Raw genomic sequence first — 57671 nt, forward strand, 5'->3', positions numbered from 1 at the left:
AGGCTCGGATGGTACACATGGGATGGAAAACAGTACAACTTGGATGACCCGTCGTTCCTTGAAGCTGTAAACATTGCAAAGCAACTCTGGCAAGGTAAGTACGTTTACGACGCTCTGCCGGAAGAGCAGAAGAAACAGTACAACGCAGGTTGGTACGGCGATGTTTGGAATCAGGGAAAGATAGCCATCAGATGGTCTGGAACATGGGATACAACATTCTTTGCAACACTGCCTTTCAAGAGCAGATTCATAGGTGTTCCCGGCGGTAGAACGCCGGTTGTCGGCGACTTCTTCGTTATATCAAAGACAACTAAGAACCCAAAAGAAGCGTTCTTGTTCGCAAAATTCGTAACGTTCGGAAGAGATGGTATCCTCAAGAGACTTGAAATAGACAAGAAAAATCAGTGGTCTTCGTTGCCCCTCACAACGGAAAAGGCCGTACTCGATAAGTACTTCGCAGTGAAGAAGCTCTTCCCGGGTCTTGACGAAGCGTATGCAAAGATTGGAACTGGAATCATCGAGGGCGTCAAAATCGTTCCGGGTTACATCCAATCAAGATGGACTGCACCAACGGGTATCAAAGTGGGAGACAATCCAAATGCAAACATCGGAGATGTGATTTGGAACGCAATGAGAGGTAGCGTCAACATCGCAGATTACGTGAAACAACTCAACAAAATAGCCAACGAACAGTATCAAAATGCAGTTAAGAAAATTGCTGTGATGACGAAGTAAGCTCAGGCGATTCATACAGCTATTTGTCAGACTTTAGTTTTTAGGAGGGAACTGAAATAATTAGAAAAGTATTAATCGCAATAGTGATAGTGTTTTCCATAATCTTTTTCACAACGACATATGCACAAGATTATGAAAAAGCAAGTGACATAGATAACTATATGACATATCACAAAGCACTCTCAAGATTCTTCACGACCCCTCTCGTAACTGGGGAAACCCTTTGGGGTTCTCCCCAGTTATCTGTTGATATGCAAGCCGGTGGTTCAATTGAGTTTGAAATACCTTGTCAAAATTCCGGAGTTTGGAACATCCGACTGGATTATGTTGTAACATCAAAGCAGATATTACCTCCAGAAATCTCTGTAACTTTAAACGACAGCGTACCTTTTATAGAAGCGCAAGGCATTCCGCTGATCCAATTTTGGAAATACGAAGAAGGTAAATTCCCAAAGAACAGGTACAACGATGAAGTTTTACCGAACCAATATATCGTTCGTGAAGTATTTTCTTATTACTTGAAAAGCCCTACGGGAATTGAGAAAGAACCACTTTTCTTCAAAGTAGATCCGCCGATTACGAGGCTTAAGATAACTCTCAAAAGCGGGAGTATAAATCTAAAACGAGTGGTCTTGGAAAGGCCAGTGAAGCCACAGGCTTATACATTACCGAAAGGTGCAAGAGAGAACACGGGAGATAGTAAGGTAATAATCGAGGCAGAGCGCCCACAGATGAAGAGTGATCCTTCGACGAATGCGATATCGATAAGAACGCCGGAGGTAGTTCCGTACACCACATACAACTTGCTTCTCAACGCATTCGGTGGAGATAACTGGAAACAGCCGGGGCAAATTGTCACGTATTCTTTTGAAGTGCCACAGGATGGATATTATAAATTAGCTGTGAAGTATCTACAGAATTCGAAACCAGACTTCACAAGCTTTAGAACCGTTTATATCGATGGAAAAGTTCTTTATGAAGATATGATTTACTTACCGTTTAAGTATACGACAAATTGGAAAATAGAAACTTTGAACGCAAGAAATGGAGAACCATTGTATTTCTATTTAAAGAAGGGGATCCATACAGTTTCTTTCGAAGTTAACGCTTCTGTCTATTCGAACGTTCTAAACGATTTGAAATCAATGATTGATTATATAAATGATCTCGCCTTAAAAGTGAAATACATATCCGGGGGGCAGACAGATAGGAATATTGAGTGGGAGATAAGAGATTATTTCCCAGATATAGATGAAAAACTCGCATATTTGATTTCAAAGACAAGAGAGCTAAAGAAAGAGATTGCTCAAATAAATAAAAATACATCGAATACCGAATACGTGTCTTTGAATATAGTTGAAATGTTCTTGGAACGTTTGAGAAAGGACCCAAACAAGATTCCAAACAGGATAGAGATGCTTGTTGGAAGTACCGGGTCGGTATTGTCAGAGCTTTCAAATGCGTACAACGGACTCCAGCAGATGCCACTTACGATCGATCAGATTTATATCTACCAAGGGAAAGATATTGACCGGACTGTGAAGGTTTCGTTTTTTAAGATCTTTTTGGAAGGTTTGAAGCGGTTCGTACATTCGTTTATCAGGCAAAAATCGTACACTGAAACTGCTGAATCAAAAGTGGTGTTGGAAGTCTGGGTGAACAGGCCAAGACAGTACGTGGATATTCTCCAACAACTTGTGGACAAGGAGTTCACTCCTAAAACGGGAATATACGTTGACCTGTCGATAATGCGGGACGAAGGGAAGTTGATCCTGGCGAATGCTGCGAAGAAATCACCGGACATCGCACTTGGAATAAGCAACTGGATTCCTTTTGAGATGGGAATAAGGGGAGCTGCACTTGATTTGAGAAGGTTCTCGGATTTTGTGGAATACTCAAAGAATTTCTATCCGGGATCACTTCTTCCGTACTTGTACGAGGAACATTGCTATGGGTTGCCCGAAACACTCGATTTCTATGTGTTATTCTACAGGACAGATATTATTAATTACTTGAAGATACCGATACCAAACACGTGGGAAGATGTAAAGACTATACTTCCAGAGCTTCAGAGGAACGGGATGAATTTTTATTTACCATTGGGTGGCTCGACTTCGTTCAAAGCTTGGATGACAACCGCACCGTTCATCTATCAGTACCACGGTAAACTCTTTACAGATGATGGTTTGAAAACAGCGATAGGCGATAGTAAAACTTTAAGGGCGTTAAAAGAGATGACAGAACTCTTCACCATGTACGGTATTCCAACTCAAGTAGCCAATTTCTTCGAAAGCTTTAGAAAAGGTGAAATTCCGATCGGTGTTGGCAACCTCGGAACGTATGTCCAGTTAACCATCGCAGCTCCTGAATTGAAAGGCATGTGGTCGATAGTGCCGTCGCCGGGTGTTGAGTGGAACGGTGTGATCGAAAGATGGCAGACTGGTTCTGCTCAAGCGGTTGCGATATTTAATGACACGAAATATCCTATGGAATCGTGGGAATTTGTAAAATGGTGGCTTTCAGAAGAAACCCAAAGGCAATTTATAAATCAAGTAGTGAGCACTTACGGTATAGAGTTTTTAATGATTCCTGCAAATAGGAATGCTGTAAGTTGGTTGCCAATAAGACAGTCAGATTTGTCAGTTATAAAGTCACAGTTTGAGTGGTTGCAGGAAGTTCCAAAGATGCCGGCAAGCTATATCTTGGAGAGGGAAATCAGTAATATCTGGAACAAGGTTGTTCTCGAAGGTAAACCGTTGAGGGTTGCTGTAGACGACGGCATCAATGTTGTTAACAAAGAGTTCGCAAGGAAGCTTGAAGAATTCGGATATTACGAAAACGGTAAACCGGTTAGACCGTTCAAGATTTACGAACTGGAAGATATTCTCACTTGGTATAAATAGAGAAGGTGGTTGAATGAAAAAATACGATCGCAAATGGATAATTACATTCCTTTCTCCTTATATCTTGCTCTTCAGCATATTTATAATTCTTCCAACGATACTCGCTGTTTTGCTGTCGTTCACAAATTTCAACACTATACAATTTCCAAGATTCATTGGCGTGAAGAACTATATTTCTCTTTTTACGACCGACAGTGTCTTTATGCAGTACGTTCTTCCGAATACGATAAAATTCGCTATCATCGTAGGTCCGTTGGGTTATTTCTTGGCATTCTTCCTTGCATGGATGTTAGCCCAGATTCCAAGGGTGCCGAGAACTATCCTTTCTCTAATAATATACTCACCATCAATGACCGTTGGCGTTGCGATGCAGGTTATATGGTTGACGATTTTTAGCGGTGATAAGTCTGGATATCTGAATAGCTTTTTGTTAAGGCTTGGACTGATTGATCAGCCCGTCCAATGGCTGCAGTCGCCAAAGTACCTTTTTACCACTATGGTTATAGTAACTTTGTGGAGCAGTATGGGGGTTGGTTTCTTAGCGATGCTCGCAGGCGTGTTGAACACAGACCCGCAGATATACGAAGCTGGCTATGTCGATGGGATATCGAAAAGGTGGCAAGAAATCTTCTATCTCACGATACCAATGATGAAACCGCAAATGCTATTCGGTGCAGTTATGTCAGTTGTTTCGACGTTTCAGGCTGGTTATATTGGAGTCATGCTCTCAGGATCGAATCCGACGCCTCAGTACTCCGGTCAGCTCATAGTGAACCACATCGAAGATTTCGGATTTATGAGGTACGAAATGGGGTACGCTGCTGCGATTTCCGTCGTCCTCTTAATCATGATTTGGGTAAGTTCAAAATTCGTCTGGGCACTGTTTTTAGAGAAGGATTGACAAGGTTCGCTTTTCTTGTTCAAGGGGTGATGTAGATGGCATTTAAAGGTACTAAGATAAATCCAGAGAGGTTCGATAAGAGTCAAATAAAATTTTACGTATTCTTGATACCACTCGCCATTTTTATGGCGATTCCCCTTGTTTTCATCTTTTCAAACGCATTCAAACCGTACAGTGAACTCTTCGCATTTCCACCACGGATATTTGTGAGGAACCCGACTCTGCAGAACTTCAGGCTTTTGTTCAGCTCGATGACACAGTCCGGCATACCTGTCAGCCGGTATCTTTTCAACAGCTTTTTAATATCGATTGCCGTAGTGTTTTTATCGATTCTCATCAGCACGATGGCTGGATATATACTCTCTAAGAAGAATTTTAGACTAAAGAAATTATTATTTGAAATCAATACGTTAGCACTTATGTTTGTCCCAATCGCAGTCTCTATTCCAAGGTACGTTATTATTGCGAGGCTCGGACTCATCGATAACTTCCTTGCTCACATCCTGCCAAACCTCGCAATGCCCGTTGGATTGTTTTTAGTAAAGCAATTCATTGATCAAATTCCAGATTCGTTGATCGAAGCTGCGAAGATCGACGGTGCGAGCGATTGGTATATATATTTGAAGGTTATTCTTCCACTTACAAGACCCGCAGTCGCCACTGTAGCGATTCTGTCGTTCCAGACTGCGTGGAATTCAACAGAAGCATCACTTATATACATAAACAACGAGAGTTTAAAGAATTTTGCGTATTACATGTCGACGCTAAGTGGAAGTGCCGGTACGGTTGCCGGTGCAGGTATTGCAGCTGCAGCCGCTTCTATAATGTTCTTGCCCAATTTGATAATATTCATATTCACGCAGAGCAAAGTAATGAACACTATGGCGCACTCAGGTATTAAATAATAATCACCCATCACGAAGGAGACAAGAATATGAAGTTGTCAGCTATGAGATTTGTCTTGATCTTTTGTTTTCTCTTTTCATTACTCTTTACATTAACACTCTTTGCTAATACGCCGTATTATACCTACACACTCGGTGTGGGTAACAATATAGTTCGCATACAGGACGCATTTGAACCTTTCGAAAAGCTGATTTTCGATACAAGTTCAGTTTCTGATATATTCTGGAAATTTGGCAAACTTTACCTTGCGGATACTCAGAATGCTGTAGTTGTAGTGTTCGATATGGGGAGCAGAACTTATTCGTACATCGGGGAAGGACAGTTGTTGAACCCTGAGGGGATATACGTAGACGATAACGGCAACGTCTACGTTGCAGATTCCTGGGGACAGAGTGTCTACAAGTTTTCAAATGATGGGGAATTGTTGCTCACGATTACAAAACCCGAGTCTCCAATATACGGAAAGTCGAACGATTTCATACCTCTAAAAGTTGCAGCTGACAAGAGGGGGAACATATACGTCGTATGTCAGGGCGTGACGAACGGGCTTGCAGTTTTCAATAGCGAAGGTAGATTCCTAAGCTTTTTTGGTGCAAACACGCCAAAGGTTACGCTCAGGATGGTACTCCAAAGGCTCGTCTTTACAGAATCTCAAAAAGCCCAGCTGCTGAGGATAAGACCTCCTTCGCCAACGAGTTTGGCAATAGATTCGGTCAATTCGGTTTGGACAGTGACACAGGGGTTATTTGAAGATGCAATTAAGAGATTCAACGTGGCCGGTGTGAATGTCTATCCATCTTTGACTGTATCAGACGTAAACTTCATTGATATCGCACTTGACAACCTTGGAAATGTTTATGCGCTCTCGACAAATGGGATGATCTACACTTACGACTTGCTTGGAAATTTAATTTTTGCCTTCGGTGGGCAGAGTTTCTACGAGAACCGGTTGGGGTTATTCAGAACACCAGCCGCCATTACCGTTTCCGAAGATGGAAAGATATTCGTTCTGGATAAGGAGGATGGAAGCGTTGTCGTACTCAGACCGACGAAATTTGGCAGTCTTGTGTTAAAAGGCGTGCATTACTACAACCAGGGAATGTATATGGAAAGCGAACAGATATGGCGAGAAATAAAACAGATGAACTCAGCATTCGCACTTACATACAGGGTGCTTGGAAATGTAGAGTTCAAGAAAGAGAATTATTCAACAGCGTTCGAATATTTCAGATTGGCACAAGATTCAAAGGGCTATTCCGACGCATTTTGGTACATACGCAATCAGTGGATTCAAAGAATAGTTGGACCAATTTTCGTGTTAGTAGTGGCAATCGCATTGTTTGATTTGATAAGAACGGTTTTGATTAGACAGGGGATAATACAAAAAGGCGAACGCAGAAAGAAATTGAAAGACAACTGGATACTGAGGCAAATTAAATACACTATTTTATTCTTGAAAAATCCATTCGATGGCGTTTACGAATTGAAAAAACATAACAGCATTTCCTTTGTAACCGGGATTATCCTGTATCTAATACTTTACTTGGAAAATATACTTATCAGACTCATAGGTTCGCCTTTGTTCTTTGGATTTGGAGCTAAGAGGATAGATTTCTTGAATCTCTTTGTTGATACTTACAGGCTCTTCTTCCTTTTCGTTCTTGGAAACTTCCTCGTGAGTGAAATATCAGAAGGTGAGGGGCGATTCAAGGATATCTTCATCGGTACTATAGTATCGTTCTTACCGTATATCCTATTCTCAGTTCCTATAGCTTTAATCACAAACATACTTACACTGAATGAGTCTTTCATCTACACATTCTCTATGCAAGTAATCTGGGGTTGGTCGCTCATATTACTCTTCATCGTAATAGCGCAGATACACAACTTCTCATTTGGTGAGACAGTTAAGAACATTTTGCTTACGATCTTCGCGATGATACTGATAACTATCTTGATAGCCATAGTTTCGATATTAGTGAGAGAAGAGATTTCTTTCTTCACCTCTGTCTTCGAGGAGTTGATCTTCCGTGCTAAAGTCAGATAAGTATTCTGCGATAAGAAGAATTGCCTTTAAAAGCGTTTTGGTGTTCTTAACAATAGTGCTCATAGCACTCTTGGTTAAGAGTGGACCAGAGGTTGTTACTCAGGTCACTCAAAAGACCTTTGAGGAGGCACCTTACAGATTTCATGTTCCGGATTATTTGCTGAAACTCGAAAATAACATTCTAAGTGTTGGTATCGATCCAAGATCACTCGCGTTCATAGTCGAGGACAAACGAAATGGTGCTATCTGGAAGTCCGTTATGCCGAATGAAGATAGCGAACTGAACCAAACTTGGAATCTGTTCTTCAATTCAAGTATCAGCGTAGAATTTTACGACTCTTCTAAAAATGTTAGGAGAGCGTATTTGACAAGAGATGGCGAGGTTTCTAAATATTCTTATGCTGATTCATCGCTGACAGCTCATGTAAGATTCGGAAATGTCGGGATCTCATTCGATGTTATTTACGAACTCGTAGATGATTCTCTAAGGATTTCCGTGAATAATATCAAAGAAAGCGAATACAAGATTTTGGGAATTTACGTATATCCATACATTGGAGCGTCAAAAGGAACAGTAGCTGGAAGTTTCTTAGTAGCGGACGGTGTCGGGGCAAAGATTGACCTTTCAAAAACAACTACCGCTACCGCTCCATTGAAGATGAGGATGTATGGTGAAGATATCGGGTTCCAAGAAGTTATCCCTTACAAGTACTTCAAGAACGTAAAATCACCCGAGAACTACGCTCTGCCAATTTATGGGATTATATACAACGAGGGCCAGAATTCGAAAGGGCTTTTGGGTGTTATCGAAAAAGGCGACTTTTATGCAGAGATAAATGCGTATAGATCAGGTATTGTTACACCTTTTAACTGGATATCCCCGCGAATAGTCTTGAGAGATATGCACAAGAAGTTGCTCAACAAAGCTGGGGAAGGTATAACTATACCTCAAGAGGAAATCAATACGACAAGTTTTTCAGTCCGATATTTCTTCATAAGTCAGCCGTCTGAATACTCTCTTGAGTATTCTTTACTTAGACGATTTGTTGAAGAGTACGTAGAGGAAAAAACTGCTGTAGAATCAAGAGCACCAATGTTTAAGTTCGACATCCTAATGTCTGAGGCTAAAAAATCCACTTTTGGATACTCTTTGGTCGAAATGACGACGGAAGAAGATTTAACGAAGATGAAAGAGATGTTGAACAGAATATCGAAAGAAAACATTTTTGTTTTGCGCGGTTATTCGAAGGGCGGTTTGTCGATTAATTCTCCTATCCATATTCCGTTCGAGAAAAAAGTTATGAATAACGCAAATAACCTTTCAAAAGATTATTTCTACGTTGAATATATCAGTGTTTCGAAAGAGTCTAAAAGCGTTCGAAAGAACTACATAGCACAGAATAGATTAGAACAGCTTATGGAGTATGAAAATACTTACATAATCTCACCGTACGCAGTGAAAAGAATTTTAGATGAGGAATTGGCGGAGTTTTCAGAGTACGGTATAAGCAATTTTGCGATTGGAACCTTTGGTAAGCTTATGTACTCCACTTACACCGATAACCGGCAAGATGTCTTCGAGGTATTGAGCGAGGCTTTTTCGAAGATGTCAAAGGCTATCGTATATGGGACAAACTGGTATGTAACAAAAGTTGCAGGTATGATATCCGATGCTCCCCTTTCCAATTCCATGTACGAAATTGAGGATGAAGAATTTCCGATTGTTCCGTATATTCTCAGGCATTTCGGTCCTGTGTTTTCAAAACCGCTTAATTTGTCCTCAGATTACAATTACGAGCTTTTGAAATGTATAGAATACGGCGTTCTTCCGTCGTTCTACCTGACTTGGGAGAATTCTGAAAAGCTTGTTGAAACGCAATCAAGAGATTTAATATCGACTAAGTTTACTGACTGGTACGAGAAGATCAAAGAAGCTCGAGAGTTGTACAGCAAAGCGCTTGGATTTTTCTTATCTGTTCCAAGGCACAGGCAGGAGATTTCGAAAGGCGTATATAAGGTCACCTATGAAAATGAAACTGTTGTAGTCTTCAATTACACGGACAAGGTTATAAATGTAGATGGAATTACCGTAGAACCTATGTCCTTTGCGGTAATTAATAAGCAGTGAGGAAGAGGTGGTTCTGTGAAATTGAAACTCAGCACGCGCGAAGCTATAAAGGGATTAATTTTTGTTTCGCCTTGGATCGTAGGTTTCTTGATTTTTACTTTAATACCGCTGATACGAACTTTCTATTACAGCCTCAACGAGGTGAAAGTGACAGCCGAGGGTGTGAGGACGTTTTTCGTCGGATTAAAAAACTTTAAAGATGCGTTTTTGACGGACGTAAATTATCCACAGCTTCTTATAGATTACTTCATGCAGATGCTTGTTTTTGTACCGATTATCGTATCTTTTGCGCTTGTCACATCCTTGCTTTTGAACATGAACATAAAGGGCAGGGGATTTTTCAGAACGATTTATTTCCTACCAGTTGTAATATCGAGCGGTCCTGTTTTTAGTAAACTTATAGATAAAGGTGCGATGACATTCTCCGGATTGGCTAATTTCCAATTCATACAAGATTTGCAGGCAAGCCTGCCACCTGCGTTTGCAAGGGTGGTAGGGATGTTCATTTCAGGATTTATAATGATACTGTGGTACTCTGGCGTTCAGATTCTCATCTACCTTGCAGGTTTGCAAAAAATTGACAAGAGCATGTACGAAGCGGCAAAAATTGACGGAGCGTCAAGTTGGCAGATGCTTTGGAAGATAACTATGCCAGTTCTCGCACCTTTTACGCTTGTTAACATAATCTACACTATCGTCACTGTATCCACATTCGCAACAAGCCCTATAATACAAAAAATACTTGTAGATATGTACAGACCGGAAAGAGGGTTGGGCTATGCCTCTGCACTTTCTTGGATCTACTTCTTCGCAATTTTGATAGTTATCGGTATCTTTGTGTTGATAGCGTCTATATACAGAAAGAGGGTTAGGGTGTCATGAGCAAGACAAACAAGTACGAACTGCTCTTGATTAAGAAGAGAGCTGTCAATTCAGTTCAGCTTGCGAGTACATATTTTCTGTTGCTTCTCATCGGATTCGTCTTCGTATATCCGGTTATATACATGCTCTCTTACAGTTTTATGGATGTTTCAGATTTAGTTAACCCCTTAGTGAAGTGGATTCCTACCAAATTGTACACAGGCAATTTCAAAGATGCGGCTAAGGTTTTAGACTATGCAAACGTGCTTATTCAAACGATAATTGTATCAGTAGTGCCGTCTGTACTCCAAACGTTCTCAGCATCGTTAGTGGGGTACGGATTCTCGAGATTCAAATTTCCAGGAAAGAATATCCTTCTTGCGATAGCTATTGCCACTTTCATATTACCGCCACAAGTAACTATGATTCCTCAGTTCCTCATGTTTAAGGATTTGAATCTTCTCGGCACGATATGGTCGTTGGTCTTGCCCGCAACGTTTGCGCAAGGAATCAGGAGTGCAATATTCATTCTTATTTTCTACCAATTCTTCAACATGTTCCCAAAATCGCTTGAGGAGGCAGCCAAAATCGATGGTGCATCAACCTTCACCGTTTTCTACAAAGTCGTCGCACCTTCCGCTGTGCCGGCATATCTGATATCGTTTTTGTTCTCGCTTGTGTGGTACTGGAACGATACGGTTATTACGGCGCTGTACTTGGGCGAAAAGTGGACGACTCTGCCGCTGCAACTTCAAAGATTCGAAGATACGTTCAGAAGGATATATCAAGCAACGCCCGGCATTGCTACAGGCAGGACGATAAATGAGGCAGTTGTCATGGCGGGCACGCTCTTGAGCATTGTACCTTTGCTCTTGATCTATTTCTTTGCGCAAGACTGGTTTGTTGAGAGTATAGACAGAACGGGAATAACGGGTGAATGAAATATCGATAATAAGTTAACCATTGGTTGAAGGTGGTGAGAAAATGGTAGCCTTTAGAACTAAAAGCATTTTTGTTTTATTTTTATTATTAGTAATTCTGAGCTTATCAACGTTCGCTCGGAATGTTCTGCCTGATGTACTAATGCAGGAGTACAAAGGCTCTTTCATGTACTTCCTTGAGCAAACGAACTGGAATGAAAAGAGTCCTGGTTACGGTCTGGTACGCGACAGGTATCCAGGCAATCCTTCGATTGCGAGCATCGCTTCAACGGGATTTGGATTGACAGCGCTTGTAATTGGCGTGGAGGAAGGGTGGATAGCGAAGGAAGATGGATATAAAAAAGCACTTGGAACTTTGGAAACTCTACTTAAACTTGATCATTTCAATGGGTTTTTCTACCACTTTTTGGACATCAACACAGGAAAACGTGCTTGGAACAGTGAAGTATCAACGATAGATACAGCAATATTGATGTGCGGTGTGCTTACCGCCGGGAAGTATTTTGGAGGACAAGCTTGGGATAAGGCAAGACAGCTTTATGAACGCATAAACTGGAACAAGATGGTTCATCCTACGAAGAACTATTTCTACATGGCGTATTATCCGGAAAAGGGATTTGAAGGATACTGGGATTTTTATGCAGAACAGCTCATGCTCTACATTCTCGGAGCTGGAACTCCGAATGAGAAGTACCGAATAGACCCAGTCGTTTATTACTCATTTAAGAGAAATTACGGTAGCTACAAGGGCGAAAAGTTCATACACTCTTGGTTCGGTTCACTTTTCACATATCAGTATTCCCACGCGTGGATAGATTTTAGAAATTGGTATGATAAACTTGGAGTGAATTGGTACGAAAATTCTGTTGGAGCGAGCTTTGCAAATTACAATTATTGTATAGATAATTCACAAAAGTACAAAAGTTTTACAATTGGTTGGGGTGTCACAGCGTGCGACACGCCAAAGGGATACAACGGCCTTCTTGGAACTCCACCGTCCGGGAATAACAGCACAGTGCATCAAATAGACGGAACGTTAGCACCTGCTGGAGCACTCGGATCGATTGTTTTTACCCCAAAAGAAACTATGTGGGCTGTAGGGAACTATTACAAATTGCCGAGCCTCATTGGAAAGTATGGACTCAAAGATTCGTTTAACTTGGATTTGAACTGGTATGCAACGGACTATATAGGGATAGACAAAGGTATCACTTTGCTGATGATTGCGAATTACAAAGACGAAATTGTCTGGAAGGTTTTTATGGATATTCAATATGTTAAAGATGGTCTGAAAAATTTGGGATTTGTTTATAAGAAAAATTGAAGGAATGGGAGGACATTTCGGCAATGAAACCAAACGAAATCCTTGAGTTAGAGCAGAGATTATCGTTTAACTTTTTTTGGAACGAAGTATCTCAGACAGATGAAGGTTACGGACTGATATTAGATAACATCTTAGAAAGATCTGTCTCAAGTATCGCGTCAGTTGGATTTGGTTTGAGTGCCATACCGATTGCAGTTGAACGTGGTTGGGTTTCAAGAAACGATGGTTACATAAGGGCTTTAAAGACTCTCGAGACTTTTAGAGATAACGTTGAGCAGAAGAATGGCTTCTTTATACATTTCGTAAACATGAAAGATGGTAAGAGGGCATGGAAATCGGAAATATCCGTCATCGATACCGCACTATTTTTGATGGGAGCTTTAACGGTTGGAGAATATTTCGGAGGAAATGTTTACAGTATTTTTGAGGACATATACGCGCGTGTAGATTTTCCATGGTACGTTGATAAGGGTAAGAACCAGTATTATATGGGCTACACTTACGAGAGGGGATTTTTCGGCAGCTGGGACGGATACGCCGAACAATTGATTATGTACATACTTGGAGCGGCTTCACCAACTCATCCAATTGACTCGTCACTGTACTACTCTTTTGAAAGAAAAGTTGGTAAATACAAAGATTACGAATTAATATACACTTACACAGGCTCTCTTTTCACTTATCAATTCTCGCATGCGTGGATCGACTTCAGAAACATTGTTGACAAAGACGGTATAAATTGGTTTGAAAATTCGGTGAGGGCCACGCTCGCCAACTGGGAGTTCTGTAAAGATATGCACGATCATTACAAAACCTTGCATGAAAAGTCATGGGGCTTGACAGCCTGCGATTCACCGCAAGGTTACAGGGGAGATTTTGGTGCACCACCATCTGCAAATAACAACACACAACACAGAACAGATGGGACCGTTCCTCCCTGCGGGGCGATAGGCTCAATAGTTTTCACCCCAGAAATCGTGGAAGAAACTGTAAGATATTACTATGAGAACGTTCCTGAGCTCTGGGGAGAGTATGGTTTTAAAGACGCATACAATCTCGACAAAGATTGGGTTTCTAAGATGTATATAGGTATTGACAAAGGTATAGAAGTCCTGATGATTGAAAATTACAAAACAGGAATGATTTGGGATATAGTTATGAAGAACAAATATGTGCAAAAGGGACTCGAATTGATTGGTTTTAAAAGGGCGGAGTGTTAATAATAGAGTTTTGAATACAAAAACGCCCCCATGCTTGTGTGCCGGGGGCATTTCTTCTTTCCACTGGGAGGGGAAAGTAGGGGGTACTGGGGTAGTTCTTTATCGTTTCTCAGTATTATCTTTTATCTGCGTTCGTTTTCTTCCAGAAGCGACTTCATTTTCCTGTAATCTTCTTCTGTGATTTCTCCTCTTGCGAACCTTTCGTCTAAGATTTGGATTGCTTCTGGCTTATGTCTCAAAAACACTCCCTTAGCGAAGAACAACCTGTAGATTATATACACTGCCAATATAAAGAGTCCGAAAGAAATTACTGGTCTTAGCCACCAAAGTGCTCCGAACCATCCACCAGCGCAACCTGCACCAAAAGCGGGAAATCCATACCACCAACGCATCATATTTATCACCTCCATTCAGAATCGCAATTATATTCTACACCCAAATTCTTAGAAAATCCTTAGAATATCATTTTGCTTTTTTCTAAGGTTTCTTTAAGTTTATGGTTGTAGTATAATATTCGTGACATCCTTAATAATAGGAGGTGGAACGGATGAAAAAGATGATTTTTGTTTTTGGTATAGTATTAACCATGCTTGTGCTTTTCAGTTGCAATCCTTTGAGTCTTCTTGAACCAAGAACATCGAAAGTTTCTGTCGTCTTATCATCTGGTATTGAGGAAAGTGGAGATACAGTCAAACCTCAAAAATTCAGCGGAGTGGAAATCCTTGGTACCCAGTCAAGGCAAGAAGCACCATGGGTTAAGAACATCGAGCACCTTTACGTGAAAGTCTCCAAGTTCTCGTATAGATACTCAACAAACCCAGGTGAGAACAAGTGGGCTACACCTACGGCTGTGGACAAAGTTGTTGACCTTACAACGCTTGACGCTACTGAGCTGAGCTGGTTAACATTTGACGTGCCTAAGGGGTCTGTGATATTGGCTCTTGGATTTGAGATAACCGAGGCTACGGTTACTGTTAATGGTACAGACTATCCAGTTGAAATTCCAGCCGGGAGCAAAAGAATAGTTCTTAAGAACTTGAACTGGCAAGTTGTCAACGATGAGTCTCAAATCGTCCTCAGCATTGACTGGACAAGGAGCATTGTAAAAACAAAGGGCGGAGATTATATGCTTGTCCCAAGGATTGCTTACAGGTGGAGAGGTGCATTGAAACAGTTGTGGGCAATCTATGGGGATGTGAAAATTAACGACTCAACCCCAACGGAGCCTTTGTTGATAGGATTGTATGAAGGAACCGACACATCGGCAACACCTGTTGTGCTGAAGATGATTCCTTTAAGAAATGAAGGAAAGTTCTACCTCGGAAAGCATGAAAAAGGCACTTATACGGCTGTTGTTTGGTATATTGATTTTACTTACGAAGGAACAGATGTCACTTTCACAGTTAATGAGGCGACATCGACGACGTTTGAGCATGGGGATGATACTGCATACACGGAACTCCATCTGACAATCAAGAAATAAAAAATGCAAAAATTAAAGCCCAGCGCACATATCGCTGGGCTTTTTATTTTTAAATTTACACTCACTCTTCGCTTAGAAGTATATTTTTGAGTTTCTTATAGTACACAGCAAACAAGACTGCCAATGCAATTCCTGAGCCAGTTAAGAGTAGCCAATTTAAAACCATCTTAATTCCTTCAAGTTTAGCCCTCATTATGATTAAGTTCAGCGGGAAGATGATGCCAAACGCAAGGCCGAGGGTTATTCCTTCTATTAGGAACGTCGCACCAACCGAGAACGGCTGGTTCTTCGCCTTACCTGGACTTTTGATACTGTAGTAAGAACCTATCAATGCACTGAGCATGAATAAAAGCACAGATATGGCTACGTAAATCAGAGATTGAACTGAGAATTTTCTGATTATCGATGCGATGATAGTGATAGCTACAAACACCGAGATGTTAATGAATACAGGTATGATGAGCTTTGGCAATATGAGGTTCTTAGGCCTAATTGGGAATGCCTTGACTACAGATTTGTATTGGATTTCGTTCGATGTCAGTATACCTGCTTCTATTGCACAATAAAGCACAGCTATTACGATGTATGGCGTGAGCGCACTTATTGAAGAGCTCGATGTGAAGAACATGAAAAGTGAAAAGATTGCAGGGTAGAGAATCAAGAAGATGAACTGCTCATTTCTGACAAGTAATTTAGTATCTTTCCAAAGTACACCGCCCATTCTGGAAGAGTAAGAGCTCTTTTTGAAATATTCTTTTTTCTCTTTACTCTTTTTGCGTATATTCTCAAATCCGACCTTTCCTGCCAACTTCCAAAATAGGAATAGAGAGCCTACAGAAAGAATGCCAACTGCGAGTACGATTGAGACGTTTTCAGAATATGACCATGTTAGGACGTTGTATTTGGAATTTGCAAAAGATAGTAATTTTACTATATTCTGGTTCTCACCTAAAGTTGAAAAGTCCACGTCTTGCAAACTCACAAAAACAAGGTATATGAATACGAGCAACAGTATCATCACCGTGTTAAGTATTCTGAGATACCTCTTCGATGTTACCCCACCAAAGAGAACTGCAAATAGGGCAGAGACACTTGAGAGAAATATTAAATGGAGCAACGTTTGGAGTATGAAAGCCAAGACATTCTGTTTAACTGCGATACCATATGCCAGGGCTGACGCTACAAAAAAACCAAGCGTGAAGGCTTGACTAGAAAGAGTGACAAGTAAATAGTACAGAGTGATTACGTTCCTTCTTATCGGTAAAGTGAGGAGGAATTCCACATCTTCGTTTCTCGAGAATGCGTACATCCCTGTTCCAACAAACCCTACGACGTAGAAGAGCGAGAACATCGATATCGTTAGAAAATAGAAAGCCTTAGCAACATCAGGAAATGCTGATAGTGCTTTGTAAATCTGATAATTTGATAAATAAATAAATATAGCCATTGGAAGAGTGGAAAATAGAAGGAGAATGATATATCTTGACCCTTGGCTTCTTGACGTGTTAGATTCCTTTCTTTTTGATTTTCGTTGTGCATTTTGCTGCATAAGGTTAAGTCCAACGTATCTGAACAATATACTCAATTCTCGCATATGTTTCACCTTCGCTCGCTACGAAATCAGAGGTTTTCAACAATTTCTTGTATATCGTCAGTGGCGGTGAGCGATAGGAAGATATCTTCCAATGACTTGCCGTAGCTCTCTTTCAGTTCCGCGACAGAACTTTCGGCGATTACTTGCCCTTTGTTTATTATCGCAACTCTATCGCACATCTTTTCGGCTATTTCAAGTATGTGTGTTGTCATGAAGATTGTCATTCCTTCACTCGCGTATTTTCTAAGCAGTTCTTTAAGTATTCGAGCACTCTTTGCGTCAAGACCTACAGTTGGTTCATCTAAAAACAGCACTTCTGGTTTTCTCATCAAAACAGAGATGAGCATGAGTTTTTGCTTCATACCGTGCGACATTTCGCCGACAAGTTTTGAAAGATAATCTACCCCGAACGCACCGCATAGCTCATCTATCCTTTCTTCGAGCTGCTTTTTGTCTAATCGATATATCGCAATTATGAAATCAAGGAACTCGTATCCTTTGAGATGTTCGTAAATCTTCGGTTCATCTGGCACAATACCGATTCTCCGCTTTATCTCAACATCATAATCCTTCATATCAAGTCCAAGTATTTCCACTTTACCACTTGTTGGCTTGAGTGTTCCAGTGAGCATCTTTATAGTAGTTGTCTTACCTGCACCATTAGGACCAAGGAAACCAAATATCTCGCCATGTTTGACCTGAAGATTTACACCATCTACAGCGGTGAAATCCCCGAACTTTTTTACAAGACCAGCAGCACGTATTGCTAACCCGGACATATAGTATTTGTACCCCCTTATGTGCGAAATATTAAGTTAATAAAATTCTACCTCAAAAGGTCAGAATGTCAAATTAAAAAAATCACATAGTATATTGTGTGAGATTTTAAAATTCGTTTTGCACATTACTGCATCTCCTCAAGTATTCTTAGATCTTGTCCTACTATTACTACACTTCCTGGAATTATCTTCTTATAGCTCTCCAAGGTTCTCAACAGTTGGTAGAATTCACTATCTCGTGCGAATGACTCAGCATAGATTTGTGTTGCACTGGCTTCACCTGTTCCTTTTATCTTTTCTGCTTCGCTTATTGCTTGTGCCTTAATTATTGTTGCCTGCTTCTCGGCTTCCGCCCTAATCCTCTGAGCTTCTTTTTGTCCTTCTGCTCTGATAAGTTCGGCTATGCTCTGCCTTTCCGACTTCATTCTCTCAAAAACCGCTTGCTGGTTTTCTTTTGGAAGGTCTGTGTGTTTAATTCGCACGTCCAATACTTCAATGCCAAATTCGGAGAGGTTCTTTCGGGCAAAATTAGTTATAGCCGACAAGTACTGCCTTTCGCCCGTCACTATATCGTCGAAATTGAGCTTCGCGAGTATGTTCCTCAGGCCAGAGTAGATAACATCGTCTATTCTTGATAGTGCTAAGTTTGGTGTTTTGACCGATTCGATGAATTTCTTGGGGTCTGAGATCTTCCATATCGCATATGAATCTACAAGCATTGTTTTCTTATCGAGCGATATTATCTTTTCAACAGGAATATCGTAGATGTAGTATCTTTTACTCAGCCTAACGACGTTGTCGATGAATGGAGAACGAAAGTATATGCCTGGTTCGGAAATAACGCGTCTTATCTCTCCAAATCGCAACACTATGGCATATTGAGTTTGATCTACGATGAACAGCGATAAAGCTGCCAGAATTAATATCACTACTGCGAAAATGCTTACAGAAATTATTGTCGTAATCCTTTTCATTTTGAACCACCACCTAACAGGTTGTCGAGATTGAGGAACGTGATTTTTTGAGAATCATCCAATGTTATTATAGTTCTCGCTTTTGGCAATACCTGTTCGAGTGTTTCTATTCTGAGCCTTGTTTCTGTGATTTTTGGAGCTTTCTTGTACTCGTTGAGGATGCTCAAGAATCTTTGTGTTTCACCGGTGGCTTGGAGAATCTTCTCTTGTGCATATGCTTCCGCTTCAAGGATTATCTTCTTAGCCTCACCTTCGACCTTAGGAATGAGGTTGTTTGCGTATTTTAAAGCTTCGTTGATGTATCTTTCCTTATCTTGCTTGGCGTTGTTTACATCATCGAAAGCAGAAATCACTGGAGCAGGCGGAACAACTTCCTGGAGCAGTACATTAATCACATAGATTCCTACGTCATAACTGTCGAGAAGTTTTTGGACTATTTCTCGGACCTCCGAAGAGACTGTATCCCTTTCAGCAGTCAATATTTCATCAACGGTCCTTCTTGCGATGCGCTCTCTTAACGCGGATTCTGTAGAGAATTTGACAAGCGCTTCAGGATTATCAACCTTGAATGCGAATTTGATAGGATCACTTACTCGGAACTGAACTACTGCCTCAACTGAGACAATATTTCCATCTTCTGTTAGAGCCAGGGCTTCTTCCTCTTCGCTGGCATATTGACCTGGTCTCACCGTTCTGAATCCAATTTCCTGTTTCCTCACAGTCTGAACGTCGACTATGACGTGCGACTGGAATGGATAAGGTGCGTGTGCGTGTATACCAGGTCCTGTGGTATGTGAGTACTTTCCAAAGGTCTTGATTAAAGCAACTTCTGAAGGACCAACTTGATAGACCCCCGTACCAAAATAAATAACTACAAGTACGATTAAAATAGTTAGCAAGATAGTACTTCTTTTGGTGCTCATGTTTGTCACCTCTCTATTTGTATGTTCAAAATCATTATACCACGCATTTGGAAAAAAGCAGGTGTGAAAGACTCTTGAAGAACGCTCAGAAATTCTTATTGCCGTTCTTCAATTTGAGCAGAACGAACATGAACGGTGCACCTATGAGGGAGGTGATTATTCCAACAGGGATTTCAACGGGGTTGAGCAATGTACGGGCTAATGTATCGCAGATTGACATGAGCATGCCACCTAAGAGAATGGTAGCAACGATGTTGTTCCTGTGTTTCGGACCAGCTAACGTTCGTGCCATGTGCGGGACTATCAATCCAACAAATCCTATAATTCCTGTTTTTGAAACGAAAGCTGCGGTAACGAACGCACCAAGCAAGTAAAAGAGCCATTTTAGAAGCTCAACATTGACTCCCAAACTCTTCGCTTCTTTCTCGCCAAGTACCATTGCATCGAGCTGTCTGCTCATCATCATCGATAGTACGGCAAGAGTTGTTAAAGAAATTGCTGGTAGCACAATATCAGTAAATGTGATTCCGGAAAAAGAACCAAAAAGCCAGACGTGGCCTGTTACGAGTGATCTATTCGCTATATTCAAAAGGAGCATGCTCCCTGCCGAGAACATAGTGCTCACGAGTACACCGCTTAGGACTAAATGTACGGTAGGGACTATGTTGCCCTTTCTCGCAAGTGCTATAGCCAGCATAGATGCTACTACTGCGAATATGAAACTCATTGTTGGTATACTCACGTGAGCGATAGAGTTGACAATGAAGTATATGCCTAAAAGAGCACCGAAACTTGCACCAGCAGACGTTCCGATAAGATATGGGTCAACAAGTGGGTTTTTCATTATCGCTTGAAATATGTTACCTACAAGTGCCAGTGCTGAACCTGTGAGCGTTGCCATTAAGACCCTCGGAAGTCTTAAGTGCCAGAGCATGTAGCTTTCTGGAGAGTCTGAGTTTATTAATTTTATGGCTTTGATTGGGCTAACATATACCGTCCCAAAAGAGATATTGATGAGAAAAACAAATAAGAAAAGGACAGGGAGAAGATATCTCCCTGTCTTGATTAAGAGAACCCTTAACTTAGTCAATATTATTTTCCTCCGTAGAAGAAGTTGTAGAATATATCCAAGTATTTAAAAACATGAGGTGCTGCCTGACTAATTTCGTCTCCGTCAATTACAAAGACCTTTCCATTCTTAACTGCTTTCAGGTTTTTCATTATTGAATGGTTCTTCACTGTTTTTTCAATTTCTTTTGGATCTCCATAACCGCCAATGACAATAACATCAGGATCTTGTTTAACAAGCCATTCCCAGCTGACTGAAAGCCAGCCGTTGTTTCCTGAATAAGGAGCCGCTATGTTCCTTCCACCAGCGATAACGATGAGCTCGTTCACATATGAACCAGTACCAGCGGTCCAGAGCTCTTTGGCTTTTTCATCTGGAATTGTTATCGTGAAGAATACAGTTGGCCTGTTTTCTAATGGTATTTTTGATGTCTTTTGTCCCATTTCAGCCATCTTGTCTCTTAACTCTTGTGATATTTTGTCAGCTTTAGCCTTAATGTTAAAAACTGCGCCGAGTTGTCCAACGGCCTTTATGATATCAGTCAATGTGTTTGCATTGAGAACGTATGCAGTAAGATTTGCTTTCTCAAGTTTCTCAACTTCTGGAAATTGGAATCCGCCAAATGTGAACACAATATCTGGTTTTAGCGAGTAAATCTTTTCAATGTTCAGTGGTACCATGTTTCCGATGTTTTCAGCCTTTCTGTAATTATCCCATGCTGTGACTCCAACTATTCTGTTTTCAAGTCCAAGGGCCTGCAAGTATCTTGTTGCGCTCGGTGCTGCGGATACTACCCTTCTTGGTGGCATCGGGATGTTAACGATACGTCCAGCATCGTCTACGACTGCTATCGCTAAGGATAAGACAGTGCTTAAGAGTACAAAAAGTGCTAAAAACCTTCTCAGTGTTCCAGACCTAAACATAGCAAAACCCTCCCTCTTTGCAAAAATTTGTTGCCATCCCCAGGCGTCGTGGTGGATGGCATACCTTCCTCTACACATCAGGTCTCCCGACTTGTGGATCATCCTACTCCCTGCGCCTTCCCAGCCTTTTAAGAATTAGCCAGTGGCACTTTGCAGGTTTCGTCCCCACTTACGGTGGCGGCCCCGTGCCGGATTTTCACCGGTCTTCCCTTGAGTGTGTAAAGGGAGGTTATTCTTATTTCGTATTATACTACACCCTTTTAGCTACAGCAACTGCCCTTTTCGTTCTTCTGTATCCCAACGTCTGTTCTTAAAGCTGTCTTTTTTATGTATATGACGTTTATCACGCTGTATATGCCTGTGATGAAAAGTATAGCGTCGGCAAGGCTGAGCTTGTATACTTCATCGCCTATTATCAGATTCGAAAAAGATATCAAGTACGCGAGCAGAACATAACCTGCGGCGATTGAAAACAAAATGCTCCCTACGTAAAGATGTGCGACTCTGAATGAGTAATTCGCCGTGCCATACTCGCGAAATCCGAAGAAAAAGACCATTGAAAAGCTGAGTATAACGAGTGAGAATATTATCTCGTCACTAAGAAGATACGATATGAAGGTGATGAGTGATAACACAAGCATCGTTAACAACATCCTGTTCAGGCTTCTCATATGATCACCCTTCCGATCGTGTATGTGATGAAAGCTAAGATGTAAGATATGCTTAGGCTATATATCACTGCAAACGCTGTATATTTCCAGCTGTTCGTTTCACCTTTTATTGCAGCCAGTGTTGCAAAGCACGGCATGTATCCGAGGACGAATACCATTAACGAAGCAGCAACGACCGGATTTAAGTGAATATTAGACGCATTCTCGTAAAACTGAGACAGAGAAGATACAATGACTTCTTTAGCAACACCGCCAAATATGAGCGCTGAAACTATTTGCCAAGTGTAGTTAAGAGGTGCGAATATAGGTTGCAAAAACTTACCAAGCATCGAAACGTAGCTGTTTTCTATGTTTGCTGGATCAGGGAAGTAACTAAGTGCCCAAATTACAACACTTGATACGAATATTATCGTTCCTGCTTTCTCCAAGAAGTGCCTTCCTCTGTTCCACATGTACGTAGCAACGTTCGAAATCTTTGGAAATCTGTACCTTGGCAACTCCATGACAAGCGGAACGTTTTGTCCTTTTAGTACAACCTTGTTTATGATTCTTGACGAGAGAGCTGTCAAAACGAGGCTCAGTACGTATATAGCAAAGAATGCCTCAGCTTTATGGTTCGGGAACGCGACGCTTATGATTAAAAGGTATACGGGAATTCGCGCACTGCAACTGATGAATGGCGAAACTAAAATTGTTGTAACTCTTTCTCTTTCGTCAGAAAGCCCGCGAGCTGCCATAACTGTACTAACGTTACAACCAAAACCAAGTAAGAGAGTCATGAACGAACGGCCCGTGAGCCTCAGCGAATACATAATTCTGTCCATCAAAAATGCGATCCTTGGTAGATACCCACTCTCCTCCATTATTCCAAGTGCGAAGAAGAGTGCGAAGATACTCGGGACAAACGCGAGAACACTTCCTACGCCATTTATTATGCCTTGAGAAATAAGCGACGAAAGCATCGTTTCCGAGCCAATCATTTCTGAAAGTTTTCCGAATAAGAATTCAAGAAGTCCGACAAGGGGTTCGGAGACTTTGAAGGTAAAATTAAATGCAAGGTACATAAGCGCGAGGAATATCGGGATACCAATGAATCTATGAGTCAGTACGTGATCCAGAGCCTCAGTAACCGTTAATGCGCTGTCGGTTTTCTGGAAAGCCTTTTGCAAGACGTCGTTTATGTACTCGTACTTGATCGAAGGTATTTTTGTAGCAAGTGAGTCATCTGACTTTTCAGGATTGCTATTCATATTTGAACTCTGAAGTTCTTCAGACTGGCCCTGTTTTTGACAATCTTTGCTCAAAAACTCAGATACGAACTTGTCCCCTTCGATAACTTTTATGGCAGTGAATCTTTTATTGAAACCTTCCATCACGCACTTTTCTACTTCAGAGATCCTTTCTTCGACCTCTTTTCCGTAGTCTATTAATAAAGGTCTTGTGGGTTTTTTAAACGCAGATACGATCTTCTGTTTAAGTTCATCAATACCTTCCCCGGTGTGAGCTGACGTAAGGATAACGGGCACTCGCAGAAATGTCTCGAGTACGGCTTTATCTATTTTGTATCCGCCCTTTCTTGCCTCGTCAATCGCATTAAACACCGCAACGACGTTGAGTTCCAATTCTAATGCTTCGAGGAGTAAAAACAATCCCTGTTCAGGGCTCATACTATCGATTATTACTACCGTCACATTTGGCGGAGAAAAGAGCAGATAATCTCTCGTCACTTTTTCATCTATCGACGTGGCTGTCAGTGTGTATACGCCAGGCAAATCAACAAAATGAAGAGTGTAGCCTTCATACGTTGTGGCACCTTCTATCCTCGATACCGTAACACCGGGCCAGTTGGCGACGTACTGCCTCGCGCCAACCAACCTGTTGAAAAGGCTTGTTTTTCCTACGTTTGGATTTCCGAGTAGTCCTACTGTTATGACCATTACTTACCACACTCCTGACGTTTTTCAACCTGTAGAGATTCTGTCATCTTGTAATCTTTGACTGGTACAACATAGATCTTTGAGAGTTTCCCAAGTCCTATGTCATAAAGACCAGTAGGTGTCTTCACCCTTCTGTCTGGTAGTAACAAGAGCTTTGAATTTTCAACTATACCACATTTTTCAAAGAATCTTCTTGCCATAATCCCGGCTCTCAGTTCTTTGACGATGTATTCTCCGGGGGCAACGTATGAAAGTGGTAAAGAGCTCTCCTGCTGGAGCTTCACCTCAATCAGCTCAGCTTCTGATTGCCTAAGTGTTATTATCTTGTTGAACACTTTGTACATGCGTGGGTCACCCATCGGTGCACTCCTGATAACTGTTATGCTCACTCCAGGCAAGATACCTATAGCTCTCAGTCTTGGAGAAATTTCAGATTCACCAACCTTTTCAACAATCGCTTCTGCACCAACAGGTACTTCTGATAATCTCATAATTCACCCCCACTTTCAATTATCATTAAAGAAATTGAGAATCAATCTCAATAATATGATACATTAAGAGTGTAATGATGTCAATAATTTTTGAGAATTTTTTCTCAAATCCATTCTAATAAAAAGTATTGTTGACCACGGGAAGTTATAGTGCTAAAATAACAGTATACTTTTGCATGAGCGTTATTGTGTCCTGTTGCTAATTACAGAAGGTGTTTTAAAGTTTCACAAGTGTAAGTCAATTTATACGAAGTGGGGGGAAGAGTATGGAGATGAGTAAGGAGAAGTTGTACGAATTTATTGAAAAGAACAAGGTAGGATTTATTAGGTTACAGTTCACGGATATCAACGGGACGATGAAGAACGTTGAAATACCTGCCGATGAGATTGACAGTGCATTGTCTTCAGGTATTATGTTCGATGGCTCATCAGTTGAGGGTTTTGCAAGGCTACACGAATCAGATATGTATCTTAAACCAGACTTGAGAACCGTTGCAATGCTGCCGTGGACATTCGACGGACGAAGGAGTGCAAGGATTATCTGCGATGTGTACAACAATCCTGAAACACCGTTCGAGGGTGACCCGAGATACAGATTGAGACTTGTGGAAGAGAAAGCGAGGAAGATGGGGTTCATTCCATACGCAGGTCCAGAGGTGGAGTTCTTTATCCTTCCAAGAGCGAATGGAAGACCGGTTTTCGAATTTCTCGATAATGGAAGCTACTTCGATTTGTTACCGGTAGATATAGCCGAGGACATAAGAACGGAAGTCTCAGTGCACCTTGAAGAGATGGGAATTGATGTCGAAACAACTCACCACGAGGTTGCTCCATCTCAGCACGAAGTTGATTTCAGATACGCAGAGCCTATTGTTGCTGCTGATAATGTCCAAACCGTTAAACTTGTTATCAAGACACTTGCAATTAGGAATAATCTTTATGCAACCTTCATGCCTAAACCATTCTTTGGCGTAAATGGAAGCGGTATGCACGTTCATATGAGTCTTTTCACACTCGATGGGAAGAACGCTTTTTACGATGAGACTGCGCCTGATGGTATTTCTCAAACTATGAAGTACTTTATTGGTGGATTAATTGCACACGCACGTGAGATAACCGCTGTCACAAATCCAACTGTTAACAGCTACAAGAGATTGGTTCCTGGATACGAGGCACCTGTAAACATAGCATGGAGTAAAGGTAACAGAACCGCTTTAATAAGGATTCCTAAGGCAAGGGGAAAGGCTACAAGGCTCGAGTACCGTGCACCGGATCCGTCATGTAACCCTTATCTCGCATTCGCAGTTATTTTAGCAGCAGGATTAAACGGTATAGAGAATAAAATAGAGGCACCTATGGCAGTTGAGGAGAATATATACAAGATGACAGAAGCGGAAAAGCAAAAAAGAGGTATCAACAAACTTCCAGCAAATCTTAAAGAGGCACTGATCGAAGCAGAAAAGAGCAAGTTAGTAAGGGAAGTATTGGGAGAGCATGTGTGGGAGAAGTTCCTGACATTAAAAGAAAGAGAATGGTGGGAATATTCAACAAACGTTTCTGAATGGGAGAGGAAGAGGTACGAAAACATATAGTCTCGGCAGTTTTCTGCCAACAACACCTGAAGAGTTAAGAATAAAAAACTTAGATATCATCTTAGTGACGGGTGATGCCTACGTGGATCACCCGTCTTTTGGCGCTGCATTACTTGGGAGGTATCTCGAATCTCACGGCTATAAGGTTGGAATCATCGCACAACCTGAGAATCCTCAAGATATAGAGCGACTTGGAAAGCCTAATCTGTTCTTTGGTGTCACTTCGGGTAATGTCGATTCCATGGTGGCTAATTATACCGCATCAAGGAAAAAGAGAAAGAGCGATGATTATACACCAGGCGGTGTCAATAACAAAAGACCTGATAGAGCTGTAATACAGTATGTGAACTGGATAAAACAGGTTTTCAAAGATGTCAAAGTTGTTATCGGTGGTATAGAGGCAAGCTTACGTAGATTCGCACATTATGATTGGTGGAGTGATAAGGTTAGGAAATCGATATTAATCGATTCAAAAGCTGATATTCTTGTGTACGGCATGGGGGAACGCGCAATACTCGAAATCGCAAAGCGTCTGGAGAACGGAAAAGACCTCGATAACATACGCGGCACGATGGTTTGGAAAAGTTCAATACCGCAGAATATACAAAACGCAATTTTCTTGCCTACGTTCGAAGAGGTTTCGGTTGATAAGAAACTCTACGGTGAAGCTTATAAGAAAGCAGTGTTCTTCACAGATCCATACAAAAATTACGTTTTAGTACAAAAGCAGGATAACAGGTACGTAATCCAATATCCGCCTGCTTTGCCATTAACACAGGAAGAACTCGATGAGCTGTATTTACTCCCTTATACAAGGCACGTGCATCCATTTTACCTTTCCAAAGGCGAAGTAAAGGCTATAGAAACGGTGAAATTTTCAATAACAGCGGTTAGAGGTTGTTTTGGTAATTGCTCGTTCTGTGCAATCACGAATCACCAGTCGACCCATGTTGTATCAAGGTCTGTTGATTCCATAATCGAGGAAGCTAAAATACTCACAAGACTGCCTGATTTTCGGGGCACGATTGTTGATGTTGGTGGTCCCACAGCAAATATGTATGGGTTATCTTGCCAAGTCAGGAATTCAAAAGGTCAGTGTGAAAAAGGTTGTCTGCATCCAAGCGTTTGTAAACTGTCTATTTCTGGCGAACAATTCGATAGTGCGGATGCGTTCATATCGCTGCTCAAGTCAGTCAAATCGGTGCCGGGTGTAAAACACGTCTTCATAGGTTCGGGTTTGAGACACGATTTGATACTTGCATCTTCAAAGGCTGATTACATAATAAATGAGCTTGTGGAATTCACTTCAGGTCAGCTAAAACTAGCACCAGAGCATGCACATCCAAAGGTATTAAAATTCATGCACAAACCTTCAGCAGAACTGTTCTTGGATTTCAAAAAACGCTTTGAAGATGATGCAAGACGAAAAGGACAAAAAAAGTATGTGATAGGCTATTTCATCGTCGCACATCCCGGTGAAGGACCAGAAGAAAATAAATACCTTCGCGAGTTTATCAAGAGAAACCTGGGTTACATACCACAGCAAGTTCAGATATTTACACCAACCCCAGGAACGCTCAGCACGACCATGTATTATACTGGTTTCGATCCGTTCACTGGGGAAAGTGTTTATGTAGAAAAGAGCGAGAAGAACAGAAATTTGTACAAAGAGAATATTATTAACCTAAGAAAATGATGATTTCTTAAATGAAAACTTTCTCAACGTATGGACTTGTAAACGCTCTTAGTGCGCAGCCATAACTCATTCTAAACCTTACTATGTCCCCTACTTTGAATTCTCTATTGCTCTCGGTTGTGTCAACTATAAGGTGGTCGCTTGAAGCGTGGAGTATTTGAAGCCCATCTTCAAGAGGTTTTAATCCATCTGGTTTAACATCTTGTTCGCCGACAGCAAGTATTACTCTTTTTCTGTATCCTCTATCTTCAAAGTGTGGCGTTCTTCCAAACGCGTCTTTTCCTATTTCTCCTACTGGGACTGATGGCTTGTAATCCACCTCGATAACTTCTGCCTCTAATATCACGGTATCTTGTCTTAGGTATGGTATATCCCTATCACCAGTAGCATCGGTTCCGAGTATTATGCCTTCTCCAACCCTGAATTGGTTTATGCCTTTTGGCAATTTTCTATCCTCGAGCAATTTCAACGTCACTGTACTGCCACCACTAACAATTAATTGGCGACCGAGTTCTTTCTCGAGTTCATCTTTTATTCTCAGTAGCATACTCATGTTTTCTTCGGTGGGCAAGACTCCACCGTAACAACCTACGTTAGTGCCGATGCCACGAAGATGAACGAATCTGAGATTATTTGCTACTTCGATTATTTCCTCTTTAGCCTTTTCAAACCAAACACCCTCTCTTAAATCGCCGACATCGATCATGTATATCAGACTGACATTTCTGTCTATTTCTTGAGCGTGTCTGTCTATGAGGTATGCAGTCTCTGGCATCGACACTAAGAATTCATCTACAATTCCTACAGCAAACGGAATTTCCGATGGCATAGGTATTCTCAACAGTTGGTATGGACCAGGAACTCCATTTTTGTACAGGTTTACGATGTTCTTGAGACGAGATTCCCCAATTTTGTCGACACCATTCAAGCGCATGATTTTACCTATTTGAGGATTCCCGAGCGTGAGTTTTGTCACGCCAACAAGTTCAATACCGTTAGAATGACATATTTCTGATAGCTTCTGAACGTTGTTCTTTAATACGGAGGTGTCTATAATAAGCCTTGGGTAATCCATAAAATCCCCCTTTTCGGTGTTTTATATGAATGGAAATTATGATATAATTGTTTGAAAACCGAATTAGGACGAGGATAGTTCAAGTTCACTTGTAATATTTTAAACTAAGTATGTTAAAGTGTAAATGAAGAAATCAGGAGGGATAAAAGTGGATACGAGAGTAAAAGAGGCTTGTGAATACATTACGTCAAATATCAATAACAAGCCAAAGATTGCTTTAATACTTGGCTCAGGATTGGGATTTTTGGCAGACAAAGTGAACAACGCTCGCTCAATAGCTTACAAAGACATTCCAAATTTTCCGTATTCTACCGCACCGGGACATGAGGGAAAGTTGGTTTTCGGAGAGCTCTTTGGAAGAGAGGTTGTTGTGTTGAACGGAAGGTTCCATATATACGAAGGTTGGAATCCTTCTGATATTAAGTTGGTTATTCACACGTTGAAGATGATTGGTGTGGAAAGGATTTTGATTACAAATGCCGCTGGTGCGATAAATACATCTTACAGCCCGGGTGACATAATTTTGGTGAAGGATATAATCAACTTAATGTTCAGGAACCCTCTTAGAGGACCAAATGATAATGACATGGGACCAAGGTTTCCCGATATGCTTGGTGCATTCGATAGAGAGTGGATGGAAAAACTCAAAAATGCTGAGGGACTGAGAGAAGGAGTATACTTAGCTGTTACAGGTCCAACATACGAGACGCCAGCCGAAATAAGAGCATTTAGAAAGCTTGGGGCGGATTTGGTTGGTATGTCAACAGTGCCTGAGCTAATTGTCTGTGCACATGTTGGTATAAAGGCACTTGTGCTTTCGTGTGCGACAAATATGGCAGCTGGCGTATTGGACCAGCCTCTGTCTCATGAAGAAGTTGTCGAAGTTGCAAATATGGTAAAAGGCAGGTTCACAGAGATAGTTCAGAAAGCTTTGGAGGTGCTTTGATGAATAGAGATTTTCTAACAATAGTTGCTGAATTAAACTCAGCAAATAAGGTTCTTGTTGTTGGACATATAATGCCGGACGGTGATGATATAAGCTCCGTGCTTAGCGTAACTCTTGGGTTGAAAAAACTTGGTAAAGAAGTCTTCGCTGGAATTGACTGGAGGATTCCATGGTATTTCTATGAATTTGAAGAGACCAATATAATTAAAACTTTTGATGATATAAAGTCTTCTGGATTTGTTCCTGATGTAGTTTTGGTTGTTGATGCTTCCAGCCCAGATAGGATAGGTAGATTTCAAGAATTCCTTGGTAGCGTGCCGTTGATGGTAATAGACCACCACGGAACGAATACGCTTTTTGGAAATATCAACTGGGTTGATACGAAATTTGGCTCAACGGCACAAATGGTTTACAGACTAAATACCGAGCTTGGCGTTGAGTACGATGAGAGATTGGCAACGATAAATTTGATGGGAATAGCAACAGATACGGGTTTCTTTAGGTACTCGAATGCTGATGAAATAGTATTCAGCGATGCTACAAAACTTGTTTTTTTGGGCGGAAAGGTGTACCTTGTCTCCAGATTGTTTGAGAATAAGAGAATCGAGCAGTTTAAATTGCTTTCGACGATGATAGAGCATTTAAGAATGGAAGCGGATGGAAAAATTGTCTATTCATACCTCTCAAAAACCGATTATGATTCTAATAACTGTACGGAAGATGATAGTGGCGGATTTGTCGGTGAGTTGAGGTCAATTCAAGGGATAGAATTAGCAATTTTCTTTTCGGAATACGAAAATGGTGAAGTGCACATAAGTTTCAGGTCAAAAGATTGGTTTGACTGTAGTAAACTCGCTGTACTCCTTGGTGGAGGGGGGCATCCAAGGGCAGCTGGTTGCACTTTAAAAGGAGATCTGTCTGTGATTGTAGAACAAGTTATTAGGGAAGCTAAGACGATGTTTGTCGCACAGAACAAGGAGATAGAAAAAATAGGTAGGTAGATCCTTATAATTAATAAAAAAATACTTTAACTGAGAGAGTTCATCGCGAGGGGGGAAAATTACGAAACCTCTTTTCAATAATGGTTATGATTTTTCAAGTAATTTGGTCAGAGAGATACATGTTGGACATGAAGTGGTTGACGCGAAATCAGAGCACCCCAAGCTGATAAGAAGTTTTCCGAGCGCTTTTGTTGAGAACTTTGATGATTTTGTTATTAGTATAAATTCATACACATTTTCAAGCAGATTTTTGGTTCCTACAACTGTAGAAATTTCAAGAAAGAATGATTCATGCTTGGTCTTTTTCAACCATTTTGGTGAAAAACCTATTTTAACCGGCAATCAACATTTGATAAGTTTGTCGGAATTAGAACGAACGAAATTAATTAACTCACTCCTCAGAATCGCCAAGTTCGTATTTTTTGATAATATCCCTCCATTTCCTGCGTATACTCTGTACGATATATACGTTTATGCTACAGAATTCTTCTTTTCGCCACCATTTGTATTTAACAATGAAGTGTGGAGACAGGTAATTGAGAATCCACATGTTGTGGGTGATTATATTTTCATAGATGAGGAATTCCTAACAACAGGTCGTTTTAATAAGGCAAGCACGATGAGAATTTTGGCAGATCTGATAGACTTTTTTGACCTGAAGAAAGAATTTACACAGATTAGCAGTAAGATGAGGGCTTTCGAAATTGGTGAGGAAGATTTCATCTATCATGGGAATGAGATAGAATTTGCTCGGAACATTGTGGAAAAGATAGCTTCCGAGAGTTCTTTAAGAGAAGTTTTTTGTATAGACACAAAAGATGTGTACAAAATCTTTAAAGACTATATTTCAGTCGTTGAATACCACATTAGAAAATCTACACAGTATGCTGTTCTGTACCTTGGTAATGATTTTACAAATATTCTTAGACAGCTTCTATCTAAGTATTCGAGTCTTATAGCCGATGAGGAAAAGATTAGCTTAACTAAGTGTCTTTATAATGTTTGCAAATTTGATAGTGTAGTCGAGGAACTAATCCCAATACTGAAGAGATTTAAAAAAATGATACTCATCATCAAGGACTTGGATAATTGTAGCCCGTTAATAAGTAGATTTTTAGGAATACTGGATGATTTAAAAATGGAAGCAGGAGTATTAGCTTTTAAATCGAGTCGTGCAGATGTTGTTTATAATTTAGATGTCGATAGAAGTAATGCAGCACAGGACTTTTCAAGATATGAAACACATATTGAAGAAGCAACCTTAGAACGCGATGATTTGTACATAGCTTTGCTCGGTTATAGATTTAATAAACATGACTTGGCAGTTCTTGAAAAAGTTTTGGGTAAGAGTCTTGAGAGTAATGTTTATAGATTGCAGGCTTCAGGGCTTTTAAGAACGGACGACGGCGAATACATAGTTTCAGAAAACCTCAAAAAAGTTCTCAGCGAAATTGATGAAAAAGAGGTAAGAGAAATTCACCTCAAGCTTGCTAAAGAGTACAGCAAGAGTATTTCGCCTTACACATTAAATTTGAAAAAGGCGGCCGAGCACTACGAGTATGCTGGTTCTAAAACATCGGCTGTGGTTACGTATTTAATGTTTATCAGAAATGCCATGAGCAATTATAACTTTTCTCAAACTGTAATTTTAAACGTTTTCGAAACGCTATGGAATATATTGCAGGATATCAACCGTACTGATCTCTATGCCTTTCACAAGCTGAGGTTGGAATTCGAATATAGAACAAATAAGAAAGTTTTTGATGCTGTCGTCCCAAAAAAGGAAAAGGGAATTTATGCCTATTTGAGAGCATACGAATTATTTGTGAACGAAAAATACACTGAATGTATAGAGTTTATCGATGGCTTGCTCAATTCGGAAAGTTGCACTGACTATGTGCGTTATAATTTAATCTTCCTCAAAGAGAGGGCCTACTTGGTCTTACACGACAGATTGGAAGATGAAAAGCAAATTTCGGATATTGCTCAAAATATAAGCGCTGTCAATCTACCTTGGATGGAACTTAAAGCAAAGATGTTTTGGCTTTTGGGAAACTCAAAATCGTATTCGGATTCGAGGAAAGCAAGAGATTATCTGCAGATGGCGGAGCCCATTGCAAAGGAGCATAATCTCGAACACATATTAATCGATATCTACAACACTCTTGGAATTGTGTATGATGGCACTTTGCTTTCAACGATGTATTTTCAAGAAGCCATACGCACTGCACAAAAGATTGGCTACACAAAACGAGCTTTAGTTCCGCGGCTTAATTTGGTACGTGAGCTTTTGTATTTTGGAAAGTTTGACGACTTGGAAAGAGAACTATCTGGAGTGTCGCTAAGTTTGTCAAATGAGCTCTCCCCGTCAGATAGGGCCTATTTTAACAGATTAAGAGGAATGATATATACTTATTTGAGAAAATATGAAGATGGACTGAAATACTTTGAAGAAGCTTACGAGATTGAAAAGCAACATAATTTGCCACATGCTTCTTTAAGAGCCCGCATACTGCACGAATTAATTTGTGGAAATTACGAAAACGCAAAGACAATAATCATTGAAAATTACGACGATCAAGCAATTCATGTTCGTGGATTCGAGTTCCTTATAAAACTGGTGTTAGCCAAAGATGATAATGAGTTTTTACAGAATTGGCTGGCATACAAAAATTCACCGTACAATTTGTTGAGAGAGGAGATGCTTTTCATATTCTCTGAACAGCTAACAAGACTTGACCCAAAAGGATTTGTGGATGAAATTACAAAATGGGAAAGGTTGTTCGGTTCCCAGCTGGTTAAACTCTCTCTTTTGTATGTGTTGCTTGCTAAAGCAAATTATTATAAGGCTCTCAATAACAGCGTAAAGTTTGAACTTACAAAGCTTGAAATATCAAGGTTGTTATCGGAAATGGGGATCCGTGAAAGTTTTTCAGAATATAGCTTTGACAAATATTCGGAAAGAATACCTTCAAATGAACTTTATCCAATCGCTGATATGCTTTACGTTTTAAAATCCGTTGATTCTGACGTGAGTTTGGAGGATTTTGTGCGAATAACTTCAAATGTTATGGTTAATGTTTTTAAACCTAACAGACTTTATGTTTCGGTTTTGGATAAAAAATACAACTTTGATATATCAGTAGGTTTATTACCAAAGTTTGGTGAAAAATCTTATCTGAACTTCGAACCTGTGGAGGTGTACATAAAAGAGAAAATAGACAAAGATTGCGAATATGCTATTTATATGTCTTCCGAAAGACACGTTCACGATGTCACTGAACAACAGAAACTTATGAACAATGTAATTTTGCTCGAAGAGTTGTTCTCAGGACAGCTGAGAGGGCTGATATATAGAGAGCGCGCTACAATGGATCCGTTAACTGGTTTGTATAACAGGTGGAAATTTAACAGCATATTCGACGAGTATATGCAAAATTCAAAGACTTCAGGCGAAGAATTCAGCGTTTTTCTGTGCGATGTGGACTCTTTCAAAAAAATCAACGATACTTATGGCCATTTAAAAGGCGATGAAGTGTTGAGAGTTTTGGCAAAAATTCTCGAGGAGAACATTGAAAGCGCTGGTATAGTGGCAAGGTACGGCGGAGAAGAATTCGTTGGAATTTTAAAAGGTGACAAAGACAAATGTGTAACACTATGTGAGAATGTGAGAAGGATAATCGAGGATAAATCTGCAGAGTTACTTGGTTTCAAGGTCACTATGAGTTTTGGGATCTCTTCTTGTAGAGAGAAAGAAACAAAATCGGAGATACTTGGCCTTGCTGACCAAAGGCTTTATAAAGCAAAAGAAATAGGAAAGAACAGAGTTTGCTATGACTGACAATTCATTCGAGGTGGGAAGTGTGGATATCATTGAGTTTTTGCATGAAGGTTATTGGAGCAAGGACTACATTGTGGAAATCGATGGATTCAAGAAAATAGCTAAGTTCGTTGATAAAAAGTTAATACCGAGAACTTCAGAAGTTATCTTGAAATCAGAGCTTGGAAGGAATGTAAGAGGACTACTTGTGCCTGATATGTTTGACTTTGAACAAGAGTCGGAGTACATATTTGTGTATTCTATACCTTATTATACTCGTTATGCGGAATATCAAGAAGATGAGAGGCTGGTCTTTTCGTCCATTATTTCAACCCTGAGAAGTCTGCTCCACATTCCTGGTTTGTACATCCCGTTCCTTGGAACTGACGACTTAGTAGTTGTTGACGGTGAAATAAAGGTTTTTCTGCCTTTAGCTCAAAACTTGCAATCTCTATTTAATGAAAAAAGCAAGTACAAATTCTTTGAAGCACCGGAAGTTTCGAAGGGAGAAGTATCTGATAAATCTACTATCTATGTTTTTGGTAGATTGCTCTCTGAGTTTGTTAAAAGTGAAGAGATTAGAGAAATGATAAAACCAATGTTAGGGGACGAGCCGGCTGAAAGGGTTTTCAGTGAAGATGTTCCATTTCAGTATATACCAGAGTCAAAGAAAACATTATCAGTTAGAAGAATTAGGAGAGATGAAGAATACGAAGTGATAAATTTAGTCTTGCAAAACGATCCAGAAACGAAATTTATTGGCTTTATAGGTCCACAACGCGTAGGTAAAACAACTATGATTGAAAATATTCAAAATCAATTTAGGCAACTGAACATACCATTTATGCATGTAGCATCTGGTTCAGACATTGTCGTACAGACTTTGCAATTGGTTTCAGAAAAGATTCCGGAAAAATTATTGGAGAGAATTTCATACTGCCTGGAAAATATCTGTACTATTGATACGATAAGCTTGGATATTGTTGAGGCGCTCCAATATCTCGAAAGAGTAGCTATATTTGTCGATGATTATCAGGAAGCTCCTGAACGTTTGAAAGCATTCTTGAGAAAGATAGCTCAGATAAACAAAACCGGAAATATAAAGATATTGGCATTTTCTGTTGAAGACTCAGAAGATTTTAATACAAGAGTGTTTTTGAATCCGTTCACCAAGGAGTTAATTTCGAAATTGTTAGAAAATTCCTTGGGTGAGATTGAAAAAGAAGACGTATTTGCAGAGTGGCTATATCACTCAACCAAAGGGTTACCTGGAGTTATAGTTGAATACCTCAGATACTTATATGAAATCGATATTTTGAAAAGAGAGCAAGGAAAATATGTTGTCGATATTGACAGGTTATCAGAAGTGAACCTTGGTACTTTTGTTTCTGATCGAGCCGAAAGTTTCAAGAACACAAAAGAAAGATATGTTGCTATACTGGGGCAGAAGTTTGTTGAAGAAGAGGTAAGGAAACTTGAGAGCTTAATTGGTTCGGAAATAGATTTAAGTGTTCTCTACAAAAGCGGTATCCTGTATAGAGAATACGATAAAATTCGCTTTACATTGAAGCAATATTGGGAGGTCTTGTATGAAAGTATTCCAGATGATGAAAAGAAGCAACTGCACGAAAAACTTTCAAGTATTCTCAACGATTATGAGAAAAGAGCGATGCATTTGGAAGCTGTTGGTAGAAAAATTAGTGCAGCGAGAGTGTACTTGGAATACATAAGAGAAATGATGATGTACTACGCATCACCATCTGTAATTTACAGCATCTTGAAAAAGGTTAAAAAGCTTATTGGAAATAAGAATTCTTATGCTCTAATAAAATACGCAGTTGAATTGAGTGAAAGAGTAGAAGACACCTCTTATTGCGCAGATTTGGAGATTCCTAATACAAAGTTGTATGCATATTACTTAGCTTTGAGATATTACAGCGACTATGAATACGATAGAGCTATTGATGTTCTTAATACAGGTACCAATTCAAATGGTTATGGAAAGATAGGTTACATAAAGAGAAACATGCTGAAGCTCAAATCAGAGTTTGAAAAAGACCATAGGCGAAGAGATTTTTATGAAAAGCTGAAGGAATTGGTCAATGGTTTAGAGCCAAAGAATTCAGAATATGCCAAAATTCTTGTCGACTACCACATTTTTTTGGGATTACTCTTCGTTGGTAATTCTCCAAAAGCTATAGAAAACCTCAGAAAGGCTGAAAGAATTGCGCTTGATTTTAATATTGCTCACCGACTGCCCACTATATACAATAATCTTGCTGTTCAGATGTCAAACACCTCTATAACGATGGAATACTTGGAACGTGCAGTCAAAGCAGCGGAAAATATAGGATTACCTGCAAGAAGTTATATGGCACGACTTAATATGTTATACAGCGCGCTTTATGCTGGAAGAATAAGAGAATTTGTTGAAGGCATAATCGAAATTAGAAAGAAAATTGAAATGTTGAATTTACGAAACGAATTCATATACGCGAATTCCTTAGAAGCTTATTATCACGCTTACAATTTTGAATTAGAAGAGGCTCTCGAACATCTCAAAGTATGCCGAGAGAAGTATAAATTGGAAATGAAGGCAGATGAATGTTCAATATATATGATTACCAGACAATTTGACAAACTTAAAGACACGATACTCGATGTTATCAACAGCGATGAGACAGAGGAAGAAGTGCGTAAAGCTATGGAAGTGATATTTTCACTTGAAACTCAAGATTTCACTGCTAACTGGGAGAAGTATGTGAACGCAGGTGGAAAGGTCTTCAGAGAAGAAATCGTCGCAATTTTCGGTAGAAAACTCGCCCAGGAAGTACCGGAAGCTTTTAAAAGGGAACTTGAGTATTTGGAAAGTACTTTCACGCTTGATGGATCACTTTTGTCGTTAGCAATGACTTACGAAGGGTATGGACATTACTACTTTGTCAGAGGTAGTGAGTACAAGGCGAGAGCATATTATTCAAAAGCAGTTACTATTTATAAAGACATAGGTCTGCTGAACGCTTCAAAAAAACTCAGAGAGATGTACCAAGTAAGGTATGATATAGGTGAAGGCTATTTCGAAAATAAAGATTTTCAAAAATTCGCTTACGAGCTGCTCTCAAGCTTAAAAGCGGTTGATCCAAAGACTGATCCCGAAAAGCTTCTTGGCTACTTTGCGTCGAAAATTATTAACGTGTTGCCTGTGAAAGATTTAAGAGTCACTCTTTCCGACAACGTCTTGGATAAGACGTATGAGGTTAGTATAGGTGAGGTTGATGAAAGTCAAAACGGAGAATATATACAAACGGCACCTTTGAAAGTTCAGATTGAAGATTATATCGATAAGAACGCTCGATACACATTCATTATTCAGAATAAGAATGTTAAACTGCCAGATGATTATAGATTGCAGATTCTTCCAATCTTAGAGCTTATAGAGTATGCTATGACAGCCGTGCTCAAGGGTACTCTATCTCGTTTGAGAAGTTTGATAGATCCACTTACAAAGCTTTACACAAGGTACTATTTTTCAGATGTATTGCTTTATTACTTTGAAAAAGCATTTAACGAAAAGGGTGAACTTACCGTTGTAATGTGCGATATAGATAATTTTAAGAAAATAAACGATACTTACGGACATTTGACGGGTGATGAAGTACTAAAAGAGATTGCAAAAGTGCTGAGAGAGCACGTAAGAACCACAGATGTGGTTGGAAGATTCGGCGGTGAAGAGTTTATAATCTTGTTCCCCTCAACAGGATTAGAAGATGCTATAAACATTGTTGAAAGATTGAGACGTCATATTAGAGAAATTGCGGGATTCCCATTTAATATATCGCTTAGTTTTGGTGTTGCGAATTATCCAAAATGTCAAGTCTTTAAATCTGAAGAGTTAATACAAAAGGCTGACATCGCGCTGTACAACGCAAAGAATACTGGAAAGAATAAAATAGTTGTTTATACGGAGGGAATGACAGGTGGATTACACGCATGATTTTGAGAAAGTTAGAAGAATAGATAAAAAGATAGTCTATAAGCTTTGGGACTTAGGATGTGATCTGTATTTTGAGGAAAGCTTAGCGCACCATGTCAATTTCAGATTAGGGGGCAATGTTCCTCTTTTAATCGTTCCGAACAATAAGATTGGACTCATCGAAACGTTAAAGCTATTGAAGTGCGAAGAATTTGATTATAGAATACTTGGCAATGGTACAAATATCATCCCAACGGACAAGAGCAAAGATTTTGCCGTAATTTCAACTGAAAGGATTAATGAAGTTAGAATAAAAGAAGGAATTGTATACGCCTCAGCTGGCGTATCTTTTAAATCACTATGTTTGGCTGCATCGGAGAATTCATTATCTGGGTTAGAAAAAGCTTACGGTTTACCTGGAAGCGTCGGCGGTGCTATTTATATGAACGCAGGATGCTATGGTTGGGAAACCGCAGAAAATGTTGTCAGCATAGAAGTCTTTGATGGAAATGAGATATTTGAAATGAAACCCGACGAGGCGAAATTTGGGTACAGAAATAGTGTATTTAAGAATGAGAGATCACTGATAATTCTTGGGGCTAAATTCAGACTCGCTCACGGTAAGAAAGATGAGATTTTGGAATTGATGACTGAAACGATGAGGAAACGATATGAGAAGCAACCGTTAGAATATCCGAGTGCAGGCAGTGTATTCAAGAGACCGAGACCAGATTTTTACGTCGGCACTGCGATAGAGTCTTTGGGGTTGAAAGGCTATCAAATCGGTGGAGCTCAAGTTTCTGAAAAGCATGCGGGATTTATAATAAACAAGAACAATGCAACCGCTTCGGATGTTTTGAAACTCATAGATTTCATAAAAACAAAAGTAAAAGAACACTACAACGTAGAGCTTGAAACAGAAGTGGAAATATGGGATTAATATGTGATTTTAATAATCTTGGAGGTGTTGATATGGGAATGAACGAACTTGTTTGGAAAAAGAGAACCCGAGAAGAGATTGAGCATTTTTCTGATGACTACAAAAGATTTATCGAATTTGCGAAGACAGAGCGTCTTGCAATTGAGTATTTTGAGAAACTCTTGCAGCAGAACGGTTTTGTATCGATGGAAGAAACGGCAAGCAATTTTGATAAGGTTTTTTATATCAACCGTGGCAAGTCACTTGTCGCAATAAAAGGAGACATTTCAAAAGGTGTCAACTTTATCGCAGCTCATGTCGATGCTCCTCGCATCGATTTGAGGACATATCCTCTGTATGAAGATAGTTCGATCGCTTTAGCAAAAACACATTACTATGGTGGCGTAAAGAAGTACCAATGGTTCAGTTTACCACTGGCATTGGTTGGAGTTGTTGTCAAGGAAAGTGGAGAAAAAATAGATGTATGTATAGGTTGCGACGAGAAAGATCCTGTCTTGGTTATCCCCGACCTTCTCCCGCACCTTGACAAGGAAGATAAAAAAGTCAGTGAACAGTTTAGAGCCGATAAGATGAACGTAATTCTCGGCTCGATACCACTTGATGGTGAAGAAAAGGAGCCTGTAAAGAAATACGTGCTTAAACTCTTGAAAGAGAAATACAACATAGATGATGAGGACTTTGTCAGTGCGGATCTTGAATTGGTTCCAGCTTTAAAGCCAAGAGATGTCGGTATAGATGCAAGCTTTGTTGGGGCATATGGACATGATGATAGGATATGTGCTTATCAAGCTGTAATGGCACTTTTGGCTGCTGAACCAAAAGAGAAGGCATTGGGGGTAATTCTGTTTGATAGGGAGGAAATCGGCAGCGAAGGTGATTCTGGAGCTCAGGCACGTTTTTATAAGGCTTTTTTGAGAAAGTTGTTGGTGTTGAAAGGTGTCAGAGACACTGAAAGCGCACTCGATGACGTGATAAAGAATTCGACAGTTTTGTCAGCAGATGTAACAACACTCTTTGATCCTTCTTTCCCAGACGTACATGATAAACTTAACGTTGCAAAAGCAGGCTATGGTGTTGCATTGGTGAAATATACGGGCAGAGGTGGAAAAGGTGGAGCAAGTGAAGCTCACGCTGAATTAGTAGCAAGGGTCAGGGGTATTCTTAACAAGAATGGTATTTCGTGGCAAGTAAGTTTGCTCGGAAAAGTAGATGTTGGCGGTGGTGGTACAGTTGCGAAATTCTTAGCGCAAGAAGGATTTAATACAATCGATATAGGTCCTGGACTGATGAGCATGCACGCACCATTCGAGCTTGTATCAAAAGCTGATTTGTATGAAACGTACTTAGCATTCAAAGTACTTATAGAAGAGTTATAACAGGCACGCAGGGGTGAAAGCATGGAAGGAAAGGCGTTCACAGAAGAAAAAAATTTAGAGGAGTTGCTGAGAGCAATTTGCTTTAGAATCCGTGTCCACGGCCGAGAAGCTTTGAAGAATTATAGCATAACCTCTGCACAATTTGATCTACTTCAGAGAGTGTATTTCAACGGTCCGCAGACTATGACTAAGCTGAGCCAAATGCTTGGAATAGCTAAGAGTACTACAAGTGGTTTGGTCATGAGGTTGGTGAGAGATGGATTTTTGAACAGAACAAGAGACCAAAAGGACAAGAGAATTTTCAAAGTTGAGATAACTGTTCTTGGTGAAGAAGTGATTAAGGCTGTCATTAAGAAGAGGGAAGAATATATTGGGACGATAATACGCAAACTTCCAGAAAAGAAGAGAGAAGAAATAAGAGAATCTCTGGAGATTTTATACAAACTTATGCAAGAGGAGGAATAATTGTTGATTTTTAATTTTTAATGTGCGTTAAGGAGGTTAGAATCTTTGAGGATTCTCAGGATCATTTTACTACTTATTTTGACATTTCAATTCAGTGCTTTTTCTTTAACGATTGAAGCTCCGAGTGGTAGTATGGTCTACTACAATGGAAAGTTGATAGGTACAATAAAAGAAAAAAGTATATCCTTTCAAGCAACATTTCCGGGAGAGCTGAAAGTAGTAAAGCCTGGATACGTTACCTTTGAAAAGATAATAACGGAAGACGGTACAATAACTGTGAATTTACAACTGCCAGCATTTCTGAACATTACGTTAAGCCCACAGAATTCTTTAGTTTTCATCGACAACGAAATGCTGAAAACTGAAAGCGATTCAACAAGCTTGCGCCTTCAAATAACGCCCGGGGTACATGAAATAAAGGTCATTGCCCCGGATTTTATGCAAAAATCTCTTAAAGTGGAACTTTCGCCGTATGAGGAGAAGTATCTTGATATATCTTTAAAAAGGACTGTAACTTTAAAACTCACTTCGGATAAACCAGTTAAAGGTGCAATCATAAACAACATGATTTTAGACTTGCCGGCTCAGATTGAGGTACTGCCAGGTAAGTACAAGCTCTACTTACCACAGAATTTCGTAAAAAGTATACAAGAGATAGAAGTTCCAGCTTATGATGAATACTCAGTGAATATAGACACTTCTGAATTTCGAAAACTTTCTTTGAGTGGAAAGCCAGAGAAAGCTTACGTAAAGATTGGAAATGATATATTTAAGCTACCACTGGAGAAGTTATTACCAGAAGGTGTTTATGCTTTAGAGATATTTGCAGAAGGCTTCTTTCCGTATAAGACCGTTGTTAATTTAAAAAACGACTACACCCTCTTTTACAGTCTCCAACCAGTACAAGAGATCGCGATGAGTGAAATTGCGAGCGACGCTCTTTTTTACGATTTATATGAGGTTCTATTTGACGGATATGAGCGGAAGTTATTACAGAAAAGGTCTTGGTTAACATCAATTAGAGAAAGAAGAACCGATAAAAGGGAACTTATCTGGGTTGGATTCAGTGATGGTTCCTTAAAGAGGTTACCAAATACTGTCCCAATAGTCATAACTTCGAAGATAAATCTCTATTACGATAGCATCGTCTTCCAAGGACCTGGAATTATACAGGTTGAAAAGGGTAGCGTTGTACGTTTTAGTGACGCAAAGGGTGTTTTGGAAGGCAGACAATTTAAAGCTGAAAAACTGACAGTTATAGATGATGGTACGAGATGTTTGGTTAATATTTATTCTGAACAAACGTGCGATGTTTACTGGGATAATGTATTCATTGGAAAAACACCGATATACTTATTCGTGACAACAGCGGGCGAACACAAGATTTCTTTTGTAAAGAATGGGATAACGATTGAGAATAAAGTAATAAACATTGACTCTGGTGTCCTGAATGAAATTGTCTTGCAAAAATAGAGAAAAACAAAAAGCCGAGGTGAGTCTCTATGATACTAAGAAAGTTTTTGATTATAACAGCTGTTCTCATTTTTCTAAATTCGGTCTTTCCCGCGACGATTAAAGATCTATCGCCTTCCGCTGCTGATTATAAGGCTGTAAATTTTCTTGTCGATGAGAAGATTATGGACGTTGACGCAAACAGTAATTTCAAACCATCTCTGCTAGTTACCAAACTTGATTTGGCAAGATATCTTTATGCACTCGTGAATAGGTATAATCTAATTGGACGCACAGAAGACTACAGTGATTCTATTAAGAGACTTGAGGCAAGAATCTCAGCTCTTGAGAAGCAAATGGAAAACATACCTAAAACGAGTTCAGCTGGTGTGAGTATCCCCCAGATTACAGCTTTACAAAATGAAATAAGTGACTTAAAGAAAAAGATTGCAAATTTAGAGAACACTTCGGTAAGTTCTACAAACGTTTCAAAAAGCATTGAACAGTCACTGACCCCTGTTCAAAATGATTTATCCAACCTTACTAAGAGGTTGACGAGTCTCGAAAATAAAGTCAATACACTTCCTCAACCGAAAGATTATTCTAAGGATATAGAGTCTATAAATTCAAGAATTACAAATCTTGAGAAAATAACCAGCAGTCTACCTCAACCGAAAGATATTCAGCAGCTAAATGAAAGAATAAATAACCTGAACAATTTAATTAACCGGGCTAACGATGAAATAGCTGGACTCAAAACTGAAATCAGAAGCGAAATCAAGACTGAGATAGAAAATGTTTCGACGAAAATTGACAGTAATTATCAACAGCAACTTGCCGAGATGGAAAAACTGAGACTCAGGGTTCAAAAACTGGAAGAAGTGATAAATAAAGGTGACGATTTTTTAAGAAGACTTGATGCGATAGATGCATTAACTCTTGTTAATATGTTTTCAACGGTTCAAGTGCTTTACAACAGGTTTGACCAAATCGAAGATAGGTATACGAAACTGGAAAATAAGATATCTGAGATTTCTGTCGAACAGCAGTACGTAATGAGTGAAATAGCAAAGGTATCTTCAAGTACTGACAAATTGCAAAATATGGATAATAGGGTGCAAAATGCCGAAAAGATAGCCATCGAATCAACACAAAGAGTTGATTCAATGAGTTTGGAATTGTCAAAAATTAAGAGCGAACTTGAAACTACAAGAATAATAGCGATAAGTGCTGTTGTACTTGCTGCAGTCCTCGGTATAGTTATTTTATTGAAATAGCAAGCGTAAAGGTGATAACGAGTGCTGGGACTTGCACTTCAAGCGGGTGGAGTTAAAGGCTTTTCTCATATAGCCACCTTAAAGATTTTTGAAGAATGTCGAGCACGGCCAGATGTTATATCTGGTTCATCAGCCGGTTCAATAGTTGGTGGTCTGTACGCAATTTACACGAATGCTGATGCAGTATACGATATATTTGCAAAGACAGTGAAGAAATTTCTGAGAAGGCAGAAGACTAAGCCTGAACCGATTATGAACTTGGAAATGACAATTAAAGAATCTCTCTATTCATTGGATGAATATTATGAATTCTTTAAAGAACTCTTTGGAAAGACTAAGTTTTCGGAGCTAAAGATTAAATTGTTAGTAATTGCTTTCGATTTATCAGAAATGAAGAGTATGATAATTGACGAAGGTTTTCTTGTTGACGCTGTTCTTGCAAGCTGCACAGTTCCTGGAGTTTTCGAGCCAACTTATGTTGCAGGTAACAAAATGCTTGATGGCGGTGTGCTATCACCTGTTCCTGCTAAGGAGTTGAAGTACTACGGTGCTGATAAAATAGTTGCGAGCGTTTTTGAAGAGAACGTTCCTAATTATACGACATATGCCGATTTGATGCTTGTTGTTGACTGGTTAAAAGAAAGACAAATTATAAACAATGCAGTGAACTACGTGGACTTCTGTTTCAAATATCCAATTTCAGTTGGTTGGAGGGATTTTGACAAATGTGATAAGGTTTACTATGATGCTCTTAATGTTGCAAGGAGTGTGAAAGATGAGTTTCAGAGTTTCCTTGGGCGGTGATGTGATACATTACCTCGGAGCTGTGGGGTTCTTTAGAGCTCTCGACGAATCAAATATCTTAAACAACGTAGAGATCCATTGTAGTGGTTTCTCCTGTATTCCTGCCATTGTCTACCTCACCAAACCACAATCATCATACAACATTCTTTCAAATGCTTGGGCAGAAGCGCAAAAGGTTTTCAAAAATGCAGCTTTAACTTCTTTAGATGAGCTTTCTAAGAATATCCTATTGCTTTATAAGATGAGTACAGTTATCAATAAAGAGTCATCAAAGAAGAGAATTCAAGAATTTGTCGAAAAGTTTGTCCCATCCTGTGAGATAGCAGAAAGTGACAATGTTAAGGTTCACGCATTCGATGTTTCAACAAATAAGGACGTGATTCTTTATGGAAATTCAAAAGACCTCTTGCTGAAAGCCTTACCATACCCTTTAGATTTTGCTCCTGTGGAAAATTTCATTTCTTCAAGTTGGGTATTTGGTATTTCGGAAGGTGATGGTATAATATATCTCGATTGGATTGAAAGAAATACGCCTAAGCGAGCCACTGATTATCTCCTTCTCGCAACATTCGCAAGAACATCAGCCCTTGTAAATGAGAAGTTACAGAGGGCAAGATTTCCCTACAGAATTCGCTTATCAAATTCGAAGGACGATTTCAGAATAATCAGCCTAAAGTTTTATCAGATAGGACAGGAATTGGCAGGAGCTATCAAAAACGTTTAATTGGGAGGTGGACATATGAAAAGGCTTTTTAGAATTGTTTCCTTAATTGTTGTAAGCATTGTTATAGTAGCAGTCCTTACAGCTCAAACAACGACGACAACCACCACAACGACACAGAAAAAATCAAAAACCGTTAGGGTATCCGCGGATTACGTTGAACCAAAAAGCGATGTAATCTACTACAAGGGAAGAGTCTTTGTCAATATCGATGAAGACAAAGTGAGCGTAAAAACGACAGAGATGTATGTAAAGAAGGTAGGAGACAAGTGGAAGACCGTCGAGATACCTGTAAAAGCGGAATTTTCCTTCGATGGCGGAAGTGCTACCACAGAAAAAATGACTTACGATTTGGATAATCGCACTGGAACTTTGACAAATTCGACAGTTACAATAGTGGATTCGAAAAGCAACGAAAAGATAATAATAATTACCGATACGCTTAACTATGATTTGGAAAACGATCGGTACAACGGAACTAAAAAAGGGGGCGTAAGCATAACAAAGGGTGATATAACCGCTGTTGCCGATAGATTTGAGTACGATAAAAAGAAAGGCGAACTTTCTCTGTTCGGAGCAGTTGTCATAAACGATCCTAAGAAAGGCGTAAAGATGACAGCTTCAGATGCGGTCATCTACACAGAGAAAAACGATATGAAGGCTAACAACGCAAACATCGAACTTAAAGTCGATTAGGTTGATTGAATTGTTTCCACAAACTCAAAGATGAGGGATGAGCGTGAAGAGAATTATAATATCTGGCCCAACGGCATCTGGAAAGACAGATATAGTTGTTGAACTGTCTAAAAGGATTCCAATCGAAGTTATTTCTATGGATTCGAGGCAAATTTACAAATATATGGACATTGGGACGGCAAAGCCTGATCCTTATCAATTAACCCTTGTTAAACATCACATGATAGATATAATAGAGCCAAATGAGTATTTTAATGCATTTTTGTATCAAAAGGAAGCTAAAGAGATAGAAAAGGAGATTTTGGAGCGAGGAAAAATTCCAATTTATGTTGGTGGTACTGGACTTTATATTGATGCATTAGTAAAAGGCTTTTTTGAGGGTGTATCACGCGATGAGAACATACGTAAAGAGTTGAGCAAACTAAATGAACAAGAACCCGGTATATTAAGAAAAATGCTCGAAGAATTTGACCCTCAAGCTGCATCACACATACATCCTCAAGATATAAAAAGGACTATACGAGCACTCGAGGTTTACTTGAAGACTGGTAAGAGAATTTCCGAACTCCAGAAACAGCAACCAACAGAGGATTTTATTTTATTAGTGCTAAATCCAAAAAGGGAGGAGCTCTACGAGAGAATTAATCACCGTGCTGAGAAAATGATAGAGCATGGTCTTATCGATGAGGTTAAGAACTTGGTGGAAAAGTACGGTGATAACCTCGAATCTTTCAAAACAATCGGATATCGAGAAATTATCGATTACCTCAACGGTGTTTACAGTCTTGAAACAGCTATTCATTTAATAAAACGCAACACAAGACATTATGCGAGGCGCCAAATAATATATTTGAGAAGGTTCAACAATGCTATTTGGATTGAGCCAGACAAAGACACTGTGGAAAATATCGAGAACATAATCAGGAAAGAATACACTCTTTAAGGCTTTTCTTCAATCAATCCTCGACATTGGAGCGATCCTCAAGTAGGACTGAAAAAACGACAGAGGTGAAAGACATGGAATCGCTTTACAGGAAGTACAGACCTTCAACCTTCCGGGAAATTGTTGGCCAAGGACATATAAAAAAGCTGTTGAAAAATGCGTTGGAAAAGAGGACTCTTAGCCACGCTTACATCTTCGCAGGACCGCGAGGTACTGGAAAGACAACAACAGCGAGGATTCTCGCAAAGTCACTGAACTGTGAGAAGAACCAATTTGGTGAACCGTGTAACGAGTGCGCATCGTGTAAATCAATAGACAACGGTTCTCATCTTGATGTCGTTGAACTTGACGCAGCTTCAAACAGAGGCATTGATGAGATTAGAAAGATTAGAGACGGGGTCAACTTTACTCCAGTAATGGGAAAGTATAAAGTTTATATAATCGATGAAGTCCACATGCTGACACGTGAAGCTTTCAATGCGCTATTAAAGACTTTGGAAGAACCACCTGAGCACATCCTCTTTGTACTTGCAACGACAAATCCTGAGAAGATCCCGCCAACGATTATCTCCAGATGCCACGTTTTGGAATTTAGAAATATTTCAAAAGAAGACATTGTGCAAAGGTTAAAGGAAGTGTGTGAAAGCGAAGGATTTGACGTTACCGAAGAAGCTTTGGAAAAGATTAGTAAAAAGGCAGCTGGCGGTTTGCGTGATGCTCTGTCTATCTTAGAACAGGTAGTACGCTATGCAGGTGGCGAAGTAACTTCAGAAGTAGTAGAAGAAGCTTTGGGTTACGTTAGCGAAGATGTTTTGATGAGGTTTTTGGATGCTTTGTTTAGCGGGGATGGTCATACTGTAGAAAATGTGCTCGATGAAGTATATATAGAACGCGGTGATTTTGATACATTTTTAACGCAGCTTGTTGAATATGCTGTCGAAAAGAAGGATTACGAACATATAAAAATAGCAACCAAGATTTACGACATTCAAAAAGAGCTTAAGAACGCTGAAGAAAAGTTGATAGTCGCAAAGTTGCTATTTTTAAATCTCGTCGCTGAAACAAGAAATATCGAAAAGCCTAAAGAATCAAGAGTCCCAACCTTGGAGACTTCAAAGAGTAAAGAAAACTTAATTAAAAGTGCTAAGCCTGAAACGAAAGAGATTAAACCAAGCATTGATAAGCTCATAAATGTGAATGAAGTTGCTGAAAATATCGTTGATGGCGATGTTGCCCATGGGAATAAGGAAGAGATCAAACGCTCTGAAACGGGACAAGAACAGGAAAGTGTAAGTTTCATACCTGCTGCTACGAACGAAATTTCCAGCTCAAAAATGAAGTTAGTTACTAAAGAAATTTTAGATGACTTAAAGCTTAACGGAGATCTTTCGATTTATGTTGGTTTATCTCTTGCAACTGTTTATGAACTCGATGATGTTGTCAGAATTGTATTTGATAAATCCAAGCAGTTCAGTTATGAAATATTGAAGGAAAAGAAAGAACAGATAGAAATTTTGTATTATCAAAAATCTGGCAAGAAAAGAGAAGTGAAAATTGAGCTCTCAGACGATGATCATGATCCTGTCTTGGAAAAATTGAAAATGTTACTTAGCTGATTTACAAAAAGAGGGGGGAATGGGTATGCTCGATATATATGATGTTATTAATAAGGCAAAGTCAGCAAGAGCTACGGACATACATATATCAGCTGGTAATCCACCTATCATACGCGTAGACGGTTTTTTGTCGAGAATGCAAGGATATCAACCATTGAGTGCCGAGGATGTTTCTTATGCGGTTAAATCTCTCTTAGAGTCTGAAGACGTTATAGCTGATTCCAAAGAGACTGATTTCTCTTTCGGCTTCCAAGATGTTAGAATAAGGGCCAACCTTTATTACGAGCGCGGGAATCCTGCACTTGCACTGAGAATTATCACAAAGCGAATTCGAACATTCGAAGAACTGGGATTACCGAGCATTTTAAGGGACTTTTGCGATAGAGATACTGGATTAGTTATCGTAACAGGTCCAACTGGTAGTGGTAAATCGACAACATTAGCAGCTATGATAGACTACATAAATTCAAAGTACGCATATCATATAATAACAATTGAAGACCCGATAGAATACGTCTTCGAAAATAAGAATTCCTTGATTCACCAAAGAGAAATTGGTAGAGATACGGAATCTTTTGCTGACGGCTTGAAGTACGCACTCAGGCAAGACCCAGATATCATACTCGTTGGAGAAATGAGAGATTTGGAGACGATTTCTTTGGCATTGACAGCTGCCGAAACAGGGCATCTCGTTTTCGCAACTTTGCATACAAACTCAGCAGCAACAGCTCCAGAAAGAATAGTTGATGTATTTCCTGCTCATCAACAAAAGCAGGTATCATTACAGCTAGCAAATACATTGGTAGGCGTTGTATATCAAAGGTTAGTACCTAAAAAGACATCAGGTATGATGCCTATCGTCGAGGTCTTAGTCGCGAACAGTGCTGTGAAGAATCTAATAAGAGAAGGAAAAATACACCAGATAGAGAGCATAATGCAGACAGCTCAAAAATTAGGAAACATACTTTTCGATGATGCGCTTCTCAAAGCATATTTCTCAGGCGAGATAAGCAAAGAAGTAGTTGTGGGATTTGCAAGGAATCCAGAGGAGGTGGCTAAAAAAGTAGGATGGACAGGAGTTTGATGGAGAGCATAAGGAATTGGGTAAACGAGACTCTAAGTGAATTAGAGAAGAAGCTCATGGAAAACCTCGAGCTGAAGGATATGATTAAGGTTTCATCGGATTTTACTAAGTATAAAGAGCTCGGTGAACTCATAAACGAGTATTTTAATCTCTTGGATGAAATAGAATTGTGGAGAGAAGAGCCTGGTAGTGAAGATGAGATATCAAAACTTGAGAGAAAAATCGAGGGACTTTCAAATGAAATTCTTGCTCTCTTGCTTCCAGATGATGAATTTAGAGACAGAAATGTCTTCTTAGAAATCAGAGCGGGAACGGGAGGCGAAGAGGCTGCGCTTTTTGCTGGTGACCTGCTAAGGATGTACCTTAGGTATGCAGAATCAAAAGGCTGGGATACCGAGATACTTGATGAAAGCAAATCCGACCTTGGTGGATACAAGGAAGTGGTGATTAGAATAAAAGGAAAAAATAGTGGGACGTATATGAAATATGAACGAGGTGTTCACAGAGTTCAAAGAGTACCGGTTACAGAATCTGGTGGGAGGATTCACACATCAACTGCCACCGTCGCAGTTTTACCAGAAATTAAAGATGTAGATGTGTATATAGACCCAAAGGATTTGAGAATAGATACCTATAGAGCAAGTGGTGCGGGAGGACAGTATGTTAATAAAACCGAGTCTGCAATTAGAATTACTCATATCCCAACGGGTATTGTTGTTACATGTCAATCTGAAAGGTCCCAGCTGCAGAATAAAGAAAGAGCGATGATGGTTTTAAGGGCAAAACTTTACGAATTAGCAAGAAGAGAGCAAGAGGAGAAGATGTCTTCTGAAAGGAAGAACCAGATTGGAAGCGGAGAGAGAAGCGAAAAGATACGTACGTACAACTTCCCGCAAAACAGGGTTACTGATCATAGAATTAACCTTACAATCTATAACCTTCAGGCTGTGCTTGACGGCAACCTTGATTTGATTATTCCAAAACTAATGCAGTATGACATAGAAGAACAGTTGAAAGGTCTTGGCATAATTCAAGAAGTGGAGGGAGAATGATGCTATACGTTGTTGACCATCCTTTGGTAAAACATAAACTTACCATAATGCGAAAAAGGGACACAGGACCAAAGGAATTCAGAGAATTGCTCAGAGAGATAACTTTACTCATCGCTTACGAAGCGACAAGGCACATTGAAGTGTTCGAAATGGATGTTGAAACACCTTTAGAAAAGACGAAGGGTTACTACATAAACGATAAAGATATAGTCATAATACCTATATTAAGAGCTGGGCTTGGAATGGTTGATGGGATACTTCAACTACTTCCGAACGCATCGGTTGGCCACATCGGTATTTACAGAGACCCGCAGACGTTGAAAGCTGTTGATTATTATTTTAAGACACCTAAGCTCAACGATAAGAGTGAGATATTTATCTTGGATCCGATGCTTGCGACAGGTGTATCTGCAATCGATGCGATAACGAAAGTTAAAGAATTGGGAGGTAAGCAAATCACTTTCATTTCTTTAATCTCATCCCCTGAAGGTGTGAAAGCACTCGAGGATGCTCATCCAGATGTTGATATCTACACTGCTTCACTTGACAGAGAATTGAACAACCACGGATATATATTGCCAGGACTTGGCGACGCTGGGGACAGATTGTTTAGAACGAAATGATTTTTTTGACTCGAAAACGGAGGTGTTTACCGCTTGAGTGAAGGTATAAGCATGAGGCAATTGGAAGAAATGAACATGAAAGAATTGTACGAACTGGCCCGAAAGTACGACATACCGCGATACACAAGCATGAGAAAGCAGGATCTGATATTTGAAATCTTAGAGGCAAAAGCAAAAGCGGAGGGCTATTTCTTTGGAGAAGGCGTCTTGGAAATAGCCCCGGATGGTTATGGCTTTTTGCGTAGTCTTGAGACTATGCTGACGGGTCCCAAGGACATATACTTATCACAATCACAGATAAGAAAATTCAATCTTAATACAGGGGACATTGTTTCCGGTGTTATACGCCCGCCGAAGGAAGGCGAACGTTTTAATGCAATGATAAAGATCGAAGCGATAAATTATAAACCACCTGAATTTGCGAATGAAAGGGTTAATTTTGAAAATCTCACGCCTGATTATCCAAAAGAAAAATACATTCTTGAAACAAAGAGCGATGTTTTCTCTACAAGAATCATAGACTTGTTTGCACCAGTGGGCAAAGGGCAGAGAGGAATGATTGTTGCTCCTCCAAAAGCGGGAAAGACCACCATACTTAAGGAAATAGCCAATGGAATTGCGGAAAACCATCCTGATACTGTGCGAATTGTCCTCCTAATAGATGAAAGACCTGAAGAAGTAACTGATATAAAAGAGTCCGTAGATGCAAAAGTTATAGCTGCTCCATTCGATATGCCGTCCGAAAAACAGATAAAAATAGCCGAGCTTACACTGGAAATGTGCAAAAGACTTGTAGAGTACGGAAACCACGTTGTCGTTCTTTTGGATAGTTTAACAAGACTTGCAAGGGTGTATAATGTTACTGTACCACCGAGTGGCAAATTACTAACTGGAGGAGTTGACCCTGCAGCATTGCACAAGCCGAAACAATTTTTCGGCGCGGCTCGGAATACGCGAGAAGGTGGTAGTCTGACGATAATAGCTACCGCACTTGTAGAAACCGGTTCGAAGATGGATGAAGTTATTTTTGAGGAGTTCAAAGGAACTGGTAATATGGAGTTAGTTCTTTCACGGCAGCTTGCGAATAAAAGGATATTCCCAGCTATAAATATAACGCTCTCTGGAACAAGGAAAGAAGAACTACTATTAGACCAAAATAGTTTAAAGAAAATTTGGCTCTTGAGACGTATGCTTGATTCAATGTCAGAAGAAGATGGTTTAAAACTCTTACTCAGCAAGATGAAAACAACGAAATCTAACGAAGAATTCTTGGCCCTGATCGATGCACAGAAGAATGCCTAAGAATCTAATTTCTGAGTCTCACCGATGTATCTTGGAATGCTTCCGAGATTCTAAGCATTAATCTACTGAGGTGAACGAATGAAAATTCTAAGATGTACTTCGGTTTTCGTTGTTCTTTTTGTTCTTCTGTCAGCTGTTTTTGGTATTTCAAATCAAGCCATTGAGTATTATTCAGCTGCTGAATTGTCGTATAAAGCAGGAGATTACGCTACGGCGCTCCGAAATTATGAACTTGCATTGTCTGTCGATTCAACAATAGAAGGATATGACTCTCAACTCAAATTTAAGATGGGCATATCCGCATACATGATAGGCGACTATGACAAAGCCAAAAGTTACTTGTCTGGGTATCATAACGATTTTGTTAACGCGCTCCTCGAATCTATTGCTCAAAGAAAGGCTCAAGATGAATGGAAAAAATGGATTGTTAAAAATAGACCGGTAACTTCTGAAATGCCGGAAGTTTCTTCACAGGTTCCTGAAACGCAAACAAAAGGGAAGAACAATTACTTTTTGCTTACGGTGTTAATATTCGCAATTACTTTTTCCGTTCTCATATTTGCAGAGTTCAGGATTTATCGGCTGAGAAAAGTTGTTGAGCTGCCGGTGAGACCTGAAGCACAGCCAGTAGAACAGCCAATAGTTGTCGAAGCTGAAAAGATGGAAGAAGCAATTATATCTGAAGAATTACAATTGCTTCCGAAAGATGCCAAAGTAATAGATTTCGAATCTCTTATGAACAGCGAAATAGACGTCTTTAAGGACATTCTCGAACAAATTCAATCTCAAAATATCCCATCAACAGGTACAGAAGAGAGCAAAGAGCCGATGATTTACGGTGAGCAGGCAGAACTGGACAAAGATGTTGAAACTACGGATGAACGTGAAAAACTAATACACGAAATATTGGACGAATCGAGAGAGCTTGTTGAGAGTATCGAGGAAGAAAAGCTTAATGTAGAAAATATTTTGAGCGAAGAGAAAGGAATATCAGAAGAGCATATTGACCTAGAAGACCAGGAAATGTTTCTACTTGAGCGACTGAGAGAGATTTCAGACAAATTAGAAGAACAAAAGAACATTACCGTTGAAGAGTTTGAAAGTATTCAAAAAGATTTCGAAGAATTTGATGAAATAGAGAAAATAACGGAAGATGAAACAAAGATTCTTGTCAGAAAGCTTATTGAATTACACAGGGGTGGAAATAATTGATCTTCTTTATATTAGCTGTGTATGTGGTTGCATATTTGTACATAATTTTTAAAAGCGAGACCGCTTCTATAACTACCTTTATATTTGGTTTGCTATCCGTACTCTTGTTGGGAGCTTTTGATTTTGAAAGCGTCTCAAAAATAGTTGATTTTAATACTCTCTTCATACTTATCGGTATGATGATAATGGTTTCTGTATTGAAAAGAAGGGGTGTTTTTAGCGAAATTTCACGTATTCTTATCAAGATGAGTAAAGGAAATTTTCTGGTGCTTACAATGTTAATCTATATTGGTATATTCTTTTTATCCGCTTTCTTAGATAACGTGACAACAATTATCATCTTTGTACCTATATTGTTTTATACTGCTGAATCATTGGAATTGGACCCAAAACCACTTTTAACAAACGCAATCCTTTTTTCAAACTTAGGCGGTATGACAACAGCGATAGGTGACCCACCGAATATAGTAATATACAGCGTTTCTAAGTTAAGTTTTATTTCTTTCATAACTCACCTCATGCCCCCTGGGATACTTATCATGCTTTTTCAGTTATATTTTCTCGGCAAAAATGTCAGGTACCCAAGAACCGGTATTGGTATAAATATCGAAGCATCCAAGCGTTCTGAAAATCAGAAATGGCTTTACTATTTTATTGCCTTCACAGGTGTCGTTTTATTCATGGCATTTCACGAAGCGCTTGGATTGGAACTTGGAGTTATTTCTATAATTTATGCTTTCACAATCTTGTTTGTTGAAGACATGAATATCCACTCTATAGGTGATGATATCGAGTGGGATTCTATATTTCTCATATCAGGGTTGTATCTTCTCAACTATTCAATCGAGCAAATTAACATAACAAAACCTTTATTAGCTGTGCTTTCTCCTCTTGCTAATTCAGTATTTCTTCCTTTGTTTATTCTCTGGTCTTCCATGTTTGTGAGCGGATTCCTCAGCGCACTTCCTGTTACACTTCTTTACCTCTCGTTGATAAAAACTTTAATAAGGTTAGGAGCTGGTAATGAACTCTACTGGGCTCTTGCACTCGGGATTGGTGTCGGTGGAAACCTCACCCCAATTTCATCTATGTGTAATATAGTAGGCAATAATCTTTTTAGAAATATGAAAAACGAAACATTGTCATTCAAAGAGTTCACCAAAAGAATGTTGAAGCCAGTTTTATCTGGTGGTATAATCTCAAGTGTCTTTTTGATCGTATTCTGGTGGTTTGGTATTTGATTTGCTTTTGCTTGGAGGTGGCTGTTGTGAAAATTGTCGTTGCCGCTGTATTTGCAATCGTTTTGTATTTTGTCATAACCAATAAAATAAACAAGACAATAGCAGCAATGGCCGGTGGATTAGTTTTGCTGTTTATTCGAGTTTTTCCGGATCCGTTCGAAGGATTAGAGAAATCTTTAGATATTAATACTATATTCTTCCTTGTTGGAATGATGATCTTTGTAAGAGTAATGGAAACCTCGGGCATATTTGAATACATAGGTATAAAAACTGTGAAGCTGGCTGGCAAGAATGTTCGCTCTCTCTTTTTAGCTCTCACGTTTGTCGTTGCGGCTGTTTCGGCCTTTATAGATAACGTGACAACCATCTTGATATTTGTTCCTATTACATTTGCGATTACTGATATTTTGGAAATAGATCCTGTACCATTCATAGTGGGAGAGATATTTGCATCGAACATCGGTGGTACTATGACGCCTATTGGAGATCCACCGAATATCCTTATCACTTCCGCAGCAAGAATACCGTTCACAGAGTTTGCAAAATACATGGTTCCTATAAATTTATTGATCTTAGCTTTAGCTGACTTGGTTTTGATAGTAGTTGGTGGGGAGAATTTCAAGAAGAAATTTCCAGCTGAATTCATAAAAGGGCTTGACGAAAAAAGGGTTGTAACAAGTAAAAAGAAATTTTTTAACTCTGCCGTCTTTATGATTCTTATAATAACATTATTCTTACTGCAGAAGCAACTTAAGTTGGAAAGTTCAATAATAGGTTTGACGGCTGGTTTTTTTGGATTATTGTTGTTCGAACGCCAGGAGATCACGCCATTTTTAGAAAAGGTTGAATGGGAAGTAATATTCTTTTTCTTCGGACTTTTCATTATAACTGGAGCAATGGAACATGTTGGCATTATGAAAGATATAGCTACATTACTTGTGAAACTTTCAAGTGGTTCGATGACAATTCTTTCATCCGTTATAGTTTGGGCATCTGGAATAGTTTCTGGATTTGTTGACAACATCCCATTTGCAGCAACTATGATACCGGTTATTAAAGGACTTCCGAACATTAATCCTAATTTTTCAAATATAACACCTTTGTGGTATGCTTTGGCACTTGGTGCATGTCTTGGTGGTAATTTGACACCGGTTGGTGCTTCTGCAAACGTTGTAGGCTTGACACTTTTAAAGAAATACAAAGATACTGAAATTACGTTTGGGAAATTCTTAAGATATGCAATACCTGTTGTATTCATAAGTTTGGTCATCTCAAACATTTACTCGATAATCTTGCTAAGGATTATTTAACTTAGTGCAGGTTATGAAAAGGAAAGTAGCTGATATCGACAGAATCACGAACGGGTGCAGTGAAGCTTTTGAATTTTCGGATTTAATGGACGTACAAAACAAGCTCCGCGAAAAAGTGGAGCTTAACTTTTTGGATTTCGATGAACTTGAGACTATTGCCGGTATCGATGTTAGCTACATCGATGAAGAGGCCTTAGGTATAGTTGTTCTGCTTGATAGAGAACTTAACCTCATCCAAGTTCTTTCCCACCGAGAAAGGGTTAACTTTCCATACATACCGGGATTCTTGGCATTCAGAGAAGCACCGGTTATTTTGAAATGTTTCGAGCAACTTGAAAAACTGCCTGACTTAGCTGTCTTCGACGGACAAGGTATAGCACACCCGCGCGGTCTTGGAATAGCGAGTCATGTCGGGGTTTTGCTCGGTATTCCAACGATTGGGGTCGCAAAAAGTAGACTACATGGTTATTGTGAACAGCCAAAGCAAGTTGGCGAAGCGACAGTATTAAGAAATGAGAGAGGAGAAAAAATAGGCTATTGCTACATGTCGAAACCTAAAACAAAGCCAATCATTATTTCTCCAGGGCATAAGTGTGATGCTGATTCTGCACTGAGTATAGTCAAGCGCTTGATTAAGGGATACA

The 57671-nt window shown here is 39.6% G+C and carries 46 protein-coding genes and 1 riboswitch (2 of these 47 only partly in view); of the genes, 35 read left to right on the top strand and 11 right to left on the bottom strand.

Going from position 1 to position 57671, the window contains the following annotated elements:
* The 10 genes from IB67_RS02060 to IB67_RS02105 form a co-directional block, all read left to right on the top strand.
* A protein-coding gene (locus tag IB67_RS02060) for an ABC transporter substrate-binding protein (protein WP_072757078.1) crosses the window boundary here: on the top strand, positions 1 to 735 show its 3' portion. It extends 570 nt beyond the left edge of the window; only the last 735 of its 1305 coding nucleotides appear in the window; its start codon lies off the left edge, out of view; its stop codon occupies positions 733 to 735.
* A gap of 83 nt (positions 736 to 818) precedes the next feature.
* Complete coding sequence (locus IB67_RS02065; RefSeq protein ID WP_339746078.1) at positions 819 to 3638, top strand: extracellular solute-binding protein; 2820 nt, start codon at positions 819 to 821, stop codon at positions 3636 to 3638.
* A 13-nt stretch (positions 3639 to 3651) separates the two neighbouring features.
* Positions 3652 to 4539, top strand: a complete 888-nt coding sequence (locus tag IB67_RS02070; RefSeq protein ID WP_072757074.1) for a carbohydrate ABC transporter permease — start codon at positions 3652 to 3654, stop codon at positions 4537 to 4539.
* A 35-nt stretch (positions 4540 to 4574) separates the two neighbouring features.
* On the top strand, positions 4575 to 5444 hold the full coding sequence (locus IB67_RS02075; protein WP_072757073.1) for a carbohydrate ABC transporter permease: 870 nt from the start codon (positions 4575 to 4577) through the stop codon (positions 5442 to 5444).
* 29 nt (positions 5445 to 5473) lie between these two features.
* A complete protein-coding gene (locus IB67_RS02080) occupies positions 5474 to 7492 on the top strand; it encodes a gluconolactonase (protein ID WP_498875405.1) in 2019 nt (672 codons plus the stop codon).
* Positions 7476 to 9620, top strand: a complete 2145-nt coding sequence (locus tag IB67_RS02085; RefSeq protein WP_072757071.1) for a DUF5696 domain-containing protein — start codon at positions 7476 to 7478, stop codon at positions 9618 to 9620. The genes IB67_RS02080 and IB67_RS02085 overlap by 17 nt, the downstream gene beginning before the upstream one ends.
* 15 nt (positions 9621 to 9635) lie before the next feature.
* Complete coding sequence (locus IB67_RS02090; RefSeq protein WP_498875406.1) at positions 9636 to 10502, top strand: carbohydrate ABC transporter permease; 867 nt, start codon at positions 9636 to 9638, stop codon at positions 10500 to 10502.
* Positions 10499 to 11422, top strand: a complete 924-nt coding sequence (locus IB67_RS02095; protein ID WP_498875407.1) for a carbohydrate ABC transporter permease — start codon at positions 10499 to 10501, stop codon at positions 11420 to 11422. The genes IB67_RS02090 and IB67_RS02095 overlap by 4 nt, the downstream gene beginning before the upstream one ends.
* A 43-nt stretch (positions 11423 to 11465) precedes the next feature.
* On the top strand, positions 11466 to 12746 hold the full coding sequence (locus IB67_RS02100) for a glucoamylase family protein (RefSeq protein ID WP_498875408.1): 1281 nt from the start codon (positions 11466 to 11468) through the stop codon (positions 12744 to 12746).
* Between the two features lie 23 nt (positions 12747 to 12769).
* Positions 12770 to 13966, top strand: coding sequence for a glucoamylase family protein (locus tag IB67_RS02105; protein ID WP_498875409.1), 1197 nt, complete (start codon positions 12770 to 12772; stop codon positions 13964 to 13966).
* Between the two features lie 122 nt (positions 13967 to 14088).
* Here the strand turns inward: IB67_RS02105 and IB67_RS02110 are convergent, their stop codons facing one another.
* Positions 14089 to 14361: an SHOCT domain-containing protein gene (locus IB67_RS02110; protein ID WP_498875410.1), complete on the bottom strand. Its 273-nt coding sequence runs from the start codon at positions 14359 to 14361 to the stop codon at positions 14089 to 14091.
* A gap of 152 nt (positions 14362 to 14513) precedes the next feature.
* On the opposite strand from IB67_RS02110, the gene IB67_RS02115 reads away from it, so the two are divergent.
* Positions 14514 to 15449, top strand: coding sequence for a DUF4382 domain-containing protein (locus IB67_RS02115; RefSeq protein ID WP_498875411.1), 936 nt, complete (start codon positions 14514 to 14516; stop codon positions 15447 to 15449).
* A 61-nt stretch (positions 15450 to 15510) separates the two neighbouring features.
* Here IB67_RS02115 and IB67_RS02120 read toward each other — a convergent pair whose 3' ends face one another.
* The 9 genes from IB67_RS02120 to IB67_RS02160 all read right to left on the bottom strand — a co-directional run bounded on the left by IB67_RS02120 (position 15511) and on the right by IB67_RS02160 (position 24810).
* The gene (locus IB67_RS02120) at positions 15511 to 17043 is read right to left on the bottom strand and encodes a permease-like membrane multi-spanning protein (protein ID WP_339746095.1); all 1533 of its coding nucleotides are present in this window, start codon (positions 17041 to 17043) and stop codon (positions 15511 to 15513) included.
* Positions 17044 to 17069: 26 nt separating this feature from the next.
* Positions 17070 to 17822 carry an ABC transporter ATP-binding protein gene (locus IB67_RS02125; protein ID WP_072758350.1) on the bottom strand — a complete coding sequence of 251 codons (753 nt, stop codon included), beginning with the start codon at positions 17820 to 17822 and terminating at the stop codon, positions 17070 to 17072.
* A 125-nt stretch (positions 17823 to 17947) separates the two neighbouring features.
* Complete coding sequence (gene hflC, locus IB67_RS02130) at positions 17948 to 18796, bottom strand: protease modulator HflC (RefSeq protein ID WP_072758352.1); 849 nt, start codon at positions 18794 to 18796, stop codon at positions 17948 to 17950.
* Positions 18793 to 19719, bottom strand: a complete 927-nt coding sequence (gene hflK, locus IB67_RS02135; protein ID WP_072758354.1) for an FtsH protease activity modulator HflK — start codon at positions 19717 to 19719, stop codon at positions 18793 to 18795. Before hflK ends, hflC begins: the two co-directional genes overlap by 4 nt.
* 85 nt (positions 19720 to 19804) lie before the next feature.
* Positions 19805 to 20809: a FecCD family ABC transporter permease gene (locus IB67_RS02140; RefSeq protein WP_072758356.1), complete on the bottom strand. Its 1005-nt coding sequence runs from the start codon at positions 20807 to 20809 to the stop codon at positions 19805 to 19807.
* Between the two features lie 2 nt (positions 20810 to 20811).
* The gene (locus IB67_RS02145; RefSeq protein ID WP_072758358.1) at positions 20812 to 21711 is read right to left on the bottom strand and encodes an ABC transporter substrate-binding protein; all 900 of its coding nucleotides are present in this window, start codon (positions 21709 to 21711) and stop codon (positions 20812 to 20814) included.
* 59 nt (positions 21712 to 21770) lie between these two features.
* A riboswitch (cobalamin riboswitch) is annotated at positions 21771 to 21945 on the bottom strand.
* A gap of 26 nt (positions 21946 to 21971) precedes the next feature.
* Positions 21972 to 22382, bottom strand: coding sequence for a hypothetical protein (locus tag IB67_RS02150; RefSeq protein ID WP_072758360.1), 411 nt, complete (start codon positions 22380 to 22382; stop codon positions 21972 to 21974).
* Positions 22379 to 24319 carry a ferrous iron transport protein B gene (gene feoB / locus IB67_RS02155; protein ID WP_072758362.1) on the bottom strand — a complete coding sequence of 647 codons (1941 nt, stop codon included), beginning with the start codon at positions 24317 to 24319 and terminating at the stop codon, positions 22379 to 22381. The genes IB67_RS02150 and feoB overlap by 4 nt, the downstream gene beginning before the upstream one ends.
* Positions 24319 to 24810 carry a FeoA family protein gene (locus IB67_RS02160; RefSeq protein ID WP_072758364.1) on the bottom strand — a complete coding sequence of 164 codons (492 nt, stop codon included), beginning with the start codon at positions 24808 to 24810 and terminating at the stop codon, positions 24319 to 24321. The genes feoB and IB67_RS02160 overlap by 1 nt, the downstream gene beginning before the upstream one ends.
* 272 nt (positions 24811 to 25082) lie before the next feature.
* Here IB67_RS02160 and glnA point away from each other — a divergent pair, with 272 nt between their 5' ends.
* Both glnA and IB67_RS02170 read left to right on the top strand, forming a co-directional pair.
* Positions 25083 to 26402: a type I glutamate--ammonia ligase gene (gene glnA / locus IB67_RS02165; RefSeq protein ID WP_072758691.1), complete on the top strand. Its 1320-nt coding sequence runs from the start codon at positions 25083 to 25085 to the stop codon at positions 26400 to 26402.
* The gene (locus IB67_RS02170) at positions 26368 to 28098 is read left to right on the top strand and encodes a YgiQ family radical SAM protein (protein WP_072758366.1); all 1731 of its coding nucleotides are present in this window, start codon (positions 26368 to 26370) and stop codon (positions 28096 to 28098) included. Before glnA ends, IB67_RS02170 begins: the two co-directional genes overlap by 35 nt.
* 7 nt (positions 28099 to 28105) lie before the next feature.
* On the opposite strand, the gene IB67_RS02175 is transcribed toward IB67_RS02170, so the two are convergent.
* A complete protein-coding gene (locus tag IB67_RS02175; protein WP_072758368.1) occupies positions 28106 to 29173 on the bottom strand; it encodes an alanine/ornithine racemase family PLP-dependent enzyme in 1068 nt (355 codons plus the stop codon).
* A gap of 148 nt (positions 29174 to 29321) precedes the next feature.
* On the opposite strand from IB67_RS02175, the gene IB67_RS02180 reads away from it, so the two are divergent.
* From IB67_RS02180 to IB67_RS02285, 22 genes are all read left to right on the top strand, one after another.
* Complete coding sequence (locus IB67_RS02180) at positions 29322 to 30119, top strand: purine-nucleoside phosphorylase (protein ID WP_084634334.1); 798 nt, start codon at positions 29322 to 29324, stop codon at positions 30117 to 30119.
* Positions 30119 to 31120, top strand: coding sequence for a DHH family phosphoesterase (locus tag IB67_RS02185; protein WP_498875412.1), 1002 nt, complete (start codon positions 30119 to 30121; stop codon positions 31118 to 31120). The genes IB67_RS02180 and IB67_RS02185 overlap by 1 nt, the downstream gene beginning before the upstream one ends.
* Before the next feature lie 133 nt (positions 31121 to 31253).
* Positions 31254 to 34961, top strand: coding sequence for a diguanylate cyclase (locus IB67_RS02190; RefSeq protein WP_424695476.1), 3708 nt, complete (start codon positions 31254 to 31256; stop codon positions 34959 to 34961).
* Positions 34962 to 34983: 22 nt separating this feature from the next.
* Entirely contained in the window at positions 34984 to 38934 is a 3951-nt protein-coding gene (locus tag IB67_RS02195) for a GGDEF domain-containing protein (protein WP_498875413.1), read from the top strand.
* Complete coding sequence (gene murB / locus IB67_RS02200; RefSeq protein ID WP_084634336.1) at positions 38918 to 39853, top strand: UDP-N-acetylmuramate dehydrogenase; 936 nt, start codon at positions 38918 to 38920, stop codon at positions 39851 to 39853. Before IB67_RS02195 ends, murB begins: the two co-directional genes overlap by 17 nt.
* A gap of 32 nt (positions 39854 to 39885) precedes the next feature.
* Positions 39886 to 41229: an aminopeptidase gene (locus tag IB67_RS02205; RefSeq protein WP_072758387.1), complete on the top strand. Its 1344-nt coding sequence runs from the start codon at positions 39886 to 39888 to the stop codon at positions 41227 to 41229.
* 21 nt (positions 41230 to 41250) lie between these two features.
* A complete protein-coding gene (locus tag IB67_RS02210) occupies positions 41251 to 41694 on the top strand; it encodes a MarR family winged helix-turn-helix transcriptional regulator (RefSeq protein WP_072758389.1) in 444 nt (147 codons plus the stop codon).
* Between the two features lie 45 nt (positions 41695 to 41739).
* Positions 41740 to 43167, top strand: coding sequence for a peptidase associated/transthyretin-like domain-containing protein (locus tag IB67_RS02215; RefSeq protein ID WP_072758391.1), 1428 nt, complete (start codon positions 41740 to 41742; stop codon positions 43165 to 43167).
* A 29-nt stretch (positions 43168 to 43196) separates the two neighbouring features.
* On the top strand, positions 43197 to 44423 hold the full coding sequence (locus tag IB67_RS02220) for an S-layer homology domain-containing protein (RefSeq protein ID WP_072758393.1): 1227 nt from the start codon (positions 43197 to 43199) through the stop codon (positions 44421 to 44423).
* 21 nt (positions 44424 to 44444) lie between these two features.
* Complete coding sequence (locus IB67_RS02225; protein WP_072758395.1) at positions 44445 to 45227, top strand: patatin-like phospholipase family protein; 783 nt, start codon at positions 44445 to 44447, stop codon at positions 45225 to 45227.
* Positions 45199 to 45951, top strand: coding sequence for a hypothetical protein (locus IB67_RS02230; protein WP_072758397.1), 753 nt, complete (start codon positions 45199 to 45201; stop codon positions 45949 to 45951). Before IB67_RS02225 ends, IB67_RS02230 begins: the two co-directional genes overlap by 29 nt.
* Before the next feature lie 15 nt (positions 45952 to 45966).
* Positions 45967 to 46644, top strand: coding sequence for an organic solvent tolerance protein OstA (locus IB67_RS02235; RefSeq protein ID WP_339746143.1), 678 nt, complete (start codon positions 45967 to 45969; stop codon positions 46642 to 46644).
* A gap of 43 nt (positions 46645 to 46687) precedes the next feature.
* Positions 46688 to 47587 carry a tRNA (adenosine(37)-N6)-dimethylallyltransferase MiaA gene (miaA, locus tag IB67_RS02240; protein WP_072758401.1) on the top strand — a complete coding sequence of 300 codons (900 nt, stop codon included), beginning with the start codon at positions 46688 to 46690 and terminating at the stop codon, positions 47585 to 47587.
* A 74-nt stretch (positions 47588 to 47661) separates the two neighbouring features.
* The gene (gene dnaX / locus IB67_RS02245; RefSeq protein WP_072758403.1) at positions 47662 to 49203 is read left to right on the top strand and encodes a DNA polymerase III subunit gamma/tau; all 1542 of its coding nucleotides are present in this window, start codon (positions 47662 to 47664) and stop codon (positions 49201 to 49203) included.
* 25 nt (positions 49204 to 49228) lie between these two features.
* Positions 49229 to 50287: a type IV pilus twitching motility protein PilT gene (locus tag IB67_RS02250; protein ID WP_072758405.1), complete on the top strand. Its 1059-nt coding sequence runs from the start codon at positions 49229 to 49231 to the stop codon at positions 50285 to 50287.
* On the top strand, positions 50287 to 51339 hold the full coding sequence (prfA, locus tag IB67_RS02255) for a peptide chain release factor 1 (protein ID WP_178137743.1): 1053 nt from the start codon (positions 50287 to 50289) through the stop codon (positions 51337 to 51339). The genes IB67_RS02250 and prfA overlap by 1 nt, the downstream gene beginning before the upstream one ends.
* Positions 51339 to 51962: a uracil phosphoribosyltransferase gene (gene upp, locus IB67_RS02260; protein ID WP_084634337.1), complete on the top strand. Its 624-nt coding sequence runs from the start codon at positions 51339 to 51341 to the stop codon at positions 51960 to 51962. Before prfA ends, upp begins: the two co-directional genes overlap by 1 nt.
* A gap of 51 nt (positions 51963 to 52013) precedes the next feature.
* On the top strand, positions 52014 to 53264 hold the full coding sequence (gene rho, locus IB67_RS02265; RefSeq protein WP_178137741.1) for a transcription termination factor Rho: 1251 nt from the start codon (positions 52014 to 52016) through the stop codon (positions 53262 to 53264).
* Between the two features lie 78 nt (positions 53265 to 53342).
* Complete coding sequence (locus IB67_RS02270) at positions 53343 to 54476, top strand: tetratricopeptide repeat protein (protein WP_072758413.1); 1134 nt, start codon at positions 53343 to 53345, stop codon at positions 54474 to 54476.
* Positions 54473 to 55717 carry an ArsB/NhaD family transporter gene (locus IB67_RS02275; RefSeq protein ID WP_072758426.1) on the top strand — a complete coding sequence of 415 codons (1245 nt, stop codon included), beginning with the start codon at positions 54473 to 54475 and terminating at the stop codon, positions 55715 to 55717. Before IB67_RS02270 ends, IB67_RS02275 begins: the two co-directional genes overlap by 4 nt.
* A gap of 26 nt (positions 55718 to 55743) precedes the next feature.
* Positions 55744 to 57027: an ArsB/NhaD family transporter gene (locus IB67_RS02280; RefSeq protein WP_084634338.1), complete on the top strand. Its 1284-nt coding sequence runs from the start codon at positions 55744 to 55746 to the stop codon at positions 57025 to 57027.
* Positions 57028 to 57040: 13 nt separating this feature from the next.
* Positions 57041 to 57671, top strand: the 5' portion of a protein-coding gene (locus IB67_RS02285) for an endonuclease V (RefSeq protein WP_245789496.1). Its footprint extends 62 nt past the window's final position; the window shows 631 of its 693 coding nt (coding positions 1–631); its start codon is at positions 57041 to 57043; its stop codon lies beyond the right edge, outside the window.

This window comes from Fervidobacterium riparium, assembly GCF_025370035.1.
In the GTDB taxonomy this organism is placed as follows: Bacteria; Thermotogota; Thermotogae; order Thermotogales; family Fervidobacteriaceae; genus Fervidobacterium; species Fervidobacterium gondwanense.

What these genes read in the sequence shown, in the direction of transcription:
- IB67_RS02070 (WP_072757074.1), top strand. Translation starts at nt 3,652, where the DNA reads ATGAAAAAATACGATCGCAAATGGATAATTACATTCCTTTCTCCTTAT.
- IB67_RS02075 (WP_072757073.1), top strand. Translation starts at nt 4,575, where the DNA reads ATGGCATTTAAAGGTACTAAGATAAATCCAGAGAGGTTCGATAAGAGT.
- IB67_RS02080 (WP_498875405.1), top strand. Translation starts at nt 5,474, where the DNA reads ATGAAGTTGTCAGCTATGAGATTTGTCTTGATCTTTTGTTTTCTCTTT.
- IB67_RS02095 (WP_498875407.1), top strand. Translation starts at nt 10,499, where the DNA reads ATGAGCAAGACAAACAAGTACGAACTGCTCTTGATTAAGAAGAGAGCT.
- IB67_RS02100 (WP_498875408.1), top strand. Translation starts at nt 11,466, where the DNA reads ATGGTAGCCTTTAGAACTAAAAGCATTTTTGTTTTATTTTTATTATTA.
- IB67_RS02105 (WP_498875409.1), top strand. Translation starts at nt 12,770, where the DNA reads ATGAAACCAAACGAAATCCTTGAGTTAGAGCAGAGATTATCGTTTAAC.
- IB67_RS02110 (WP_498875410.1), bottom strand. Translation starts at nt 14,361, where the DNA reads ATGATGCGTTGGTGGTATGGATTTCCCGCTTTTGGTGCAGGTTGCGCT.
- IB67_RS02115 (WP_498875411.1), top strand. Translation starts at nt 14,514, where the DNA reads ATGAAAAAGATGATTTTTGTTTTTGGTATAGTATTAACCATGCTTGTG.
- IB67_RS02120 (WP_339746095.1), bottom strand. Translation starts at nt 17,043, where the DNA reads ATGCGAGAATTGAGTATATTGTTCAGATACGTTGGACTTAACCTTATG.
- IB67_RS02125 (WP_072758350.1), bottom strand. Translation starts at nt 17,822, where the DNA reads ATGTCCGGGTTAGCAATACGTGCTGCTGGTCTTGTAAAAAAGTTCGGG.
- hflC (WP_072758352.1), bottom strand. Translation starts at nt 18,796, where the DNA reads ATGAAAAGGATTACGACAATAATTTCTGTAAGCATTTTCGCAGTAGTG.
- hflK (WP_072758354.1), bottom strand. Translation starts at nt 19,719, where the DNA reads ATGAGCACCAAAAGAAGTACTATCTTGCTAACTATTTTAATCGTACTT.
- IB67_RS02145 (WP_072758358.1), bottom strand. Translation starts at nt 21,711, where the DNA reads ATGTTTAGGTCTGGAACACTGAGAAGGTTTTTAGCACTTTTTGTACTC.
- IB67_RS02150 (WP_072758360.1), bottom strand. Translation starts at nt 22,382, where the DNA reads ATGAGAAGCCTGAACAGGATGTTGTTAACGATGCTTGTGTTATCACTC.
- feoB (WP_072758362.1), bottom strand. Translation starts at nt 24,319, where the DNA reads ATGGTCATAACAGTAGGACTACTCGGAAATCCAAACGTAGGAAAAACA.
- IB67_RS02160 (WP_072758364.1), bottom strand. Translation starts at nt 24,810, where the DNA reads ATGAGATTATCAGAAGTACCTGTTGGTGCAGAAGCGATTGTTGAAAAG.
- glnA (WP_072758691.1), top strand. Translation starts at nt 25,083, where the DNA reads ATGAGTAAGGAGAAGTTGTACGAATTTATTGAAAAGAACAAGGTAGGA.
- IB67_RS02175 (WP_072758368.1), bottom strand. Translation starts at nt 29,173, where the DNA reads ATGGATTACCCAAGGCTTATTATAGACACCTCCGTATTAAAGAACAAC.
- IB67_RS02185 (WP_498875412.1), top strand. Translation starts at nt 30,119, where the DNA reads ATGAATAGAGATTTTCTAACAATAGTTGCTGAATTAAACTCAGCAAAT.
- IB67_RS02205 (WP_072758387.1), top strand. Translation starts at nt 39,886, where the DNA reads ATGGGAATGAACGAACTTGTTTGGAAAAAGAGAACCCGAGAAGAGATT.
- IB67_RS02210 (WP_072758389.1), top strand. Translation starts at nt 41,251, where the DNA reads ATGGAAGGAAAGGCGTTCACAGAAGAAAAAAATTTAGAGGAGTTGCTG.
- IB67_RS02220 (WP_072758393.1), top strand. Translation starts at nt 43,197, where the DNA reads ATGATACTAAGAAAGTTTTTGATTATAACAGCTGTTCTCATTTTTCTA.
- IB67_RS02230 (WP_072758397.1), top strand. Translation starts at nt 45,199, where the DNA reads ATGAGTTTCAGAGTTTCCTTGGGCGGTGATGTGATACATTACCTCGGA.
- IB67_RS02235 (WP_339746143.1), top strand. Translation starts at nt 45,967, where the DNA reads ATGAAAAGGCTTTTTAGAATTGTTTCCTTAATTGTTGTAAGCATTGTT.
- dnaX (WP_072758403.1), top strand. Translation starts at nt 47,662, where the DNA reads ATGGAATCGCTTTACAGGAAGTACAGACCTTCAACCTTCCGGGAAATT.
- IB67_RS02250 (WP_072758405.1), top strand. Translation starts at nt 49,229, where the DNA reads ATGCTCGATATATATGATGTTATTAATAAGGCAAAGTCAGCAAGAGCT.
- prfA (WP_178137743.1), top strand. Translation starts at nt 50,287, where the DNA reads ATGGAGAGCATAAGGAATTGGGTAAACGAGACTCTAAGTGAATTAGAG.
- upp (WP_084634337.1), top strand. Translation starts at nt 51,339, where the DNA reads ATGCTATACGTTGTTGACCATCCTTTGGTAAAACATAAACTTACCATA.
- rho (WP_178137741.1), top strand. Translation starts at nt 52,014, where the DNA reads ATGAGGCAATTGGAAGAAATGAACATGAAAGAATTGTACGAACTGGCC.
- IB67_RS02270 (WP_072758413.1), top strand. Translation starts at nt 53,343, where the DNA reads ATGAAAATTCTAAGATGTACTTCGGTTTTCGTTGTTCTTTTTGTTCTT.